Annotated in this window: 39 protein-coding genes and 2 pseudogenes; 22 read left to right on the top strand and 19 right to left on the bottom strand. The window is 41.4% G+C overall.

Annotated features, from left to right (window positions below; genetic code table 11):
- The first annotated feature begins 322 nt into the window (after positions 1 to 322).
- Positions 323 to 1,615, top strand: coding sequence for an FAD-dependent oxidoreductase (locus V7K36_RS10840; RefSeq protein ID WP_335115598.1), 1,293 nt, complete (start codon positions 323 to 325; stop codon positions 1,613 to 1,615).
- Between the two features lie 199 nt (positions 1,616 to 1,814).
- On the opposite strand, the gene V7K36_RS10835 is transcribed toward V7K36_RS10840, so the two are convergent.
- Positions 1,815 to 2,234: a hypothetical protein gene (locus tag V7K36_RS10835; RefSeq protein WP_335115597.1), complete on the bottom strand. Its 420-nt coding sequence runs from the start codon at positions 2,232 to 2,234 to the stop codon at positions 1,815 to 1,817.
- A complete protein-coding gene (locus V7K36_RS10830) occupies positions 2,164 to 3,369 on the bottom strand; it encodes a glutathione S-transferase family protein (protein ID WP_335115595.1) in 1,206 nt (401 codons plus the stop codon). The genes V7K36_RS10835 and V7K36_RS10830 overlap by 71 nt, the downstream gene beginning before the upstream one ends.
- A gap of 496 nt (positions 3,370 to 3,865) precedes the next feature.
- On the opposite strand from V7K36_RS10830, the gene V7K36_RS10825 reads away from it, so the two are divergent.
- Positions 3,866 to 4,462 (top strand): hypothetical protein, encoded by a 597-nt coding sequence (locus V7K36_RS10825; RefSeq protein WP_335115593.1) that lies wholly within the window; start codon positions 3,866 to 3,868, stop codon positions 4,460 to 4,462.
- Between the two features lie 161 nt (positions 4,463 to 4,623).
- Here the strand turns inward: V7K36_RS10825 and V7K36_RS10820 are convergent.
- A pseudogene (locus V7K36_RS10820) lies at positions 4,624 to 5,223 on the bottom strand (amidohydrolase family protein); the annotation flags it as partial.
- Positions 5,224 to 5,806: 583 nt separating this feature from the next.
- Positions 5,807 to 7,621: an iron uptake porin gene (locus V7K36_RS10815; protein ID WP_335115591.1), complete on the bottom strand. Its 1,815-nt coding sequence runs from the start codon at positions 7,619 to 7,621 to the stop codon at positions 5,807 to 5,809.
- A gap of 652 nt (positions 7,622 to 8,273) precedes the next feature.
- Here V7K36_RS10815 and V7K36_RS10810 point away from each other — a divergent pair.
- Positions 8,274 to 8,399 carry a hypothetical protein gene (locus V7K36_RS10810; protein WP_335115589.1) on the top strand — a complete coding sequence of 42 codons (126 nt, stop codon included), beginning with the start codon at positions 8,274 to 8,276 and terminating at the stop codon, positions 8,397 to 8,399.
- Positions 8,400 to 9,041: 642 nt separating this feature from the next.
- On the opposite strand, the gene V7K36_RS10805 is transcribed toward V7K36_RS10810, so the two are convergent.
- From V7K36_RS10805 to V7K36_RS10780, 6 genes are all read right to left on the bottom strand, one after another.
- The gene (locus V7K36_RS10805) at positions 9,042 to 9,956 is read right to left on the bottom strand and encodes a TauD/TfdA dioxygenase family protein (RefSeq protein ID WP_335115587.1); all 915 of its coding nucleotides are present in this window, start codon (positions 9,954 to 9,956) and stop codon (positions 9,042 to 9,044) included.
- Between the two features lie 356 nt (positions 9,957 to 10,312).
- Positions 10,313 to 11,179 (bottom strand): CmcJ/NvfI family oxidoreductase, encoded by an 867-nt coding sequence (locus V7K36_RS10800; protein WP_335115585.1) that lies wholly within the window; start codon positions 11,177 to 11,179, stop codon positions 10,313 to 10,315.
- Positions 11,180 to 11,228: 49 nt separating this feature from the next.
- Complete coding sequence (locus V7K36_RS10795; RefSeq protein WP_335115583.1) at positions 11,229 to 11,909, bottom strand: glutathione S-transferase family protein; 681 nt, start codon at positions 11,907 to 11,909, stop codon at positions 11,229 to 11,231.
- Positions 11,910 to 12,123: 214 nt separating this feature from the next.
- Entirely contained in the window at positions 12,124 to 12,264 is a 141-nt protein-coding gene (locus V7K36_RS10790; protein WP_335115581.1) for a hypothetical protein, read from the bottom strand.
- Between the two features lie 32 nt (positions 12,265 to 12,296).
- The gene (locus V7K36_RS10785) at positions 12,297 to 12,671 is read right to left on the bottom strand and encodes a 4Fe-4S binding protein (protein ID WP_335115579.1); all 375 of its coding nucleotides are present in this window, start codon (positions 12,669 to 12,671) and stop codon (positions 12,297 to 12,299) included.
- A complete protein-coding gene (locus tag V7K36_RS10780) occupies positions 12,668 to 14,296 on the bottom strand; it encodes an FAD-binding protein (RefSeq protein ID WP_335115577.1) in 1,629 nt (542 codons plus the stop codon). The genes V7K36_RS10785 and V7K36_RS10780 overlap by 4 nt, the downstream gene beginning before the upstream one ends.
- Positions 14,297 to 14,699: 403 nt before the next feature.
- On the opposite strand from V7K36_RS10780, the gene V7K36_RS10775 reads away from it, so the two are divergent.
- The 7 genes from V7K36_RS10775 to V7K36_RS10745 all read left to right on the top strand — a co-directional run bounded on the left by V7K36_RS10775 (position 14,700) and on the right by V7K36_RS10745 (position 22,923).
- Positions 14,700 to 14,828 (top strand): hypothetical protein, encoded by a 129-nt coding sequence (locus tag V7K36_RS10775; protein WP_335115575.1) that lies wholly within the window; start codon positions 14,700 to 14,702, stop codon positions 14,826 to 14,828.
- A gap of 222 nt (positions 14,829 to 15,050) precedes the next feature.
- Positions 15,051 to 15,707 (top strand): class I SAM-dependent methyltransferase family protein, encoded by a 657-nt coding sequence (locus V7K36_RS10770; RefSeq protein WP_335115573.1) that lies wholly within the window; start codon positions 15,051 to 15,053, stop codon positions 15,705 to 15,707.
- 57 nt (positions 15,708 to 15,764) lie between these two features.
- The gene (locus V7K36_RS10765; protein WP_335115571.1) at positions 15,765 to 16,802 is read left to right on the top strand and encodes an NADP(H)-dependent aldo-keto reductase; all 1,038 of its coding nucleotides are present in this window, start codon (positions 15,765 to 15,767) and stop codon (positions 16,800 to 16,802) included.
- Positions 16,803 to 17,233: 431 nt separating this feature from the next.
- The gene (locus V7K36_RS10760; RefSeq protein WP_334941012.1) at positions 17,234 to 17,899 is read left to right on the top strand and encodes a glutathione S-transferase family protein; all 666 of its coding nucleotides are present in this window, start codon (positions 17,234 to 17,236) and stop codon (positions 17,897 to 17,899) included.
- Positions 17,900 to 18,102: 203 nt separating this feature from the next.
- Positions 18,103 to 19,200 carry an aliphatic sulfonate ABC transporter substrate-binding protein gene (locus V7K36_RS10755; RefSeq protein WP_335115569.1) on the top strand — a complete coding sequence of 366 codons (1,098 nt, stop codon included), beginning with the start codon at positions 18,103 to 18,105 and terminating at the stop codon, positions 19,198 to 19,200.
- Between the two features lie 1,106 nt (positions 19,201 to 20,306).
- Entirely contained in the window at positions 20,307 to 21,818 is a 1,512-nt protein-coding gene (locus tag V7K36_RS10750; RefSeq protein ID WP_335115567.1) for an FAD-dependent oxidoreductase, read from the top strand.
- Between the two features lie 139 nt (positions 21,819 to 21,957).
- A complete protein-coding gene (locus tag V7K36_RS10745; RefSeq protein WP_335115565.1) occupies positions 21,958 to 22,923 on the top strand; it encodes an aldo/keto reductase in 966 nt (321 codons plus the stop codon).
- Between the two features lie 473 nt (positions 22,924 to 23,396).
- On the opposite strand, the gene V7K36_RS10740 is transcribed toward V7K36_RS10745, so the two are convergent.
- The 4 genes from V7K36_RS10740 to V7K36_RS10725 all read right to left on the bottom strand — a co-directional run bounded on the left by V7K36_RS10740 (position 23,397) and on the right by V7K36_RS10725 (position 38,428).
- Entirely contained in the window at positions 23,397 to 26,744 is a 3,348-nt protein-coding gene (locus V7K36_RS10740) for a transporter substrate-binding domain-containing protein (protein ID WP_335115563.1), read from the bottom strand.
- Positions 26,745 to 26,837: 93 nt separating this feature from the next.
- Positions 26,838 to 35,375: a LamG-like jellyroll fold domain-containing protein gene (locus V7K36_RS10735; RefSeq protein WP_335115632.1), complete on the bottom strand. Its 8,538-nt coding sequence runs from the start codon at positions 35,373 to 35,375 to the stop codon at positions 26,838 to 26,840.
- Between the two features lie 6 nt (positions 35,376 to 35,381).
- Complete coding sequence (locus V7K36_RS10730; protein WP_335115561.1) at positions 35,382 to 36,854, bottom strand: hypothetical protein; 1,473 nt, start codon at positions 36,852 to 36,854, stop codon at positions 35,382 to 35,384.
- Between the two features lie 218 nt (positions 36,855 to 37,072).
- Positions 37,073 to 38,428 carry a DUF4347 domain-containing protein gene (locus tag V7K36_RS10725; protein WP_335115559.1) on the bottom strand — a complete coding sequence of 452 codons (1,356 nt, stop codon included), beginning with the start codon at positions 38,426 to 38,428 and terminating at the stop codon, positions 37,073 to 37,075.
- Between the two features lie 869 nt (positions 38,429 to 39,297).
- Here V7K36_RS10725 and V7K36_RS34095 point away from each other — a divergent pair.
- From V7K36_RS34095 to V7K36_RS10710, 4 genes and pseudogenes are all read left to right on the top strand, one after another.
- A pseudogene (locus V7K36_RS34095) lies at positions 39,298 to 39,484 on the top strand (ISH3 family transposase); the annotation flags it as partial.
- Entirely contained in the window at positions 39,460 to 39,975 is a 516-nt protein-coding gene (locus tag V7K36_RS10720; RefSeq protein WP_335115630.1) for an IS630 family transposase, read from the top strand. The pseudogene V7K36_RS34095 and the gene V7K36_RS10720, both read left to right, overlap by 25 nt.
- A 415-nt stretch (positions 39,976 to 40,390) precedes the next feature.
- Positions 40,391 to 43,570, top strand: coding sequence for a plasmid replication protein, CyRepA1 family (locus V7K36_RS10715; RefSeq protein WP_335115557.1), 3,180 nt, complete (start codon positions 40,391 to 40,393; stop codon positions 43,568 to 43,570).
- Positions 43,571 to 44,178: 608 nt separating this feature from the next.
- Entirely contained in the window at positions 44,179 to 44,934 is a 756-nt protein-coding gene (locus V7K36_RS10710) for a metallophosphoesterase family protein (RefSeq protein ID WP_335115555.1), read from the top strand.
- Between the two features lie 66 nt (positions 44,935 to 45,000).
- Here the strand turns inward: V7K36_RS10710 and V7K36_RS10705 are convergent, their stop codons facing one another.
- A complete protein-coding gene (locus tag V7K36_RS10705) occupies positions 45,001 to 45,864 on the bottom strand; it encodes a M48 family metallopeptidase (RefSeq protein WP_335115553.1) in 864 nt (287 codons plus the stop codon).
- 392 nt (positions 45,865 to 46,256) lie between these two features.
- Here V7K36_RS10705 and V7K36_RS10700 point away from each other — a divergent pair, with 392 nt between their 5' ends.
- Entirely contained in the window at positions 46,257 to 46,790 is a 534-nt protein-coding gene (locus V7K36_RS10700) for a DUF4330 domain-containing protein (RefSeq protein WP_335115551.1), read from the top strand.
- Between the two features lie 94 nt (positions 46,791 to 46,884).
- Here V7K36_RS10700 and V7K36_RS10695 read toward each other — a convergent pair whose 3' ends face one another.
- Positions 46,885 to 47,877 carry a metal ABC transporter solute-binding protein, Zn/Mn family gene (locus V7K36_RS10695; RefSeq protein WP_335115549.1) on the bottom strand — a complete coding sequence of 331 codons (993 nt, stop codon included), beginning with the start codon at positions 47,875 to 47,877 and terminating at the stop codon, positions 46,885 to 46,887.
- 741 nt (positions 47,878 to 48,618) lie between these two features.
- Here V7K36_RS10695 and V7K36_RS10690 point away from each other — a divergent pair.
- The 6 genes from V7K36_RS10690 (at position 48,619) to V7K36_RS10665 (ending at position 53,546) form a co-directional block, all read left to right on the top strand.
- Positions 48,619 to 48,954, top strand: a complete 336-nt coding sequence (locus tag V7K36_RS10690) for a hypothetical protein (RefSeq protein WP_335115547.1) — start codon at positions 48,619 to 48,621, stop codon at positions 48,952 to 48,954.
- A gap of 309 nt (positions 48,955 to 49,263) precedes the next feature.
- On the top strand, positions 49,264 to 49,614 hold the full coding sequence (locus V7K36_RS10685) for a YtxH domain-containing protein (RefSeq protein ID WP_335115545.1): 351 nt from the start codon (positions 49,264 to 49,266) through the stop codon (positions 49,612 to 49,614).
- 11 nt (positions 49,615 to 49,625) lie between these two features.
- Positions 49,626 to 50,165, top strand: a complete 540-nt coding sequence (locus tag V7K36_RS10680) for a DUF948 domain-containing protein (protein ID WP_335115543.1) — start codon at positions 49,626 to 49,628, stop codon at positions 50,163 to 50,165.
- A 317-nt stretch (positions 50,166 to 50,482) separates the two neighbouring features.
- A complete protein-coding gene (locus tag V7K36_RS10675; RefSeq protein WP_335115541.1) occupies positions 50,483 to 51,292 on the top strand; it encodes a TPM domain-containing protein in 810 nt (269 codons plus the stop codon).
- Between the two features lie 129 nt (positions 51,293 to 51,421).
- Complete coding sequence (locus V7K36_RS10670; protein WP_335115539.1) at positions 51,422 to 52,051, top strand: precorrin-8X methylmutase; 630 nt, start codon at positions 51,422 to 51,424, stop codon at positions 52,049 to 52,051.
- A 100-nt stretch (positions 52,052 to 52,151) separates the two neighbouring features.
- Positions 52,152 to 53,546, top strand: coding sequence for a right-handed parallel beta-helix repeat-containing protein (locus V7K36_RS10665; RefSeq protein ID WP_335115537.1), 1,395 nt, complete (start codon positions 52,152 to 52,154; stop codon positions 53,544 to 53,546).
- A 160-nt stretch (positions 53,547 to 53,706) separates the two neighbouring features.
- Here V7K36_RS10665 and V7K36_RS10660 read toward each other — a convergent pair whose 3' ends face one another.
- From V7K36_RS10660 to V7K36_RS10650, 3 genes are all read right to left on the bottom strand, one after another.
- Entirely contained in the window at positions 53,707 to 54,393 is a 687-nt protein-coding gene (locus V7K36_RS10660) for a phosphate ABC transporter permease (RefSeq protein WP_335115535.1), read from the bottom strand.
- 39 nt (positions 54,394 to 54,432) lie between these two features.
- The gene (gene dapB, locus V7K36_RS10655; protein ID WP_335115533.1) at positions 54,433 to 55,269 is read right to left on the bottom strand and encodes a 4-hydroxy-tetrahydrodipicolinate reductase; all 837 of its coding nucleotides are present in this window, start codon (positions 55,267 to 55,269) and stop codon (positions 54,433 to 54,435) included.
- An 898-nt stretch (positions 55,270 to 56,167) separates the two neighbouring features.
- Entirely contained in the window at positions 56,168 to 56,830 is a 663-nt protein-coding gene (locus V7K36_RS10650) for a TetR/AcrR family transcriptional regulator (RefSeq protein WP_335115531.1), read from the bottom strand.
- A gap of 311 nt (positions 56,831 to 57,141) precedes the next feature.
- Between V7K36_RS10650 and V7K36_RS10645 the strand changes: the two genes are divergently transcribed.
- Positions 57,142 to 57,468 (top strand): antibiotic biosynthesis monooxygenase family protein, encoded by a 327-nt coding sequence (locus tag V7K36_RS10645; RefSeq protein ID WP_335115529.1) that lies wholly within the window; start codon positions 57,142 to 57,144, stop codon positions 57,466 to 57,468.
- Positions 57,469 to 57,671: the final 203 nt, after the last annotated feature.

Raw genomic sequence — 57,671 nt, 5'->3', positions numbered from 1 at the left:
ACGGCGAGAACTCTCACCCCTCTATTATCAGGCTTGAATGATGCCTAAAACAAAAACTGCCTTGAATTCGCTCCAAAGCAGTACGGTGTGTAAGAAGAGGAGTCTTAGGTAAAACTTGGGACTTCTGGGTTTTTATCCCCCGGTTTCGGTATGGTAAATTTGGTATGTAATCATATACAAGTTCCCCATAATACTATCCGATGAAAAAATCAATTTTATTTAAAATCTAGCTGGACTTGGGTTAGGCAATACAAACCTTTTTTTTATGTAATTAAAGTCTCATTATTTTTGTACGTAAACCAGTTCGTAAACTCGCGTTAATATGGATATCGTCATTGTTGGCGCAGGACCAGCAGGTCTATTCTTAGCCCATCGATTGCTCGCCCAAAGCCCAAGGCATACGGTACAACTATATGACTGTAATCAAAATCCGAAAGGTCTAGAATCTTTTGACAGTCGAGGGTTCGGCTTGGGATTAGGTGCAAGAGTACAGTTTTGGTTGAACAGTATCGAAGGGTTAGGGGAGCAGTTAGCCTCTCAAGGGATTGAATTCACGAAGGCTGAACTTATTTTGATTCCGCGTCGGACTGTATGTGCTTTACTTGTGCGCTCACTACTGATGCGTTATGGTGATCGAAGCTCTGATCAGAGTTCACGGCTATCACTACACTTTAAAGCTTCAGTCGTAGATGTTGATCTGGCACATCGTAAGATCGTGATTGAGAGAGAATCTGGTTATGAAAAAGTAGCCTACGATCTGCTAGTGGGGGCAGATGGAATTCACTCGACCATCCGAAGTGCGATGATCATCTCAAGACCAGACGAAATAGATTTTCAACAGCAGCAACGACCAGAGGTATGGAAAGTACTGCAACTACCGATGCAGGCAGAATTACAAAAATCTCCACCTCGGATCATTCGACTTCAAAAGCGAAGTACTGAATATGGTCTTGTTTTTGGTGGCTGCTTACCGCGAAAAGATGGTCATTTAACAGCGCTGATTTTTTGGCAACCAATAGGCAGTAGCGATCAAGTCAATCCCTGTGGAATTACAACTGTAGAGGAATTACAGCAGTTATTACAGGAGATGTTCCCAAAAAACTTACCTACACTTAAGCTTGACCCAGAGCAAGCTGCGGCATTCTTAGAAGCCCAGCCGGGGCATGAATACTGGAGTCAATGTCGGTGCTATCATCACTTGGAGGGTGGGGCAGTACTGATTGGGGATGCTGCACACTCTATGTTTAGTCTTTTGGGACAAGGTTGCACCGCAGCCATTAACGATGCAGTTGTCCTTGACTCCTTGCTTGGGCAGCACGGCGATCAATTATCACTCGTCTTACCTCAGTTTTCTGCTCAACAAGTCGAAGAAGGTCATGCTGCTTCTGACTTGGGCCTGATTGCATTAATCGTTTACCACCCCTGGTTAGGGCTTTTATACAGAATCACAACGTTGCTATGGGTCCTTGTACTAAGACAGCCAAGTATCTTTGCTCGGCTCAATCAAGTCGGGACCAACTATATACAAGTACTCCACGAAAATAGATTGTGGATATGGCTTGCTAAGAAACTCCTAAAAGAGCTACCAAAAGTGTCAAACCGAAGAAAGATTTAGGGAGAAAAACTATTTTACACTGTATAAAAAAACTACTAATATGAGCTGATTGTACAGTAAAGTCAATCGCAATTGCTAAAAATTGGCATTCTCATTCTGAAATAGTGACAATTGAATTACTTGGGATTGTCTTACGTTATCCAGATTGGACGAAGTTAGAACAAATAGCAATGGCATGTATGTTTGGTAGGGCATCGGCTCAAGGAAACGCACTAATAAATGGCTTGCCAGGAGTGATAAATGCAGCGATAACAGTGATGCTATTCGTTTCTTTCGTGTCATCAGGAGTGAAGGTTGCCAATGCCTTCACAGTGCCACGGCTTTGAGGATTGATCAGAGCCGGAATTAATGTGAATCCTGGAATGTCAGGAGCGATAGCTGCACCAACCCATAAAGCTGGACTGAAGAGAAACTGTAAGTCAGGGGCAACCTTGTTGCTTCTGCCACTATGCAGGAATAGTCCCGCTTCAATGAAATTACTGGTAGGTGAGATCGGGGGTATGTTAACTGTTAGAGGAGCGCGATCTGCCAGGATGGGTGCCTGAATCCTACTTGATGAAAAAATTAGACGGGTCTTGATCTCGTCGATGCTTAGTGGGAATGGGGTCCGGCTGCCCATCACCCGCAAGAGCTGCGGTTTTTTCCAGGGATTCCCTCAATCGCTTGGCCGCGTAGATGGACATGTCTCGGGGTACATTAATGCGATCGCGCAAATATCGTAGAGCGACATCAGATCCCGATGGAGGTACACAGTCTTCATCGGTCATCATGTGTGTTAAAGCACAACGTAGGGCTTGATCAAACAATTTATCATCTAAGGGGTTGACTCGGATAATATTGACGCGGTGCTCGATAGTTCGTTGAAGAGCTTCCATGCGGGAGTTTTCGGGTTCTGGATAAGTAACATCTGGTAGCCCGAACCAGGGACCGTTATCCACCCGCGCTTTATTGAGAAGCATCTGGGTTTCGCCGTTTTCCCAACAGCCCCCCATCTGGGGCGGCAAATCATGTACGTGGGTGTGAAAGTCGCTCTGGGTACCGCAGTAGGTAGGTCGGCTTTCCATTGCCGCAAACCATGCGCTCAAGCGAGGGTTTTCTTCCCGCAGGGAGTAGCCCTTGTAGTAATAAAGGCTCGCATTCATCCGTTCGACATAGGGCGTAAAAATGACATCGACGATGCCGAAGCTATCTAGAAAGTAAGGTCCTGGGGTGCGACCCAGAGCCGACTCGACCCTAGCCACCACTCCGATAAATTGTTCTCGGTTGCGTTGTTCTTGTTGAGAGTTCTCTGCTCTATAGCATAGCCAAGCGCACCAGGCTCTAAATAAAAGTCGTTCTAATTGACGTAGAGTCAGCACCGTGCGGTCTTCCATGCCTTGGCTCAATGGATCAAAAACCTTTTCCAAAGCGATCAAAATGTCATCGCTTTCCTTAATAATCCGTCCATCTAGCTCGATCGCGGGGAGCATACCTGATGGTACCTGACGTTTGTACCAACTTTCTTTCTCCCCATAGCAGAACATTGTCACTTTTTCGATGCGATAGGGGATCTGTTTTTCCTCTAGCCATAACCAAACTTTTTGACAGTAAGGACACCAGGCATGGTTATCGCGGTACAGCGTTACCCGCACATCAGATTCGGACTGACCAAACAAGCGCAACCGGGCTTTAGCGTTGGTGAGACCATTAACGGTATCTATTTGATAGTCCGTGAGGGTTTCTAGTTCTTGCCAGCTTAAGGGTGCGGTAGTCATAGGGTGAGTTGCGTAGGGCAATACTTAGGACTTTTCTTGACTCTACAATATTTTCAATAGTATATATTATATTTAAATTATCTATAGCAATCCTAAATCATTCGTGAGAGAGAAAATCGCTGAAAGGTTTTAAAGATACGTACTTTTAATCTCACTATTTTCTCACGTTTCAATTCGGATTGCTATAACAATCTTTAAAATCAGTATGTCTATTAAAAAATGAAGTACAGAATGTGGGATTAAAAGTTTATTTATTCGTTACTTACTCAACCAATCCGTTACTTGGTTAAGCATTGTGGCATTTTTACAAATTAGCAGAAAAATCTTTTCTAGCTCGGAAGTTACAGTGATTTATAATTATCATTTTCCGGATGTAATTGCTGTTAGACAATGATTGCTAAGATATAGGACTGAAGCTCAGATAAGGTTTATTTTATAATTAGTTTTATCTTGATTTGTGAATGATATAATCACATGAAAATGATTTTCGATAACTATGCCAATTAAAAAAAATATCGAGCTTAATCAAGGATGTTTCCTTAATCCCACAGATAAAAAGATAGTTGTCAATTTAGCAAGTGAAGATATTTTAACTTTAATCACGCAAGAGTTAAAAACTCGTTACTCGCCAGAAACTCAAAAACAAGCCCTTGAGGGAAGTTCCCAGCTATTACCTGATTTCGTATTTCAAGAATTATTAAAACGCCAAGAGCAGGTAATAAACGTTAACCCAGACACCTTAATAGTCGTTAACTGTAACATCACAGGAACAGAGATCGATGAGTTGGAATTTGATTTAAATGTCGAAGCATATTTTGTCATTGCAGATACAACAGGTCAAAATCATTTTCGGGCTAATAGGATAGTCCTTTGGTCAAATATATGGGGTGATGAAGAAAAACTTTTCGATTTAGAAGATGAGCTAGGTGAGCAATTCTGGACAAATTATCAAATCCAGTTACTCTTTGATGAAAAAGAGCAACAAACAATTGAATTAGAAGTATCACAAACAGATGATTATGCAGCAAGGTTACAATTTTACCCATCTCTGAAAATATTTTTACCATCCATAGTTCCCTTTACCGAATTTTAGATTTTAAATTTTGAATAATGGAAAATAAGATTCAAAATCCAAAATTTAATGCGTGTTTGAGAGCAAGCGAATTTCAACGCGAGAATAAATCTAAAATCTAAAATCCAAAATTAAATGATTGGATTTTAGATTGAAGTCAAATCAAAAATCCAAAATTGCTATTATGCCACAACCAAACTCTTATCTACTTGGTGAGATTGGATGTTACCTACCTTGGATTCAACCGCCGTACCCTTGAAGAAGTTGGAGTTGGCTTGAGTATAAAACTTGTAGGGATTAGCGAATACATAGGATTTGAAGTCGGCTTCGGAAATCACGCCTTCTTTCACCAAATCCCAGCTTTCAGCTAGGGGGGTGGTGAGATCAGGTACATCCCAATGACCAACATCTGAGGAATAGATGGCGTTGATTTTGACACCTAAGGGATTGGCTTTGTCGTTGAATGCTGCTGCGATGGTGCGGTCGTCGGACTCGGAACCAAAGAAGAAACTATTCACCCAGCGATCGCGGATGTCTTCAATTGTTTCAATACCTGCGGCTGCAAAATCTTCTAATTCGCTACCAATCGGCGCGCGGCTATGACGGCTGAATGAAGATCCCAGTACACTCTTGGTCAATTCTTCTTTGCTGAGGGAATGTCCTTCAGTAATTTCGCCACCGAAGCGCTCAAACAACTCGAACAGTTCATTAGAATTTGTGAACTCTGGGTTGTAGTTTTGTAGTCCCTGGAGATTGCGCTTAGAGAAACGGTCTACCAAATGACGTAAATATGCAATACCAGGAGGCGATCTGCAAAAGGTGCGCTTTAAAAGGTTCTGTGAAAAATTCATTTACGCCAAATAAATGAAATGCTGTGCTGTATTCTTTATAAAATACTTAAACTCGATTGGATTAACGTAGTTTTCTCTAATCAACCTTTTCACACTTACAAAAAAAAATGCAAGTACCGCTTAACAAAAATTTGCTATAAATTTCTTAATCCATTGGACATCCTTTTGGGAGATAAGTAAGTCGGCACGATAAAACCCAACCTACGCAGATTAAAGCTTTTGGCGCTAACTGAACTGTATTGCGATAAAACCTATGTATGTTTAGTTTCGTAAAAACTGCGGAATTACCCATTTATAAGGTGTTCGCTGAGTTTACATTTCGTCACATAGGTTGATTTTTTAACGCCGACTTACTTAGACCATTTTGCGCTTATGCCGATTTGATTTCTATTAAAAACCTAAATTTAGATGCAGTGTGAAAAATCAGGGCTTGGAAAACCTTCAAAATCACCTTTTTCACATACCGTGAAAAGTCAGATTTCAGCTCAAGGCATCTACCAATGTTTTTCATAGGTTAAAACCTAAAGAGAGTACGAACCCAAGCAAATAAACTATCAGGATTGCTGGAATCAGAGTCCGGTGCAGTAATCCAGATCAAACCCGGCGTAATCTCAATATTGTCTCCGATTTTATATTGATAGAATGCTTCAACGTGCAGGGAAGTATCTTTGTCCGCTTGTCCGGCACCTGCTCCCAAATCTACACTCTTGTTGAGACTGATGAGTTTCGGCTCCATACCAACTAAAATCCCCCCTAGAGCACCTTCTTTAAAAAGATCGGGGAATGCCAGTCCTACCGCCCAATCCATCGCTTCGCCATCTCCGCGTCCCAAATAGCGGTGTGCTGCATAACTTACCCACCCATTGATTGCCAACTTGGGACTAATTTGATAGAACGCCTGTAGACCATAAAGGTTGCCCACAGTTCCCGCTCCGGCCACGGTGCTGTTTACTAGGTTACTCCCGACTGCTGGACCGAAATTTGTTCCACTAAAACCTATGGTATTTGGTGGGCTATAGGTATTAACGTAAGTTGCCGCCAACCGAAAATTCCTATTAGAAGAGTAGTATATTAACTGTGCTAAAGCTAAATACCTGCCTTTAAAGAAGCCATTATTAGCTGTCGGATTGTTGCCGTTTGGTGCACTGTACGCTAATCCTAATTGAACCTGTTTGCCTAATCCCTGGAGTATGGCAATTCCGGCACCGCTATCTCCATAGTTATAGACCAAAGACCGCCGTGAAAATCGTGAAATCCCATTAGCACCAGTCGCAGAAGACGATTCAAAATATGGGTTAATCGGGCCAGAAAGACCGATCTCACTAGCTCCATCAGACAAGGCATAAATGTTGACTTGGGTATTGGGATAAGGTAGAAACCGATAGCGGACACCACCGAGAGTAATTTGATTGCGTGCAAAAGTAATACTGGAGTTATCAGCAGTTCTTCCCTCATAAGTTCCCAATAATCCAGCTCTTGTTTGTCCCAATGATTCAATATTTCCACCTGTGAGTGTTATACCTAGTGAATCTTTACCGTTAAAACTGGTGTTTAACCGTAAAGAAGTTGAACCTTGAAGTGTGGGATTGTGAGCTGCTGGTCTCTTGGTGACGACGTTATTGCCCGCCAGAACTGAGCCAAAAACAATCTGGCCTCGACCGATAAGTTTGGTTGTGGTCGAAAACTCAGTTGCTTCTAACTTCGCAGTTCGCGTTTCTAAGGTATCTAAGCGTCCCCGAAGTTGAGCAAGTTCTGGAGAAAATTGTTCTTGTAATTTTTTGAGGGTATCCAAGTCTTCCCGTTTAACTAAATCTGTCGTTGAAGTCCCAATTAGCTCATTGACGCGATTTAAAGCTGCATTCAATCCAGCCGCAAATTCATAGCGCGTTAGAGGACGATTCCCTTTAAATGTGCCATCTGTATATCCTGTAATTACACCGTAGCGCTCAACTAGAGACTGTAATGCTTGAAATGCCCAATCTGTCGGCTTAACATCTGACAGTTGTGAGACGGATGTCACTTGCCCTGCTACATTATTTGTAGCTTTTTTACTAGTTAGCGGTGCAACTTCCAACAATTGCGATACAGGTGTCACTTGCCCTGTTACATTATTTGTAGCCTTTTTACTACTTAACGGTGCAATTGAAGTTTCTACTGTTTGATTGATAACTGCTTCTGGAGATTTTTTCACTTCTCTTTGGACAGTAGAGGCATCAGGTTTAGGTAGTTCAGCTTTACTTTTTGCCGGATAAAAAACCAGGATAATTAGAATATCTAGCAACGAAAGCAGTAACATCAGGCATCTATAATTCCAGCGAAAATTAGACATGACTCTTCAACTCCTCAACCTTAATGATGAATAAAATAGCTCTAATTTAGATAGCTAAACTAGAGATAATACTTGATGTAATGTCGCTGCTAAACCATTAGAAAATAACCTTAGCAAAGGTTTCACTAGGGAGAAAAGTAGCAATCTCCTATAGATATCAAAACCAGTAATAAGCAGTTGAATGTAGAATCTAAAAGCCGCAGTAAAATCACCTTTTAAATCAGGTTTTTATTGGTTATGCTGCACAAAGTTAATCAATGATTACTGACATTGACTAAAGCTTTATTTTGATTCAATTTGTTATCTGCCAATCAAGATTAGCTGAACGCAATAATTTGTAATCAGCTATGTTTGACGGCATCAATTCTTAGTTAAATACTATAATCCGATAGAAACACCGTATTTTAGGTAGAATTATCTTTGCATATAGTTCGGTACAATGCAAGACCCAGTATTTCTTTATGAGATGAAAATATGTCAAAATTATTGGGTAAGTCAACTCAAACAACAGCGATCGCGTAGCTTGAGGACGGGAGCAAAAGTAAGGTATTTCGGTCATTGCGAGCGATCGCGGAGCGTCTGCTAGAGAAGCGAAGCAATCTGAATCAAGGTAATTTTAATTGAAGAAGGTAGGATTGCTCTTGATGTACCTGTGCGATTTCCACGTCCACGCGATCGCAGTAGTGAAGTCTTTGTTAATATACGTGGAACTGTTCTTGAGCGTGTTATGCCTCGTGAAGCCGCTCATACCAATCATCAATTATTGCAACACCAATGACTACAGAATGAGCGCCAGCATCTTTAACGAAAGTCTCGTATTCTGGACGGCGGATGTAAGCTGTTATCTGTGCGCCACTGAGTCGAGCTAATTAGACTTCTTGCATAAATCAAAAATTAAGAACCCCACCCCGCATTTGAGTAAAGCAAACGCTCCCCTCCCGAAGAGCGGGGAGGGGTTGGGGGTGGGGTGTTAGGGAATTTTGCAAGAGGTCTATTGAAAAAGAGGCAAGGAAGCTCTTTGCAGGGGGGATAGAAAAGAATGGGGATTCGACCCCACAGCCACGAGAACCACTTCTTATAAGTGGGGGACTCAGAGACGTAAGGTATGGAGAAGTGTTAAAGGTTGTGGATCAATCATGTTCCAAAATTTAGCTCTTAATTTTGAGCCAGGGTAAGCGCATCTAAATTAGTCTTGACAAAAACCTTGGTTTGTGAATCAACGAATAATCAAAGTTTCTCCTTTGGTTTGTTTCCCAAGGATCAAAGCGATGCCTGGGTTGGGCTACGCCAACGCCTAAAATATTATCAATAAGTAAGGATTATTGATAATATTTTAGGCTTTATTTACACTCAAATACTCTTATTGACAAGATGCGTTTACCCTGAATTTACCTAATCACCGATCGCCAGTACCCAATCGCTAAACTAAAGCTGGTTCACGCCGATTATATGCAGAAGAGTCTCCCTTAATGGCCTCACTTTGTTTACCATCGATACTTACTGGAATATCGCCAACAATTGTTACACGCTGAACGTGACGAGGTTGATTGCCGTAGTCAGCGATCGCATAATGTTGAGTAGCACGATTGTCCCAGAAAGCCACATCTCCGACTTTCCAACGCCACCGAACTGTGTTCTCAGGACGGGTAATGTAAGCCTGCAACAATTTCACGATTTCGTCAGATTCATTCTGTGACAAACCACGGAGGCGGCGCACGAAACCACCGATGAATAAACCACGTTCGCCAGATTCAGGATGAACGCGGACAACTGGATGCAGAGTTTCGTATAGAGTCGAGGTGAAAACAGCCCGATGCTCTAAGACTTCTTGTGGTAAGTCAATTGCAGCTGCTACATAATCGTAGGCGTTGCTGTGTACTGCCCAAAGTTGATCTGCAATATTACGCAGATAAGTTGGTAAATCTTCGTATGCAGCCACTGAGTTTGCCCAAATTGTATCACCTCCCAATGGCGGGATGGCGATCGCCCGTAAGATAGAACCAAGGGGGGGACGATCTACAAATGTAACATCAGTGTGCCAGTTATTGGCGCGGCTTACAGTCCGTCCGTAATCTAAATCAAGAACTTCTGGATTTCCTGGAAATGATGGGACAGTAGGATGAGCTGTAGTCACTTCTCCAAAGCGACGGGCGAAGGCTACTTGTCCATTAGCATCAAGGTTCTGCTCCCGGAAGAAGATAACTTTGTGTTTAACTAAAGCTTTACGGATATTACTGATAATTTCGTCACTGAGGTTATTGGTCAGGTCAATACCAATAATTTTTGCACCAATACGTCCGGCGATTGGTTTGATGTCAAAGTGTTGGGAAGTCATGATATATTTCTCCAAGTTGAATAAGATTGTAGATTTGTCTCACGCAGAGGCGCTGCGGAAAGTCTGTAGACGCTTCTGCGGCTTCCCGCAGGGTGCGGAGGTTTCCTGCGAACAGAACTTTCCAAAACAGAGGCACAAGAGTAAGAGTTGAAGAAGAGGCAAGGGAGCAGGGGGCTTTCAAGCAAAGGGGATAGAAAAGAATTGGGGTTCGACCCCACAGCCACGAGAACCACTTATTAGAAGTGCGGGACTCAGACTCATGTTCCGATGCAGCTTCACAGCTCTTGGATGGGGTCATTTCCCCAAGCTTTTAGCCCCCATCCAAGAGCCTCTTCGTTGAAGGAAGTTTTTGCTATCTATGCAGGGTAAAAAACGAACGTCCGTAGTTCGATACTTTCCCGTGGAGGCGCGTCTGCTGGGCTGGTGGGGTCTTCAAAGGCTGTGTGGGCTGCAAAACGTGCCCGTCCGTCTTCTGCGGAGTCGAAACACTTGATAAATAGTGCTTCGTCTCTGTGCATTTGTGGGAAATAGAACCATTTATGTTCGGGATTATATGTAACTCCGTATGTCTCACCCACACGATCGCGGTACACGAGATCACCAGCTACAAAATCTGTTGGTGCGATGCTTTGCGCGTCACACACTGCTAATGGAGACTCTTGGATTGGTTTTGCAATCGCTCGCCAAAGGTTGATTATGGCAAATCGTCGTTGCAATAGTGTATCAATATCATCTATACCTCGCGCTGCTAATTCCAAACGGGCGCGAGTATAACCGGATTTGGCGGTGAAGTCGTTGTGTACACGTTTGGCAGGTTCTTTAATATTATTCTCGCCTGGCTTTGACTGACCAGCGTTACGAAGGGTGTGATCGAATATCACTACCTTAGCTGCACCTGTCACCTCTTTTAATAATTGCTCGGCTTCTAGATAGTAGATGCGGTGTACTTCTTCTTTGTCGTAAAAGTCGCGGACGCGGCTGTGATGTTCAGTAAAGGCGAATCCTTGCCGATCTAATAATATCTTCTCTGAGACAGAACGAGCATTGTAGATTGGCAACTTGTGCGTCTGATAAGTTCCATTGCTGGGGGGAATCCCTGGCGGTGGTTCGTAGGTATAGTTGACAGGTTTTTCTGTCATTGGAATCAGGTAACTGAGGTTAGCCTCTACGTCTGGCAGATCCTGGAAAATCGGTCTGTCTAGAACTTGGTTATTTAAGCTCATAGGTCATTCCATTGTGGATTTTGGTTAATTTCTGGTCAATCCCTGTGTCCTATTTTTGAGATGCACCAACGGGAACAGGTTCACCGAGAACTTTGGCGAATCTTTGTAAATAGAAATCCACAGGATTTGTCACTGCTTGAATTGACTCGCGATCGCGTATTAAATTCCACCATATCTGCAAACGAGATGTTTCTGCTGGTAGTGCGAACTGGCGGAAGTATTCTAGGAGTGGTAAACGTTCAAACCAGGGATAAAAGCTGATATCAACTAGGCTAAACTGATCTCCTAACAAGTACTGACCGTTAGATGCCTTACCCAATCCTTCTTGCTCAATATATAGAAGTGCTTCTGTGAATTCTTTTCGTCCTTGTTCCTGTTCTTGGCTATCTTTACCACGCAGAAATTTGTTAAAAGCTGGGACAAACTGAGTATTGGCGTAGTCTATCCAGATGCGAGCGATCGCTTTAGTTGCGGGATCACGAGGTAATAGAGGTGGTTCTGGAAAAACCTCATCTAGATATTCATTGATGATAGTAGACTCGTAGATTTCAACATCCCCATGCTTGATAGCCGGAACTTTGCCATAGCGCGAAATCTGCGTGTAGCCATCTGGTTTGTTTTGTAAGTCAATTTCTATCGGAGTGAAGTCAATGCCTTTTTCCAGCAAGACTACACGGGTGCGTTGAGAGAAAGTAGAAGCTTTGGCGAAGTAAAGTTGTATGTTGCTCACGAAATCCTTTCCTTATAATTATCGTTAACACAGACTATTTGAGATTGCACAACACAAACCAGAGCAAGAAGACAGAAACGAATCGCACTTGATCAGTGCGGTTAAATCCCCAAAAATGCGAAAGTAACTTTTAGGGATTGGGAATTTACCAATCTTTGATATCAAAATCTGACTTCAACAATTTCTGATTAACAAGAAACTGCTATGTTGAATTTCAAAGTTTCAATCCTTGTGGTGTAAAAGGTTCAGTAGGATAAAGGTCTAGTGGATAGGATTTTTTGGCGATCGCCAACGGCACATTTCCACTTGCTTGAGCCGCAAACTGAACTCTGGATACCTTTGCGGGACTCTGCATTTAAAAACCTGATAATTTCACTCAAAGCTCTACTAAGGAATGATTCTCTCCTGAGCATCTGTAGTAAGGTTGTTGCTACTTTGCATAACTGGATAGTAGTAGGCAGACTTCTCTGTTTTAGCGGCTGGTGTACGTCCTTTTCCCCAGCCTACGTTTTTCCGATAGCTGCCAAGTAATCCAGCTGCTACCAAAGTATTCTCATCCACTGGGACTGATTCATCAGCGTTGGGATCGACATACAGTGCATCTACAGGACAGTACAGTTCGCACATATAACAAGTTTGACAATCACTCTGGCGGGCAATTCTAGGCGCACGTCCTGGTACTACATCGAACACATTGGTAGGGCAGGCAGTGACGCAAATATTACATTTAATACAACGGGACTCACTGACTAATTCAATCACAGTGCTACTAACTCCCTATTGACAACTTCCTGGTCAGGTTTTGCCCAGACAGTATCCAATCCACCACTAATTAACCGATATTGCTGGTTAGAATCTTGGTGGGGATAATCCTGGTGTTTGTGCATTCCACGAGTTTCCTTTCTTGCTTGTGCTGAAGTATACATCCAGCGTGCAGTAGCAACCATTGCCGCAGCTTCTCGTGCTGGTAATGCTTGGCTATCTGCTGGGGCAGCACTATGGCGAATTTCTCGCCACAAATCATGCAAGCGTTCTAGAGAATCGCTCAAGCCTCGTTCAGTTCGGAAGAGATTGCGATCGTAAGGTAATACCTCTGCTTGCACAGCGCGGATAACTTCTTGGGGATTAAAAGTGTGGCTACTTTCAGAACTAACTGCTGCCTGTCCAATCGAATACACTTGTCTTTGGTTTGCTTTTGCTCCCAATTGACGAGCATATTCAGCTGCTGCTTGCCCTGACCAATAGCCAGAAGACATTGCCCAAGCAGCATTATAACTACCACCCCCTGTGAAACCTCCACAAATTAACTCCCGTGTGGCTGCATCTCCAACTGCATAAAGTCCAGGTACTGAAGTAGCACAAGAATTATCTACAATCCGAATGCCGCCAGTACCCCGTACTGTGCCTTCTAAACGCAGAGTTACTTGGAAGCGTTGAGTGAAAGGATCGATTCCACTCCGATCAAAAGGTAGGAAAAAATTATGCTGGATGGTTCGCATCCAAGTTCTTACTTCTTCTGGAGTTTCGTGTAGGCTACAGTATACAGGCTGGGTCAGCAAGGTCTTGGCAATTACAGACCGTCCCCGTTGAGAGCCAGCACCCTCAATCACAGTGCCATCTTCGTAGGTGAATGTTGCCCAGCGATAGAAAGCTCCTTTAGTTACAGAAGCAAAAGCAGGAGTGAGAGCATAAGCATTAGAGAATTCCATCCCTGACATTTGCGCTCCGGCTTCAGCTGCCATTAAATATCCATCTCCGGTGAGGACGTTGCAACCGAGAGCTTTACTTAAAAAAGCACAACCACCAGTAGCAATTACAACTGCTCCAGCTCGCACTGTCCAGCGTCCACCCGCTTGGCGACGTATTCCTTTCGCCCCAGCTACTGCTCCTGCTTTATCTACCAGCAATTCCAAGGCGGGACTATGGTCAAGAATTTGTACTCCGACTTTCTTGACTTGCTTACGCATCAGGCGCATATACTCTGCCCCTTGCTGGAGGGAACGGTAGTAAGGTTGTCCTTGTTGGTCAGAGGGAAAAGGATAACCCCACTCACCTAACTGATACAGATTTGCATGAGTCCGATCTAATACTCGCTCCATCCAAGAACGCTCTGATAAAAATCCTCCTAGAGCTTCCCGGCTAGCCATAGTAGTTTCCCGTTGCTCGGCATTTGCTGCATACCACACACTGGTTCCACCTGATGCAGTTGCTCCACTAGAGCCACAGTAGCCTTTGTCTACTAAAATAACCTGGACTCCACCAGCCGCTGCATTGTAAGCTGCCCAAGCACCCGCCGGGCCACCTCCAATAACTAAGACATCTGCCTCTAAATCTAGATTGGAGCCACTGGTAGATGATTGCTCAGACGCTAATAGATTGGCGCTCACTAGCTTTCACTCCTGAATTCAAAATAGTAATATCTTTCAAGTTCACAGACATGACTTACAGAAGTCATCTGTGCGTGACCTTGGGCAGACTTGAAAGACTTATTTGTAAGGCAATACAGACATTTTTGATAAACTACTAATTATCTACCGATTTAGCGGTGATTAATTTAGCAGTATTGCACAGGACTGAATAAAATTCAAGCCCTTCGCCAATAAAATATATGTTTACCTAAATATTTTAAACTCAAATATTTAGTAAAGCTAAGTATGTGTCCGTTTCATTCCTTTTTAGTCATGGGTGTGGCAAATTTAATTGGCTCAAAGCTTTGTTAGCTTTCAAACGCTTCTTTGTTTGCTCTGACTGGATTATTAGTATGATTTTTTGCCAGTGGAGAACACTACGATGCAAGCAGATCCCAATTCTCATCAAGATCCCGAAATACCACAGGGTAGGCAATCCCGTAAAAATGTGGGCATAGGGAAGATAAAATTAATGCTTATGTTGAATGCGATCGCATCCCTGATGACTTGATGGACATTTAAGAGGCTAGTCTTAACAAGTAACTTAACAGCCTGAATATCTTTTATACGGAAGTTTTCCGTATAATCAGCCCCTGAAGAGTGTTTATACGGAATAAGACTTGATTTTAGATGAATTTCTATGATACTCTGCTTTTATCCATAAACTACAGTTAATCGATACGATAAACGTAGTTAAAAGTTCACAGTGTGCATCAAACGGGAATTACCCACTATGCCAAAAGATTGGTATGAATGGCACGACCTCTACAACACTGAGCCAAAGTTGCAGCAGCGTCTAGAAATCGTGCGTGAATATATTGCTTATAGCTTGAATGCGTCCCCAAATGGAGCTATTCGGATAGTGAGTGTTTGCGCGGGTGATGGACGAGATTTACTAGGAATTTTAAAAAATCACCCCCGTGCGAAAGATGTTTCTGCACGACTTGTTGAAATAAATTCAAATCTAGTTGAACGTGGACGAGCAACTATAGAATCTTTGGGTTTAGCCAGCCAAATTGAGTTTATCAATGGTGATGCAACTCTTGCCGCCAACTATGTAGGAGCAGTACCAGCAGATATTGTGATTGTGTGTGGTGTTTTTGGCAATCTTGCTGACGAAGCTGAACTCAATCGCTTACTAGATAACCTGAGTTTTTTGAGTAAACAAGGTGCTTTTATCATCTGGACTCGCGGACATTCTAATGGTATTACCTACTCTGAAACGGTGCGGAAAATTTTGCGTACATCTGGATTTGAGGAAGTGAACTTTAAACTTACGCCTACAAGAGATATGGGAGTGGGTCTTCATCGTTACCTTGGTGAAAACTTGGCTGTACCCAAAGAGCAACAGTTATTTGTGTTTTCTGGCATTGCTAGTAAAGCGAGGTAAAAAAAAGATTTTTACTGGTATGAGCTTGTCAATTTAATCAGAGAATTATCTGGGAATATGCAGTATAATAAACTAGGTAATAGTGACCTAAAAGTTTCAAAAATTTGCCTTGGTACTATGACTTATGGGCAGCAAAATACTATAGAAGAAGCCCATCAGCAGCTAAATTATGCAATTGACCAGGGAGTTAATTTTATTGACGCGGCTGAGATGTACCCAGTGCCAACCAGTGCTGAAACCTATGGACTAACCGAAACTTACATTGGAGAATGGTTAAAAAATCAACAGCGAGATCAATTAATAGTTGCTACTAAAATTGCTGGGCCAGGTAGAGGCTTTAAATGGGTGCGTGGTGGAGCCAAAGCAATTGACCGGAACAATATCAAACAAGCTGTAGATGATAGTCTCAAAAGATTGCAGACAGCCTATATTGATTTATATCAAATCCATTGGCCCGATCGCTATGTACCACGTTTTGGACAAACAGTGTTTGACCCGATCCAGGTAGGAGAAACAGTTCCTATTGCAGAACAACTGGAAGTTTTTGCTGATGTCATCAAAGCAGGAAAGATTCGCTATATCGGTTTGAGCAATGAAACCCCTTGGGGAGTTGTACAATTTAGTCATGCAGCTAAACAATTAGGATTACCTAAAGTTGTCTCCATTCAAAATGCCTACAATTTGCTCAATCGATTTTTTGATGGTGCTTTTGCAGAAGCAGTTTATTACGAAAATATCCCTTTACTAGCTTATAGTCCTTTGGGATTTGGCTTTTTGACTGGGAAATATCTGAACAGTAAAGCAGAGAAGGCAAGAGTTACTTTGTTTGAAAACTTTGGTCAGCGCTATTTAAAACCAAATGTTAGCAAAGCAGTAGCAGCTTATGTAGAAATTGCCAAACGCCATCAACTGAGTCCTGCACAATTGGCCTTAGCATTTGTGCAGAGTCGTTGGTTTGTTGCTAGTACGATTATTGGTGCCACCACACTAGAACAACTCAAAGAGAATTTGGAAAGCATCAATGTAGTTCTCAATAAAAATATTTTGGCAGAATTGGATGCAGTTCATACTCAATTTCCGAATCCAGCACCCTGAAAGTACTGAGTACTGAGTTTTTAAACCTAATAACTTGATGCGCCAGAAAAATAGGTTGAGTTAAGCGCAGCGCAACCCAACAAAGCAAGATAAATGTTGAATTTTGTTCCTCAACTAACCTACATTTAAGTCTAATTTTGGGTTTGAAAACAGTCCCTAGTACAGCACGGTGGAAGTAAGGAGACCATTAAAAGCTACGAAAATTCGTCAGTCTTCCGCGCCTTTCATTATGCACCTGAAGAAGTACCTTGGCTTTAGTACTCAACTATCCCAAAATTTTTGAATCAGGGTTGAGGTGGGGAATGGGTAGTGGGGAAAGAGTTTTATCCTGTTCTCCAATTTTCTGTTAGTCCGCGTAGGCGGACTTGGTTTGTATCGCTACGACTTCCACTCGTTCGGGTTTGATATTTTCATCAACAAGGAATATTAACATGGCTGAAATTAAGATATATAGTGCGCTCGTTTGCCCTTATGCTCACCGTTCACGCTTGGTACTGCAAGAAAAAGGCATCGACTTTGACCTGATTGAGATTAATTTGCAGAATAAGCCGGATGGATTTACAGATATTTCTCCTTATGGAAAAGTGCCTGCGATCGCACATAATAATCACCGAGTTTGGGAATCGGCAGTAATTAACGAATATCTGAATGAGGTATTTCCTAATCCGCCTCTTTTACCCAATAGTCCCATTGCTAAGGCACAGGCTCGTATCTGGATTGATTTTGCCAATACTAAATTTGTTCCAGCTTTTTCTGCTCTCCTGCGTAGTCCTGATATCCAACAGCAAGAAGCAGCCAAACAGGAACTATATAAACACCTGGAATTTATCGAGAATGAAGCTCTAGGGAAATTATCGGGCGAAGGACTTTACTGGTTTGGTGAATTTATTAGTCTGGTTGATTTCACCTTTTATCCCTGGTTTGAGCGATGGTCTGCACTGAAGCACTATCGAGGCTTTGCACTACCAGAAGAATTTACTCGTCTACGTCGCTGGAAACACGCTTTAAAACAACATGATTCAGTGGTGGCGATCGCCAATAACAAGGAATTCTACATTGAGCGATATGCTAGATTTGCTACTCCTGTTGCTGCCTAGCGCCGCTTTGCAACAGTAGAGACGTGCCACGGCATATCTCTACAAAAATCAAAAGGATTTTATTAATTCCTACTATTGCATGGGAGATTTCCTGACCTTTGGCTTTATGTTTCCCTAAGTTTTCACTGCCCAAAATCTTTATTTATTTACTTGACATAAATTTTTAATTTTGAACTATTTGATAGTAAAAAAAGAGTCAATTAATGCAAGATTTTCAAGACATATTTGAATCCGGGAAACGCCGACGCATCACTCGCCGTCACGCCTTATTTACTTTTGCCTATAGTCTACTATTGTCTACCACACTGTTTAGTTGCAGTCCTACGCAAAATAATACTCAGCAACAAGCAGATTCATCCATATCGAATGTAGCTAGTAGTGGTATTAGTGATAAAGTAATTAGAATTGTCCGTTCTAAGCAACTTACAGCCCTAGCCGTTTTGGAACAAAAAGGTATTTTAGCAGAACGATTGAAACCTCTAGGTTATAGGGTAGAATGGCCTGAATTTGCTGCCGGGCCTCAGCAACTTGAAGCCTTAAACACAGGCGCACTTGATATTGCCTCAACAGCTGAGTCACCTCCCATTTTTTCCCAAGCAGCAGGGGCATCTCTTGTATACTTGGCTGCTAATTCTTCTGATGGTAAAGCAGTTTCACTTTTAGTCCCTACTAACTCTAAGATTAAAAATATAAGTGATTTGAAAGGTAAAAAAATTGCTTTTCAAAAAGCATCTATCGGTCATTATCTCACAGTCAGAGCTTTAGAAAAAGAAGGGTTAAAACTTAGCGATATAGAGTCAGTTTCTCTACCACCTCCAGATGCAAATGTGGCATTTAGTCAAGGTAAAGTAGATGCTTGGTTTATCTGGGAACCATTTGTTACCAGAAATGTTCAAAATAAAACTGGGCGTGTTCTAATAGATGGTGGTAATGGTTTGCGAGACTCTAGCAACTTTTTCTCTACAAACCGCAAGTTCTACCAAGAAAATCCAGAAGTAATCAAAGTTTTTCTAGAAGAACTTCAAAAAGCCCAAAATTGGGCGAAGAATAACCCTAAACAAATTGCACAATTACTTGCTAAAACTACTCAACTTGATTCACCTACGTTAGAGGTAATGCACAGCAAGTATGATTTCACGCTTATACCAATTACTGAAAAAATCATCAAAAAACAACAGGAAGTTGCCGATAAATGGTATAGCCTGGGATTGATACCTAAAAAAGTAAATGTCAGAGATGGCTTTTTAACTCCAGAACAATATGCCAAAATTACTCCTCAAGAAGTGCTGGCGAAAAAATAGTATTTGGGTAGTAAGTAATTAAGGAAAGACGAGCAGATAAAGGAACAAGGGATAAAAGTAGCGAAGACACTGTTGGCGAAATATTTGTTTACATTAAAAAGCGGTAAAAATTAATCAATTTGGAGAAGTCCTGAGTGACTTCTTGCAGCAGTTTTGGCGCCAATCAAAAACTATCAACCATAAGTTTTATTTCTTGAATAAATCGATTAAGTGCTTTCTGTGCTATATATGATCCTGAACATAATTACAAACACCACATTCATGAACTCGAATATCGAGCGTCTTTTTGTGCTGATTTCCACATTTAGGACAGGTTTGAAAAGGTTTTACTTGGCGTGTTGGAACTATATCGAGTTCTTTTCTTAGCTGAAACTGAACAACAGTTACTTACACTGATGTTGGCATCGTTACTTTTCGGAAATGGTTAGATGAGTTTGCCGGTGGTAAACCTGCATGGCAGGGAGTAGCAGAAGCACCTTTTCAATAATTAAGTAATGAGCAATTATACGATATCTGGCACAGACATACAAAGCATTGCCCTAGTTGTCGGCAATCTCTAGTTTTGATAGATAAAGTCAAAAACTTTTGTCAAATTTTGACGGTAGTATTGACGATTTTAGCGTTGTTACTAATCGCAATTAATCTCCCTATAAATATAGTTATCATACCAGTTTTAGTTGGCTTATTAAGTTTAATTTGTGACTATAAATTAGATTCAATTCGAGAACACTTTCTTAGCAGTATTCCCAAAAAAGGTTTACCCGTGGTTGAATTATATGAAAATTAAGATTAAAATTTGGCATCACCCTGCCAGAACATGAGCGACACCAAATAGCCCAACCCAGGCATGGCTGTCTCCTCTATGCCCACAACCCCACATTGTCTGTGCTAATGTACCTGTGGTAGGATTGTGAGTGACTTTGATGCCGACTCACTCAGACAGGGTAAGCGCATCTATTTTTTAGCTAAAATTACATATCGAGCCGCTATAAATAATAACTATATTCAGAGACCAGGTATTATCTCTTAAAAATTATTTTGCTTGGGATCAAGTTGCTCAACAATGGAACGAGCAATTTATATTAGCAAACAGTTAGTCTAAATATATGCCAGAAATTGCCAATCTATTAACACAATCAATAGCACATCCGTTCACAGGTACAGCTATCAACAAAATCTACGATGTTCTCATAGTTGGTGCTGGTCCTGTTGGTTTAGCAACTGCTGTTGGTTTACGCAAACGTGGTATTGACAATATTCTTGTAGTAGATAAAACTCGTGACTTTCGTAGGGTTGGGCAGGTTGTGGATCTTCTGCCTAACGGATTAAAAGCTCTGAAATATGTAGATTCTAACGCTTACGAAGCAGTCAAAATAGCAAGTCTTACTTTCGTGAATTCCCAGCAGTCTGACGACAAAAAAACCACTGAGGTGATTGAGCAAAAATCTCCAAAAGCCTCACGAGAATGGGTTTATAAAAACTTTCAGGGACAAACACTTAGGTCAATTTCTCTGAGTTTTGATGTTTGGTTTAAAAAGTATGGTGAAGGTCAAGTTTCAATTTCTTGGTATGATTTGCAGACTGCCTTAAGACAACTACTTCCCGAAGAACAAGTTAAACCTAATCACCGTTGCATCAATCTTGTGGATGACCAAGAATTTGGATGCGTCCGTCTCGATTGCGTTTCTGATACTGATGTCGAAGCCAACCCCTATGCCTATTGGGCAGATGCACAAAAAAGTAATGATACACAGTCCGAAAATTTAGACAACATCCCTCAACCATCAGTCACAAAATCATTCCGAGCTAAATTAATTGTTGCCGCAGATGGTATTAACTCTACAGTTCGTAAGAGACTTTATGCTAATAGCTCTAACCAAGCTTTTGCAAACCCAGAATATTCTGGGTTTGCTGCAATATATTGTAGAGAAATACCCGATATCACAAAGGAACTGCGAGCGCATATTGAAGAGAAATTTTTTGCAGGCTCGCCAATTGTAACAGTTACTAACTCTGATCTATCGAGCGATAGCGAAACACTGCTGCCAAAGCCAAATCGCGCTCTTAGCGAATGTCCAAGAATGTTGTTAATTAATGGACAAAGCATGGGTTATCTAGTACATATACCTGTACCAGAGATAAGAGTGCAAGGGAAGTCTGGCAATCATTTGCTTGACTTAGCTTTACAAGAGTTAGAAAAGGCTGGTTTTCCCGATGCCCTAAAAGAATTAGTGCGGTTATCTCCAAAAGAAAATATGCTGCAACGTCCGTATTACATTCATCCTGCTGCTTTCAGTGAAAATATCCGACCCGCCTGGAGTGCAGGACGAGTTGTATTAGTCGGTGATGCCGCACATGGTATGCCTCCTTTTATGGCTCAAGGGGCTAATCAAGGATTTGAAGATGCAATGGTAATCACAACCTTAATTACTAATATTGCCAAAGAAAATAATTGGGATAACAAGCAAGCCATAGCAAATGCTTTCGATAAATATGAACGTCTTCGTCGCCCGTTTATGGAATATATTCAAGAGGCAACGTTAACACAATTTCCCCACTCTTCAAACCAAGCATGGCAGGAATATAATCAAAAAGTACACATCCGTAACTTTGAATGAGTAATTGCGGAATTATTCGTCATTGCGAACTCATATTTAATTACTTCTGTCAATGCGTAAGTACTAGCATACTGTATTTTTCATTTGAATTAGCCATAGTTGGCACAAGTAATTGTAAAGCTGTCTTCAGAGAAAACTCATGGTCATTACAGAAAGACGTAAACTTGGACGTTCAGGAATAGAAGTATCACCAATATCTTTTGGTGGCAACGTGTTTGGCTGGACAATTGATGAAAATACTTCATTTGATATTTTAGATCACTTTATAGCGGCTGGAGGTAATTTTATTGACACAGCTGATGTCTATTCTAAGTGGGTGAGAGGAAATATTGGTGGAGAGTCTGAGACAATTTTAGGAAAATGGCTCAAGCAGCGTGGTCATCGTGACCAAGTGGTGATTGCAACTAAGGTTGGCAATGATATGGATGTTAAAGGCAAAGGGCTTTCTCGCAAACACATCCAACAAGCGGTTGAAGACTCATTGCAAAGATTACAAACTGATTATATTGATCTATATCAATCGCATATCGACGATGAAAGTACTCCACTTGAAGAAACTCTTGAAACCTACGGAGAATTGATTCGTCAGGGAAAAGTACGTGCGATTGGTGCTTCAAACTATAGTGCAGAGCGTCTGCTACAGGCATTAGAAATCAGCCGTCAGCATAGCTATCCTCGGTACGAAAGCCTTCAGCCCCGTTATAACTTGTATGACCGAGATGGTTATGAACAGGATTTACAACAAATTTCCCAAGAACATGGAATTGGTGTAATTAGCTATTCTTCTCTGTGCAGTGGCTTTCTCTCTGGGAAATATCGCTCAGAAAAAGATTTGTCTATTAGTCTTCGTGGTAGTTCTGTAAAAAGATATTTAAATCCTCGTGGTTTAGGAATTCTAAAGGCAATTGATCAAGTAGCAAAGACTTATAATTCTACTCCTACACAAGTTTCTCTGGCGTGGCTCATTACTAATCCGACCATTACTGCTCCTATTGTTAGTGCAACAAAGGTTGAGCAGATCAACGATATCATCAAAGCTGTCAATATAAAGCTCGACCAAGATGCTATTGACCTTCTCAATCAAGCCAGCTCCTCAAACACCTAGTACCGCATTTTGATGGAATTTTTATTTCCTCTCTACGAGACGCTCAACGCGAAAGCTTGTAAAAGTTGAAGTTACGATGCCATGTTCAAAGGTTCTGGCAATTTGGCATCACTTGTCTGTGAATTGCCGTTTAAATGAGATATCAAGAGAACAGAACAGCCACAAATCGCCCTGTGTTCACCCAACGTTGTAGAATAACTCAGCAGCCAACCCACAGCGCTCGGTCATCGCTTCGCTACAACTGGCTAGTAATGTACTAGAAAACACATAGAAAATCCGCGTAGTTTACCGTGCAACAGCCGCGCTCAGTGACCATCGTAGGCATCGCCTTTGTCCAAAGTTCAAACATCCGCCCAAGTTGCAATCTAGCTCTCGTTTTGGCAATTAGGGCGGATAATGGAAAGGACTCAAGTACCGAACACATTACTAAATTGGGGAAGTGTGCCAGATTCTAGTCAAAGACAGTTCCCAACCTAAACTTTAGAAACCACTTGAAATTTTGCTTGAATTACCATATCGTTGAAGTCTCGATCGCCACCACCTGCAAGGTCTTCAAACCCCCAAGTGTTGTTTCCTAATAGGCGAACATGATCTACCCCATCACTATTAGCCCCAATGTAGTTAAAATACACTGGCACATCGTTCTTCATATCTTTATCAAGCATTTGATCCATAGTACCATTAGTAATAATGAAGGTAGCGAAGATCGAGCCACCTTGGAGAATATTGCTCATACCCTCGCTCTGTCTTTTGCAGCTCATTCCGTTAGATGACGCACTACGTAACGCTGCTTGTGTATAATCATTATCTCCAGGGTTGAGCAACTGACCCGTAAGGGGGTCTAAGACTGTACCCTGTTCGTTTTCTACTCGGTAAAAGCCGACTGTGTTATTATAAGCAGCTTCGCTTTTGACGATAGTGAATATAGCTTGGATTGATTGATCATTAAGCCCTGTGAGGTCAATTAACTCCCGCTCAACCTTCCCCTGTAGTTTACTACCAAGGGGTGGTGCAGTTTCCGTCAGACGAACATTCAGCGTCAGATCGGGGGCGGAATCACCAAGTTGGTCTTCAAAGGATAACTGAAATTGGTTGCTGCCTAAACCAGTGATCTGTAAAGCGTTATTAGTATTACCAAATAGGACTTTACCCTGAGCCGCAGGATTACGTAACACTTCATCAGTAGTACCGTTTTGAACTAAGTAGAACGACAGTAAGCTACCACTAAAGTGTTCTAAATTGCGTGTCGGGTTGGGTACAAACCCATCAGGAATGACTGAAAAGATGGTTTGACTACGGCTGAGAACTGCTTGTAAGTAACCAGGATCGCTGGGGAGTAATCCATTAACACGACCTTGGGTATCATCTACGACAAAGAGTGCAACTTCATGAATGTTACCTTTGCCAATATCTTTACTGGTTAGTGCTATCTCTAACTTAGCACTGCTGAAATTTCCATTAAAACGCAACAGGTTATTGCCTTCTTCGCTCTTGGTGAGGCTAAGAGTTGGAGGAGTCGGAGGAGTTGGGGGAACTGGGGGAAATTCGTTGATATCAGTAATAGAGATGGAGATTGAAGCACTACTTTTGACTTCATTCTCTAAAGCAGGGTCATCGACTTCGACAATAACATCTAACTGAGGATTAGTCTCGAAGTCAAGGACACTACCTGGTTTAATAAATAATTCTTTACCACGGATTTCAAATAAATCGATATCTGCACCTTTAAGACTGAGGTTTTCTTTCCCTAACCCGTCTTTATCAATTACAATATCAGCAACTTTAAATCCTTTACTGATAACAGTATTTTCAGCTAAGGAAGTAACAATATTTTTCAGTTTGACGGTAGCAGCAATGATTGGGATAACAGTAGCAGCAAACGGGGGAGAGTATTGTAGACCATAATCGGTATACAGTTCATTTTCATCACGGCCGAGAATGCTAATATCAAAGTTTCGTTCATATATTTCTCCGTAATTACCAACTGCCTTGATTAAATTAACAACAAAATCATTAGAAACTCCTAAACCTGTACCGATATTACTTCCAATACCTAAGAAAGTGCGAATTTCATCACTGGAGTCATTAGCAGGGTTGTTGTCAGTATTAATTGCTACTAAATTTTCAATGTTTTTGGAGCTAATTTCAAACTCTTCTGCCTGTACTAGACTGTATATTACCCATCTCACCAAGTCTCCCCATGCTGACTGATTTTCGTCGATAGCTAAGGCTAAAGGTTCCTTAGAAATCACATTATTAAGAAGTTTATGGTCGTCGGGATTTGATAGTGTGGGAATTAACCCTGCAATAAGAGTTTGGTCTGTAGAAATAGCATCGATTTCACCTCGGTTATAAGCGTCAACCATCTCTGCTTTTGTGTCAAAAATCAGAGGAATAAAACTACCACCAAACTCTGCTAAATAGTCTTGAATATTTTGTAAGCCGCTTGTAGAGCTAGTCAGACCAATTGTGCGACCGTTCAAATCGGAAATAAAGCTAATTCCACTATCTTTTCTGACGAGAAAATCTTGTCCGGTATAAAGATAAGTAGGACTAAAATCAACACCCTGTGCCGCATCTCGAACTAAGTTATTAGTGATACCCGCAGCGAAAATATCGATCGCACCATTAGCTACATCGTCAAAACCTTGCGAGAAATTTTGGACGACTATTTCTAGCTTGCTAGAATCGCCAAAAACTGCTGCTGCAACAGCTTTACCTAATTCAATATCAAAACCTTGCCATTCACCATTTAGCTGCTTTGCAAAACCGGGACTGTCACCAGTTACACCTAGTTTAACCTTTCCACGCTCCTTGATTTCTTGAAGGAGATTGCGATTATCGTTATTATTCAGCGTCAAGCTGTCTGGCAATGTACCAGCAAATGGAGGAGAATAAAGTAAACCATCATCTGTCCAAAGATAATTGCGATCGCGTTCTAAACTAGGAAAATTTCGGTTATAGATTTCGCCATAGTTACCAACCTGTTTAATAATGCTGGTGACAAAATCGTTCTTAAGTCCGAGTTTTTCGCCTAAATTGTCTTCTAAGCCAAGAAAACGATTTATTGCTGGATTGGTCTTATCAGCAAGAAATTTATTGATATTTTCTTTTGTAATCCCAAATTCTTCTGCTTGGATAGGTGCATAAGTCACCCATTTAACTACATCTGCCCATTCCGAGTCATTTTCAGGGATAGTAACAGCTAGAGGTTCTTTCGATATCTCCGTGTCAAGGATTTTGTTATTTTTCGGATCGCTTAACAACTGAAGACTACTATACAGAAGGGTGCCGTCTGAGGATGCTGCATCAATCTCTCCTTTCGCGTAAGCCTCAATTAATTGACCTGGTTCGTACTCGCGTAAGGTAAAATCAATACCTTGGGAATTGAAAAAACTAACAAGATTTTTACCAGCGTTTGTACCTTTAGTAGTACCAATGGTTAAGCCTTTTAAATCGAAGATATCATTAATATTGCGATCGCCTTTAACTAAAATCTGTTGGCTGGTGTAGAGATTGATGGGTGAGAAGTCAACTTTGAGATTAGTATCCCAAGTATTGCGAACAGTAGTAGGTGCAGCAATGACATCAACTTCACCATTTACCAAACTATTGGTGACTACATCAAAACCCTTAGAAAAATCGAGTGGAACAAACTCAACTTTATTCGCATCGCCAAATAAAGCCGCAGCTAAAGAGCGAGACCAATCAATATCAAATCCTGTATAGCTACCGTCTGTTGTTGCAACAGAAAAACCAGGGGCAAAACTGTTAATACCAACTTTAACAACACCATGCTGAATAACTTTATCTAATAACATAGGTTTTTTTGATTACTTTGATGATTGTTGGGTATCGAAGAAATATTTGGATAAGAAAAGAGGGTGAGAATTACCCACCCTCTTGGAACATAGTTAAACCAAAACAATTGAACTATTGATTGAGAAATTTGGAATCAACTTATTGTCATTTTCAATCGAGGTTAAGTTGATGTTGTTATAGGACAAGATCCCATTGCTGTATGTGAACAGATTTGTATCTGTGATTCCACCAAATCCTACTTTAGAGATATGAATCTTATCCTCTAGGATATTGAAATCGGTAATCCTGTCATAGCCATTATCTTGCGGTGATAATAATTTAAATATATCGGCACCAGCACCACCAGTTAGGATGTCATCAACAGCACCACCAGTTAGGATGTCATTGCCATTACCACCGATGAGAACATCATTACCGGAAGCACCTGTTAGGGTGTCATTGCCATCACCACCATTTAGCTCCTCACCACCATCACCACCTGTCAGGATGTCATTGCCATTACCACCATTGAGCTTATCTTTCCCAGCACCGCCATCAAGCGTGTCATCATCAACACCACCATCAAGTTTATCGTCACCATCTTCACCAGTTAGGATGTCGTTCCCAGCGTTACCTTCAAGCTGATCATTTCCCATACCACCATAAAGCGTGTCATTGCCGTTACCGCCTTTTAAGTCATCATCACCTTTTTCGCCTTTTAAGATATCGTTACCACCAGCACCATTAAAGGTATCGTTACTGCTAGAACCGTTAAAGGTATCATCATCCTCAGTTGCTTTCGGAGGAGCTATTGCTGCTTGACTACCTTCACTGACAGTATCGGGGAAAAGATCCTTCAAATCAAACTTAAAGATGGGGTATCTGCCTAACTCATCTTTATAGACGGTTTTCATGATTTCCAGACCCAAAACACTGATACCAACTTTGACTTCTATACCAAAGAAAGCATCTAATTTACCGGTGAGGTCAATAAATTCGGTTAAAATGCGACCGATATTGTTACCGTACTCGCCACTAAAGGCTTTAGAAAGTTTTTCACCAACTTCCGAGAAGTGTATCTTACCGTCATTAGTGCCATTTCTTTCACCAGCATCAACTATATCTAAACCAGCTGTGCCTTCTAAGCCACCGTAACCAGTGAGTTTGGCAATATAGGCATTGGCACTTAAGCTTAACTGTGCTTTGGCACTCAGGCTTAATTCATTGCTATCTTCGTCTGGCTGTAAAATACCGTCATTATTTATATCGATTCCATCGCGTAGGTAGAAGCCATCGAAAATTTTGTAAGTATCGGCGAGACTGAAGTCAGATTCTCCCCATTTTTGTAAACCACTAGTATCAAAACCCACAAATAGGTCGGTTTTTAGCCCAAAGTTGGCATCAAACTTGCCAGTCACCTCTAACCCCGGTGGAACATAACCTAACACCCTTTCACCAGTTGTGAAAGGAACTATAAGGTCAATATCGGGTACATCAAAGGTGAGTAAATTGACATCTTTCTCACCCATCAGGATGCGTAAAATCGTAATTGGCTTGAGTAAATCGAGGTTCAGTCCCGGCACACTATTTAAACTATCTAAAAGACTTCCTCCTTTAGTATTTTTTACTTGTTCTTTGGTGTCCGTGACTGGGGAATTAGGATTTAAGTCTGCTGGTAGTTGGCTCTGGGTCGTGCTATCGGTGGGAGCTTTACTTGCACCCTTAATATTTTTAAAATCATAACTCCCCAAATTAATAGTGATGTTCTCACCGTTTTCAAAGGCAGCAATTTTCTTTACTACCTCATCAACTTTAGTAAACAGGTCAACCAGCTTCTTCGCAGAGCTAATAGATTTTTGGAATTGTTCGTAAGTTAAGTTTGCCTGCTTTAATAAAGGTTCGATTAAACTTTTGAGGTCTGGGTCATTGGCAGCACCCGTGAAAAACTCAATTAAGCTCAATTTACCATCATTATTGCCTGTATATCCCTTGGCTTTATTTAGCTTGTCATATTCTGGGAGAATCTTAATTAGAAATCCTGTATCTGTATTGAGGACATCTATTACAGGTCTTAAGGGTTTAAACAGATCGTTGAGGGCGTTAAAGACTGGTTTGGCAAATTTAGTAATAAATGTGCCTAAATCAAGGGTAAGGTCGTTGAATGCAAGGGTAAACTTTTGTTCTTTTGCTTCTTCTTGATTGCCAAAGTTAAAGATGGGATAGTTGACAGCTAAATTAGTACCAATGGAGGGGAAAGCACCATCTCCACCGACACTAGCTTTCATCTGTAAGCCTAGATTTGCCTCACCGCCAAGGTTATAGTTAATCAGGTCTTTGAATTTGATAGTGGAGTCTGTTAACAGTTTGGTAATTTCCTTAACCGTTAAACGCTGACCATCATCGACTTTAACAAAAGTACCTTCTAATTTTGTGGTGTATGGTTTTAAGACTCCAGCATTTTTTAAAGTTTTTGTTGTACTGTCGTAAATTTTATCGACAATAGGTTGCTGTAATTTTTCAAAGTTTTGACCGATGCCATCATGATTGAGGTCAAAATACCAAGTTAATGCTCCGGCAGTTTGTTGAATCAGGCGATAGTCAGCATTATCTACACCATTACTATTACTGTCAAAGTAATAATAGGTGGTATTGGCATCTTTTACTTTTTTAACTAAGACGAACTGTGCGGAATCTTGGAGCAAATCGGAGGCATTGGTGAAGGGTTCGTAGGCATCTAATTGATTGTTAAGGTTGAAGTCAAAATAGCGAATCAACCCTTCTTTACGATATTCGCCTTGGCCGGGGTCGTTTGCTACTGGCTTGACATCAAAAGCACCATTTTTGTTTTTGTCAGCAACTTGATGTTTAGGGTTTTTGGAGTCATATTTTAAGATAAAGCTTCCGCTTGCGTCCTTAAACCCTGTACCGATAGGTTCCGAGGCATCGGCTTTACCATTACCGTTTACATCCAAGAAAACTTGTACTGGTTGCTCTTCAAAAGTGAGAACTTGAGCCTTTTGACCATTAACTGTTATCTCATTAGCGTCAAATTGGTTGTTATTGTTCTTGTCAAGTGCTTTATGAACGGGGTCTTGGGGGTTAAATATTAACTCTTTAACTGTAGTTTTCGGGTTCTTTGGATCGGCAACAGTTTTGACGTTTCCTGTGGGTTCGGTATAGGGTTCACCTTTATCCCACGCACCGTTACCATTAGTGTCGGTAAAGTCGAGATTACCGTTGCCATTAATATCTAAGAAGTTAATTTTCTTAGTTAAGTCATCAGACAGACTAGCCTTAAAGCTAATATCTAACTGACTATGATTTTTAGGGTCATTAGCGAAATCAAGCTGCATGAGCGAAAGATTTGCCTTCCCTTCTAAATTGCTATCTAGTTTTTTATTGCCATTTCTATCTAATTGTAGAATTGGGTCTTTGCTAATATCTGTGTCGATTGTTTTTTCAATTGTGCCGTTATTATTCTTATCCCAGTAAACTGTGCCGTCCTTATCGTCTTTTAAGAAGGTAAAGTTGCCGGATGATTGTAGTTTGTTGTAATAACGCTTCGGTTTTGCATCGGGATTATTTTTATCTACATTTGACTCAAAGTAGTATCCATCTTTGTCAGTTCCATAGACTCCTTCGCCTAAACTAACATTGAAAGCAGCATCAAATTTTGTCTTTTCTGTGTCAATGTAGAAGCCAAAATCGTTATGGAAACCGAAGCCAAGACCGAAGTCGTACTTAAAGGAAGCAGAGATATTTCCTTGGGTTTTTAAACCCAAAGCTGGTAAACCTAAGTCTGCATCAAGGGCAAAATCAAAGAGATTATAGGTATTTGATGCCTCAAATTGAACTTTGATGTCATCCTCGGTCATCTCAACTTTGACATCAACACCTGCAAAGGGTTTAATTTCTGAGTCGATGCCAAATTTTTTGAGGGAAATCTTAAAATTGTGCAGGGTATCTTCTAAGATTTTTTCAAGTTTACTGGTAGTCAGATTGTCTGTACCATCAATGGCTTTCGCTACTTCATCATCTAAGCCTTCGGTAATCGAAGGTACTTTACCATCTGCACTACCAATGATTGGTAGTTCTAAATTTTTCAGGATTTCGCTGCTACTCCTTAAACCTTCCTTAACACCTGCGATCGCTTCTGCTTTATCGATGAGGCGATCGATGATATTTATTTGTTGGTCGGTAACGGCAAAGTTCTTGTAGGTAGCATCTTCACTATCGACTTTGTATTTCAGGAAAGAGGTATGGAAGTCCCCGGCTTCGATAACTCCTTCGTCAACACCACTAACGGTAACGGTTTGTAATTTATACCAATTCTGAGGGGTAAAGGTGAGCAGATCGTTGAGAACTCGAGTTTGACCGTTCGGATCGGTGATAGTGATAGTTACATTCTTTGTCGGTTCGCTGAGGAGAGAGATTTGGAAAGTAGCGGTTTTTCCTTCAACGACAGTGGTATGGTCGCCAAATTCAATAATTCTCACTCCTGGTTGGTCGTCATCCACAATACCTAAGATCGCTTCGGTTTTTTCACCGCCTAATTGATAACCTTCGCCCGGTAGGAGTCTAATTTGAACAGTTTCGTCTGTTAATTTAGTTTGAGAACCTTGGTTAATAGCATTAGCTTTTTGGGGATCGATTAAGACTTTAACTTGACCTGCAACTTGACCTTTAACCTGACCTGTAGTGTCTTGCAATGTGGCATTGTCTGCAATTGTTGCGACTACACCACCACCAAAATTTAACTCTGTACCTTTGATAATTGCGAGGTTTGGGTTGGTACTTTGCGAGTCAAGCGTTTGTAAACCGAGGGTTAATTCTTTTTGGTCAACGGTTGACCCGACACCAAAACCAGCGAGGTCATTGTTAGCTGTTGGGCTTAATACTCCATTGTTATTTTGGTAGTATTTGAGCGTGCCATCAGTGCTACCAACAGTTACATCTAAGTCACCGTCTTTATCTAAATCTGCAAAGCCAAGTTGACCGTTGAGATTGTTAAACGGATTAGCAATATCAATTTGCTCAATGTATTTTGTTACATTCCCTTCTAGGGTTGCTTTGTAATATTTAGTACTACCGTTGCCTGCGGTAACGACTAAATCTGTTAAACCATTTAGGTCAAAATCAACTAAAATAGGGGTACTGTTATTACCGAGATTGATACCGTTGAAGAGATTATTATTGTCAATTTGTTCGGTAAATTGAGGTTGTTTATTTGAGCCTGTATTGCGGTAATATCTGAGAACGCCACCAGTTGTACCTATAACTACATCAGCTAAACCATCTTTGTTTAGATCGGCTATTGCGATCGCACCATCAGGGACAGTAACCGCATTAAAAGGATTAGCAGTGCCGTCTTTTTGAATAAATAAAGGACTATTCTCAGTACCAGTATTTTGGTAGTAGTTAATAGTACCATTTCCACCAATGGCTAAAGCATCCAAAAGTCCATCATTATTCAAATCGCCGAAAGCAATACCAGCATTTTTCCCAACATTAAAGCCATTCAAGGGATTAGTATTACCAATTTGACGCAATAAGGCAAAACTACCACCAGTAATCTTATAGTCAACATTCTCAGTGGCGCTACCACTAACTACGCCGTATTTAACTATAATATCTTCTGGCGCAGCTCGATCCAAGTTAACGGTTAGTTTGAGTGGGTTGCCATCTTCTTTTAATACAGAATTACTGATAGAAAAACTCGCTTGCAAACTCGTATTGTTGACAGTGGTGAAGTCAAGATTAATTTCTTGTCCCAAGTCTTTTTTAATATCTGCTTCGGTTTGTAATTCTAACTTTTGAACCGAGTCTTTAATTTCTTGCTGGCGTTTCTCCTTAGTTAAATTGGGGTCATTTAACTCTTGGACACTGATGAAGTTACTATCGTTATCGCAGTTCTCAATTTCGATCAGACTGATGTCAGTACTTTCATAGCTGGGGTCTTTACTGGTAGTCTTAACAGCAAATTTGTAGCTAAAATCACCATCGATAACTTGATCGTCAACACCAGTAACAGTAACTTTTTGATATTGATTCCAGTTATCCTTAGTAAATTGCAGCGAAGGGGTACTAAATTTACTTTCGGCAACGTTAATACCGTCGAAAGTAATTGTCACATCATCTAGAGGTTGGCTATCCAAGCGCACTGCAAAAGTTGCATTATTTCCACTCTCAGAAGTCGTTAAAGGACTGAGAGAGGTAGCAATAACTTCCTGCGATACACCATTTTCCTCAATTAGGGTGTTGATATTAACAATCTTAATCCTGGCTTTGTCATTGTCTTCGATATCGATGTTCGTAGACTTGTACGTATTATCAAGGATGTAGCCATTACGCTGGGACAAATTAATGGTTATCGATTCTTTTTGTTCGTCAAGATTATCATCAATAACATTAAAGCTGATTACCCCCTTTTTCTCACCAGGGGCAATTTGAATCTTGCCTATATCGTTACCCAGTAACTGATAATCTTGCGATCGCTCTGCCGAACCACTAATGTTGTAATATATATTCAATCCATTTTCTGGTGCAGGGTCGCTCAACTCGACCAAAAATTGTCCGTTTTGAGCGATACCTTCGCTAACGGTTTTATCAATGGGAGTAATCCGCATTAGGGGGATAATCTCTTTGTCTCTGGGGTCGCCCTCAGTTACTTGGAAAAGAGGTGGTTGAAGGGTATTAGAGAAGGGAATTTCTCTTGTTTGATTATTGTAGTTAGCATCAGAGCTAGTGAAGGTAGCAGTAACCTTGCCATCAACAGCAACTCCAGTCAAGTAAAGAGCTTGCGGTTTGTCCCAGTCACTAGGCTGAATAGTAATTTGTTTTTGAGATAGCTGACCAGTAGAAGTAGCGAAATTAACTGTAACAGGAGCAGTCGGTTGAGTGCTGAGTTGAACATTATAGGTGAAAATAGAACCAGCAGAATTAATGCCATTTAGTTGCAAATCCGCTATTTGTAATTCCTTCGCACCGGCGTTTTTAGTTACTTCCAAGCGATAGATATTATAAGCTTTTGTGTTGTCAAACTTGTAAGTTTTTGTTAGAAAACGCGATGCAAATGTTTCTGCTGTAACCTTGTGTAGTTCAACAAAATTAATACCATCATTCGACCCTAATAAACGCCAATCTTGCGGGTCTCTTTGCGAAGAATCATTGGCGGAAGTGATGGCATATTGATTAACTACCTGAGCTTTTCCATTATTTAATTGATATTGAAGCCAACCTTGGTTATCAAAACTCAGCCATTTGGTGTTCGATTGATTATCGAAAGCTTTCTCTTGTTGCTCTTCTATGGGAGACGGAATAAAAGTAGATTTAGAGGTTATTTTTCCAGGTAAATCGGTGAAATTATTAAGTTGTAACTCCGCTATTTGGAGTTCCTTACCACCGGCGTTTTTAGTTACGTCTAAGCGGTAGTATTTATAAGCTGTTGTGTTGTTAAAGTTGTAGCCCTTCGTTGATAAACGCGATGCAAATATTTCTGCTGTAACCTTATGTAGTTCAACAAAATTAATACCATCATTTGACCCTAAGAAACGCCAATCTTGCGGGTCTCTTTCGGAAAAATCATTGGCGGAAGTGATGGCATATTGATTAACTACCTGAGCTTGTCCATTATTTAATTGATATTGAAGCCAACCTTGGTTATTAAAAGTCAACCATTTAGTGGTTGATTGATTATCAAAAGCTTTCTCTTTCTCTTCCCCTTTGGGAGATTTAGAGTCAGAGGTTGTGACTGTACCGGGGAATAAATCGTCTACAGCGATAACCGATTTTCTTGACAGTGGATTATTTTGATTAACAACACGGTTAAACTGGTCTTTAATGACGATACTTGGTAGATAGGCACTATTATCCTTAATAACGATAGTTGCAGATTGATTGGTATTATAAACTCGATAGTTACTGTTGTTGGGTACACCAACTACACCTTTGCTATTATCAGCATTTTGACCATCAAAGTTATAAGGAATTAGGGTAATCTGAATCTGCTCGTCCCCTTCTTTAATGGCATCAGGTAGAGCAGTAAAATAAATTTTACCTGCTTCCTCTTTATCAGGGATAATAATTGCGTTAAAAGGCTGTTCGCCAATACTGCGACGTACCTGAGAACCGAAATAGTCAGTTCCTTGGGTAGCATTACCAGAGAGGTTATATCTTAACCACAGTCCAATGGGATTATCAACAGGTTTATCGAGGTTGACCTCGACATAACCGATTTGTGGCAGAGGATTATAGATATAGTCATTGCCTGTGGAATTTTGCAATGTACCATTATTTTTGTTGATGCTACTATCAAGGGCATTATTATTAAATTGCCAGTAACCAACTAATCCTTTTTCATTACCTTTTAACGGTTCAATGAGATTTTGTTGGATTTCTTCATAGGTACGGGCAACATTCCACACACGTACTTCGTCGATTTGTCCTTGAAAGTTCTTGTCAAATTGACCGTCACCTTTACCAATGGTTAGTTGTTGAGTTTGATAGGGTTTTAGACCTTTAAATTGAGTCGTTGTATAAACTAAGTTACCGTTGGCATAGAGCCTGTATTCATTACCATTAAAGCTAGCGGCAACGTGATTCCACTGGTTAGGGTTGAGGACATTTTCTACTGTAAACTCATTCCAATTTATACCATCTCAAAAGCCAGCAAGAATACTAGTTCCTTTAGATACCCAGATACTTGGATAGCGTTGCGCTACATTTGCTGATGGTTGATAACCCAAGATATTAAATTTATCATTAGCATTGATAGTTGGTAAAATCCAGGCTTCTTGGGTAAATTGTCCAGTTTGACTCAAATCAAAGCTGTTATTTGCCGGAATATCGACATAGTTACTCCCGGTCAATTTTAAGGTGGATTCGAGGTTAACAAGAGTACTTCCATCGCCAAAACCTTCACTTAAGTTAGTTACTTTACCGAGAGAAATAGTTGGTTCGTTGTCCTCGATATTAACGCTAAGTGAAGCTTTGCTATTATCTACACCGTAGCCATCGTCTTGTTTGTTAGCGACATTATCTTTCAGACCAATGGTGATTTGTTCCTTCAGACTATCTTCGTAGAGGGTGTCATTAACTACCTCAGCAATAACAGTTAGATAATATTTTCCACTGTTATCTATTTGCAACTGAGCCGGGTCAATATTAATAAAATCTCCATTGACATCTTTTGAGAAATCTTTTTGCTCCTTTTGGTTGTTTGGATTGTAGCGGTAATATAACTTATAGTCGGAACCTGGCTTTGTATCGGCAATAGTTCCTCTTGTTGCTTTACCAGATTCAACTGTATCGATTCCTGACAATTGCAAATACAGGTTGAACCCTTGCGGTGGCTTTTGGTCGAATACGACTTTAAATTGTCCGTCTTGCTTGCCCTCTATGGGGTCTTGTAGTTTTTCAATGCTGATGAGGGGTTCGTTGTCTTTAATTGTGTATGTTAGTTGTTCTTTAGCAGCATCAACTTCGTAGCTATTCCCAGGATTGAGTTTAATAATTACAGTCTCATTGGGATCGTAAACTTTATCATCTACTGCGGTCAAGCCATTGCTAACTGTTTTCGTCCATTTACCATTTTCCGAAGCCCAACCTTGCTCGTCTGTAGTTACCGAGACAAGAGTATAATCTGCTGAACTAGCTGTACCACCTTGAGCTTGGAAGTTTAAGGTGGTGCTTTGTACTGGTTTGCGATCGGCAATCAGTTTGATTGTACCTGTAGCACCCCCTTCAATTGGATCGACTGGATTGACACCTTTCTCGACTCCAATTCGAGTATCGTTGTCTTCAATTGTAAGGATGGCAGTGCTTGGATTATATCTTCTGTATTGACCAGGTAAAAGTTTTAGAGTGAACTGTTCTGTTGCCGTTTCATAGATGGCATCATCTACAACAGGAATATCAAAAGTTTGCCCAGTGCTAGTTAGACGAACTCTAAAACTATTATCTGGAGTGAAATCAACTTCTTCTGTTGCACCACTTGTGCTACTGACATAGTAGTAAACATCAACTCCACCGTTTGGGATAGTACCACCAGTAACATCGAGCCTAAATATAGCTTTTTTGTCTTTTTCAGAGGCACTTATAGAAGTGATTTGAATGGTAGGTAGATTATTCACTTTGCTAGTCGGATTGCTGTGCTCGCTATCAATATAAGCAGCATTTAGTCCGTTTTGGTTGTTAAAATAATTGAGTCGGTTGTTGGAGAATTGAGCAGCGATCGCCTGTCCTAAAGCTTGACCGTCATTTCCACCTACACCTGCTGTAACACTATTACTCGTAAAGTTGCTGTTTAAAACGGTAAGGTTAGCTTCTTGACGAACGAAAATTGCACCACCTAAGCCGGCGCCACCACCCCCGGGTCCGCCAGGAAAGCTACCTTTATTACCATCATTGTACGGAGGGGTAGCTCCTTGATTACCACTTCCACCAAAAGCTGCGCTAGATCCACCATTACCACCCTGACCATCTTCACCAGCATCAAAAAAATCGTAATCATTACCGCCGCCGCCGCCACCGCCGCCGCCAGCTCCAAAACCACCAGCACCGCCAGCACCACCATCACCATAATCATCGCCGCCACCGCCGCCACCGCCAGCACCACCACCAGCACCGAAGTCACCCGAACCGCCAACACCACCTCTACCACCGCCGCTAGAGCCAGCATTACCAGGAGCAGCACCATTGAAGGCAAAACTGGCGTTACCGTTAAATCTGTCTCCATAACCACCTTGACTACCACTTTGCGCATCAGCACCACCAGCACCAGCAGTCCCATCGGACCTTCCACCGACTGCGCTGTTACCGTCAAAGGTGACGTTATTAATGGCGACATTACCCTTATTAACAAATATTGCACCCCCACTAAGCCACCGCCACCACCATTAGTTGCATCGCCTCCTTTAGCCTTACCACCCTTAAACGTAACCCCTTCAAAACCAACATTCGCACCATTAACAGCGATAATCTGATATTGATTTTTTCCATCAATAGTGATGTTGTTATTACCAGTAATAAAAATGTCATTACCAGCATTCAAAGTAGGTAGGGAACTATTGAGGGAAATTGTCCCAGAAACTCCCGTTAAATCAATTACATCTAAACCAGCACTATTTCCTGCATCAAGAATTGCCTGTCTTAACGAATTTGTCCCATCATTATTCGTATTCATAACTTGAAAGATTTTCAGCACACCAGCGTAATTGTTACGCACTTCTTCGGCTAAAGCAGATTGAGCTTCAATTTCTCCGGTTGCTACTTCTAATTGCCAATCTCCGCCTAAATTAGTACTACCTGTTAAGTCAGTTGAAGCTGCAATATCTGCACCAGTTAAATTACTCAACTGCTGGACAAACTCTAAGCCGACTTCGCCTTCAGCAACGTTACACCCATAAAGAAGAATATCACCATTATCAGTCAGGGCTTGTCCCCACTGCTGTAATTGGTGAGAATATGCCTGTAAATTAACGTGATTGAGTATGTTTGTTCCTATTTCTAAAGTGCCAGCGTCGCCGTGAGAAATAATATGAATACTATCTATATTTTTGCGCCCAGCTAAGACGCGAGTAATCTGCTCGATTCCATCTGATTCGGGATTAAGAACAACTACTTCTGAATTGACACTAATATTATCAATCAGGCTTTGGTAGTTAAGTACATTGCCATCGATAAAAATAATTTTTGTGTCAGGCATATTTGTAATCTCCAGTGATTTTTGGGATTTTTCGGAAACAGATTATTGAAATAAATGTTTCGCTATATCAATAGGAAAATTTTGATAAATCCAGCCTTTGAAAAAATCGGGTTTAACTGACCGAATATACAGCTTTCTCAAAGGTGGGTAATGCTCACCCTACGGTTATCGATGAAGGCAGTTCTTGCAGAGGGCAGTTCAAGAGTGAGGAATACTGCCCTCTGCCTCCGACTGCGACCAAACTCTTCTTGGGTTTAAGACCCCTACTGAACGAAAGTTCAGTGGCTTCAATTCAGGAGGGGTCGAATCCTATAAGTGAATTGCCCCTTCAGCATAGCTGCCTCCTGCCTCCTGCCTCCTTCAATAAATTGAATTTTTCACAGCAGTTTTCTGGTAAAGCTCTGCACAGGCTATCTCAAGAGCGTAAGACTTTTCGTAAATAGACTACATCTTAGGGGTACAGCATTGCTGTACCCCAATGCATGGTTATGGTTCAAATACACGAAAAACGCTGTATCAGAATTAGAGGAGTCAAGAAAAGCATCAATTACATTTATACAGAAAATGCGCTTTAAGTTGTATTCTTTAAAACAGTTTCAAGCTAACTTAAAAACCTTTAATTTAGACATTAGCTCGAAATAATCTAACAAACGAGTAACTTGCTTACGTTATCATATACTTTCTAAATCACAATTAAATGTTTAACAATAGTAAATATACGCAAAAAACCAAAAAGCGTAACATAAATATATTTACATAAAGCTAAAGTTGCATAAATTACTTGCATTGTACTTACTAATGAGAATACTCTGAAAAGTTTCAAAAGATAAAATGATGAGAGTATTGTGTAGTATATTGGCTGAGGAAATTTGACTATTTCATCAGAAGAACTGGCTTTAACAGACTCAGAACTCCTGAATAAGGTTAGAAAATTTTTCCATTGAAACTCAAGGAGTATGTAACCAACAAACTTTATTTGAGATTCTCATAAAGGCAGCCAGTAGTGCAGACAGTATTCAAAATACAGCCAAATTATTGAAAAACGTTCCCACAGCCCAATACCTCTGCCAATTTACGAGGGTTCAACGCCGGTTAGGACAAGGAAAGCAACTGCGTTACTTCTGCGGAGCCGGAGACGCTCCGCCTCCGGTCAAGATGAGACTAGACTACGGCTGAAAATGCAAACCGGACGAGTGATTACGGCTCGTGGCGTTAAACCTATAGTCAGTGTAGAATGGCCAAGAGAGGCATTCTGGCTCTATGGAGTAGTTGAACCATTGACAGGATGGCATTTTTGTCACGAATATCCTCATCTCGACGGTGAGAATTTTCAGAAATTCCTTGATGCCCTATCCCAAGAACTACGTGATTATATGGCATTGATCCAAATGGATCAAGCATCCACACATCAAGCTTTGGCGCTGTCTTGGCCTGAAAATCTCATCCCGATCTTTCAACCTGTTCATAGCCCTCAACTTAATCCAATTGAACGATTATGGCAGTTTATTAAACACCAGTTCAAGGGTGAGAATTTCTCTAATTTATAGGAACTGCGCCAACGGGTTGAACATGAGTTAGCTCAAATGTCTTCTCTCGTAATCTCCTCTTTGACAAGTTATGATTTTATCCTCGAAGCTCTATTCTATGAAGATTTATTCTATGCATCTTCATAGAGAATTGGTATTACCCTATAGCGATGCTTACGGCAACCCCTTCAGCGATCGCATTCCTTAACCAATAAATTTACTGATAAATAAAAATTAATCGCGAACAAATATCACAATACAAAATTATTACTTCGGGGATCTAATAGGCAAAATAACCCACTAGAGTCTTAACCGATGTGTCTCCTGTAACGAAGTAAAAAAAGCATCATAAAAGCCTCGCAATTCCTCTTGTAGAAAAAAAGCAGATGCGTGTTAATGTTTTAATCTCATTGACTTTACCTTAGCGTCTTTCCCTATGCATCTGCACTATTTACACCCCCAACACCTTGAAGAATTAGTCAAGAGCAGTGGTATAGACTTACACTTAGTGCAACTCAATTTTAGGTCACTCCAAGGCGTAACAGCTTATGAGTACCTATTAATTTCTGAGCTACTCCCCCGCACCAATACTGGAATAGTCAAAAGTGGATGGTTGCAGCGTTATGCTCATATTGCTGAAGGTGGTTGGTGGTGTTCGGGGCTAGACCCTTTGAATAATTGGCAAATGATGGAATGGGGATGCTTTAAGCCAAACCAACCCCGACAGAATCACAATGGTAAGTCTATCAAATACGAGCATCCCCCCAGCACGCCAACGCGAGTGTTTTATTTGCGGGTAACTTTGCAAGTGTGGCAGCAAGTCGCTGGACGTTACAATCTGGTCATGCCTGACAATATCACCATTACTCCTGATGGTGAAGCTGAAGGCTTTTGGCAATGGGTGATGCAACAGAACATTCCCCTCGTTATCTGCGAGGGTGTGAAGAAAGCAGCCACATTGTTAACGCAAGGATATGCAGCTATTGCCATTCCCGGAATTACCAGTGGTTATCGGGTTGTTAAAGACGAATTTGGTAAAATTACCCGTCGTCAGCTAATTCCCGACTTAGCAGCGTTTGCAATTACAAAGCGTAGCTTTTACATTTGCTTTGATTTTGAAACTCAACCTAAGACAATTGCTGCTGTAAATAATGCTATTTCCCAGCTTGGTTGTTTATTCCAGCGAAAAAATTGCACTGTTAAAGTCATCGAACTTCCAGGAATGGAAAAAGGAGTTGATGAGTTTATCCTTGCTAAAGGTGCAAGCAGTTTCGAGAAAGTTTATCGTCAAAGTGTTGATTTAGAAATTTATCTTGCTCAAACCAAACCCCACACCGAGTTAAGCATTCCTGCTGCACTCACCTTCAATCGCCCTTATATAGGTGAAATCCCTTTCCCCACCTCTGGATTAGTAGGAGTAAAATCAGCAAAAGGAACGGGTAAAACTACAGCCTTGCAAGCCGTTATTCAGCAAGCAAAAAGTAGAAATCAACCTGTTTTGTTAATTACTCATAGAATCTTACTAGGACGATTTTTGTGTGAAAAAATTGGTATTCAATGGGGGACATATAAAGAAGATGCAAAGAAAAGGATTGATAAAAAAATTACCCCGGCTCCTCCGATTCTCCGCTCTCTCTTTCCTCAGCACTCCCTCGGCTTGTGTGTTGATTCTATTTGGAAACTTAACCCGGAAAATTGGCACGGGGCAATAGTAATTTTAGATGAAGTAGAGCAATCTTTATGGCATCTATTAAACAGTAATACTTGTAAATACAAGCGTGTAAAAATATTAAAATTATTCCAGCAATTAATTTATACAGTTTTAACAACTGGTGGGTTAGTAATTGCCCAAGATGCTGATTTATCAGATGTATCACTTGAATATTTACAGGGATTGGCAGGAATTAAATTAACACCTTGGGTAGTTCTCAACCAATGGAAACCTCAGCATGGTTGGGACGTAACTTTTTATGATTCGCCAAACCCAACACCGCTAATTCACCAACTGGAATTGGATTTACTTGCTGGACGTAAATGTTATGTTACTACCGATAGTCGCGCTGGGCGTTACAGTTGTGAAACAATTGAACGTTATCTAAAAGAGCGGTTACAAAAATTCCAACGGCAATTTCCCAAAACCTTAGTAGTTAGTAGCCACACTACAAACACACCTGGACATGAAGCGGTTGATTTTATCGCCGCTATAAATCAAAAAATTTCTGAATATGACGGCGTTTTTGTTACCCCTAGCCTTGGTACGGGAATTAGTATTGATGTCCAATATTTCGACCGAGTTTATGGCATTTTTCAAGGGGTAATTCCTGACTCGGAAGCAAGACAAGCATTAGCGAGAGTGCGGGATAATGTTCCGCGTGTTGTCTGGTGCGCTAAACGAGGTATTGGCTTAATTGGTAGTGGTAGTACAAATTATCGCTTGCTATCTGATTGGTATCAAGAAAATCAAAAAGAAAACTTAGCTTTGCTTAGTCCACTACATAAAATAGATGTGGATTTACCTTTAGTTCATGACCCGATTCATTTGCGAACTTGGGCTAAGTTATCTGCACGGGTAAATGCTTCTATCCGCCTCTACCGTCAATCGATGCAAGATGGTTTGATTGCTGATGGGCATCAAATTCAGTTGCGGAGTAATGCTGTTCACAATAATATTATTCGAGATTTACGTCTGGCCTTTTTGGCAACTGACGCTGATGATTTAGCTACCCGCAGAAGATTAATTTTAGAAATTGTCAAAGTTCAAAAAGATTGGGCGCAAAGCCGTCAAAAAGCTAAAGAAATTAAACGCAAAATTAAAGATATTAAGCAGCAAAATCAACTATGGTTAGCAACTGCTGTAGCTAATGCTCAAGATATCAATTATGTAGAATATGAGCAGCTATTAATGAAGCATTCCCTGACTGATGGAGAACGCAACCAAATCAATAAATATGTTCTCAGACAAAGGTATGGTGTCGAAGTTACTCCTTGGCTGAAATTGCAAGATGACCACGGATATCATCGTCAACTGTTAATTCATTATTATCTAACTCACGAAAGCGAGTATTTTCACGTCAGAGACCAGCAAGAATGGCATCAGCAATTGTCTTGGGGTGAAGGGAAAGTTTTTCTACCAGATTTAAAAACTTATACGCTCAAAGTTGAGGCGATGAGAGCTTTAGGAATGCTTCAGTTTCTGGAAGCAGAACGAGAATTTACTGAGAGTAATCCAGATTTGATATTGCTTAAAAATGTTGTTTTTCAGCATAGTAAGCATATTAAAAGAGCGCTTGGTATTAACTTAGTCGGGGAGAAAGAGCAGGTTTCGGCAATAAAAATACTCAGCCGACTGTTAAATTTGTTGGGCTTGAAACTAAAGCGGGTAAATGAGGTTTATCAAATTGACCTAGAAACGCTTTATGATGGCAGGGAGAGAATATTTGCAGTTTGGCATCAACGGGATGAGTTGATGTTGACTCATGTTAAGAGTGTTGGCTATGAGTTGCCTGATTATTCTTCAGACTGGAAGCTTGAAATTATCCAAACCAAGCCTTATGCCGCAGTAATCAAGAAAGAGGTAAAGGAGACGAATACAGTCGGGGCCTATACCCACGACTAATTTGAGGCATCCAATGTTTCAGATTTGGTTGTTGTTCTGATAAGTACGATCGCTTTAAAAAATCGAGTGTAGAAAGTCTAAACCTCACCCCAGCCCTCTCCTTACTAAGGAGAGGGAGCAGGAATCTTGTTTCTCCTATGGTGTATTTGCAAAATTGAGATGCTCCCAAATCAAGATTGTGAGCAACTATCACAACCTTAACTAATGCAAGCGATCGCTATATTTTACTTATGAGCAGCAAGACTATTCTTTGGGCAAGATTGATATTTAGTTTATTTTGCTATGTGCTAATTGGCTTCTTATTTGCCTTAACTCCACTTTGGGCTGATGCTTTTGGGATGAATGCAGCAACTGGGAACACCAAAAGCTACGCGAAATTCCAATCCCCAAAAAGGACGGAAAAACAACCTGAATGAAATTTGCTGATTTTCTCTCTTACCACTCAAAACTATACATTTTACCCCATTGCCATCATAAAGTAATTTTATTACTGGGGGAATAATTAAATTAAAATAAAACTTGTTCAGTATTTTTACCTGTCATTGCGGAAACCAGAAAGCTTAAACTGTAGCAGAAGTATTAGCCAAAACTATTGAAGCTAAGAGACAATGAGCGAAATTAGCCCCAGACGAATTGTAATTGGGGATGTGCATGGTCACTATGAAGGTTTGATGACATTGTTGGAGGCGATCGCCCCCACCTCAGAGGATCAAGTCTATTTTCTGGGAGATTTAATTGATCGCGGACCTCATAGCGCACAAGTAGTTAATTTTGTCAAGCAAAATAACTACCCATGTTTGCTGGGAAATCATGAGCAGATGTTATTAAACATTCTGACGAATGAAAGAACCTCTTCCCCGACGATGCAAGCATGGCTCTATAGTGGAGGGCAAGCTACCGTAGCCAGTTACCACCAGTCCACAATTCCCGACGACCATCTGGATTGGTTCAAGAGTTTGCCTACATATCTCGACTTGGGGGATATTTGGTTAGCTCATGCTGGTGTTGACCCTTCCAAGTCGGTGACAGAACAAACTGCCGATCAACTGTGTTGGATACGAGAGGAATTTCATAGTATTGAAAAACCGTACTTCCCAGATAAGCAAATTATCATCGGTCACACCATTACTTTTACTCTGCCGGGTGTTTCTCCTGGTAAACTCGCACAAGGACAGGGATGGCTAGACATAGATACTGGCGCTTATCATCCCAAAAGTGGCTGGTTGACTGGATTGGATGTGACTAATAACTTAGTTTATCAAGTTAACATTTTTAAAAATTATCTCCGTGCCCTGCCCTTAGAAGATGTAGTGATCAGAGTTGATCCAGCCAAAATCAAAGTTGATCGCCGCAATCAGAATTGAGCAATATTTGAGATGAGGGAGACGAGGGGGACAAGAGTAATAACCAATGCCCAATGCCCAATGCCCTCAAGACTTCGCTAATGCTCGAATATTAGCTTTATAACTAGCATTATCCATACCATAATTTCCATTACTAGGTTGAGAGTTAATAGCAAGTCTGAGGGCTTCAATGCGATCGCTAGTTCCGGGGTGCGTACTCAAAAATGTCGGAGCCGAACCACCCTTTTTCAGCAGCTTTTGCATAAAGGAAACCATTGCAGACTGAGCATAACCAGTGCGTGTCAAAGTTCTTAATCCTCTTTGATCAGCCTCAAATTCATTTTTACGACTGCGTGGCAAGTCTCGCGCTAACTGTACACCAATTTGCACCGCCGTACTCCGGTCTAAGCCAGCAGCTGTTAATAGACCACTTTCGAGCGCTTTTTGCTGCATCTGTTTGACTACGTGTTTCCCGCCAATGTGACCAATTTCATGGGCGAGTACACCTGCTAGTTGCGCTTCATTGTCTGCGGTTTTCAGCAAACCTGTGTGGACATATACATAGCCACCCAAGGTAGCAAAAGCATTAATAGTGTCATCCTGAACTACTTGGAAGGTATAGGGGAGATCGGGGCGATCGCTATTAACTGCTAAACGCCGACCAACTTGTTGCACATAGCGATTAACTTCGGGATTGCGGTTAAGCCGGACTTGACTACCGACTAATTCCTGATTAATCTGCTTACCAAGATCAACTTCTTGGTTAGGGGATATATTAGAAAGCTGAAATGCCTGAAATCCTTGGAGTAGAAGAGGCAAGAAGTCTAAAGTTCTTCCAGGCAAGGGTGTACTCAAACACAGACTCAGGGCGACTACCACTGAAATTAAAGGATAAAACCAGCGACGCGGCCACACACGGTAATTTGCAACAAAACTTTTCCAATTCAACATAATCTGCACTGAAGATAATTTTCGGAAAACATAAAATGATGAGACAAATGATGAGACGGTTTTAGATCATTCTAAGTTGCATTCTTAACTCAAGACCAAAGGGTTGTTATACAGCCAATGCTTACGCAAATCTAACGAATTGTGTAAGACTAGGGATTCCCTCTAGGGATAGGCTTAAACATTAGATTTTATTTTTTGGGTGCGTCAGTCCTAACAGGCAAAAGTTTGAGAGTCATCTGCCGCTACTCCCAACTTACAAACTCGTGATAAACTGTCGCATAACTGCAACGCCCAGCCGCTTTGAGTTATTACCAAATAGGGAAAATTGCTATTCCCATCGAAAAGTTTCTTGCTACAATCAATTACTTCGCTATTACCTCGGAAAACTTTTTATGGCTATTTTAGATTCAAAAGGTCGTTTGTTCGGCAAAATCAATCTCCTAGATTTAGGTGCTGCGCTGGTAATTCTGCTAGTTATATTTGGCATCTTTGTCTTTCCTGGCACTTCTGGTTCTGTTGCCCAAGTCGGAGCGAAAACAGTACCCATAGAAGTAGACTTAATAGTTCGTGGTTTGAATGTACGTGACCCTGAACAATTATTCAATAACGGATTCAAAAAAGGCGGCAAAACTAATGTGATTATCCGCAATCAACCCTATGGGGAGATTGAGATTAAATCTGTTCAACAGCTACCTAGAACAATCAATATTCCCCAACCTGATGGTACTGTTAAAGAATTGCCAGATCCGAAGACCAATAATTTTAGTACAGATTTGATTTTAACTTTAGATGGCAAAGCCCAGGTCACTGAGAATGGCCCAGTTCTCGGTAACAGTAAAGTGAAAATTGGAATGCCATTTGAGTTGGAAGGCTTTAACTACAACTTCAATGCAACTGTTATTGATATCAGATTAAAAGACAAATAGCATTTACATTTTCCTCTTCTAAAATAGGCTGATAAACCGACTTTTCTGGAATCTAAAAAACTCGGTTTATCAGATTACTCAATTGAGGTTATAACTACTTACCAGCTTTCGCTTCAAAGATTAAATACGTCCCTCCCAACCCTTCTACAATTGTGCGTGTATTGGCAATCATCATTTTCTGATAAGTGTCCCCCTCGCTTCCTGGTTCACCAAGTCCTTCAGCATACAACTTCCTGTCAGAAATTTTCACTTCAGCAACTCTTGCTACAGATTGAAGCAAATTAGGGTTAATTGCCGCCTCAGTAAAAATTGTTGACACTTTAGCCCGTTTAATATTTGTCACCAAATTTTTTACTCGTGCAGCTGTCAGGTTTTCGTCACTACTAATACCTTGCAATTCCCCTGCTAATGAAAGACCGTATGCTTTGGCGTAATAACTCAGTGCATCAGAGGTTGTAACTAACTTGCGTTCTTTGGCAGGAATACTGGCAATTCTTGACTTAATCCAGCGATCTAGTTGAGTGAGTTCATTTGTAATTTTTTTGGTATTGCTGCTATAAACCTCTGCATCACTAGATTCTAATTTTCTCAGATTACTATTAATTACCTCCACCATTCTGATAGCATTTTTGGTATTGTGCCAAAGATGAGGATCACTTACATTTTTACCGCCTTTCTGAAATTTTTGTGGCTTAGACACCGCAAGTTGGCCGACGGCTATTTTCGGTGCAGTGTTTTTAGTCGCTTTAATTAATTTGATCAGATTTGGCTCTAAATTGTAACCATTATAAAGAATAAGATTAGCTTGCTCAATGGCTTTACGATCTTCCGGTTTTGGTTTATAAAATTGGGGGTTGGCTGTAGGGGAAATTAAGCAGGTAAGGTTAACTGTATTCCCGGCAACCTGTCTGGTTAAGTCACACAGTACGCTTGTAGTCGCTACGACTTGGGGAAGATTCTCATTTACCTGGGTGGTAGTCTGAGTGAATGCGGTTCTTATAGCTTGATTTCCACACCCAACAAATCCAATCGTCAAGGCAACAAGAATAGCTCGGAACGAATTATTTGATGGTAATTTTTTTGACATCCTTAACTCCTACTGGATGTATTGAAAAAATAATCATTATCAGTAACGGATTAGTGAAATTCTAGGGAGAAACCTTCAACAAGGAAGAGGTTAAAGGTTAAGGGAAGAGGAATTAATAGACTCTCTCTTTCCCACTTTCCCTTTCCCCAGACCACATCCAGCTATTTCTGCTTGGTAAACCACTCACTAGTGAGGTTTTTGCAGGCAAAATGTTAGTTAACTTCACGCGACAGACTGGAAAACTGGTAGAGGTAGAAGCACAATAATAAAGGCGATGCTGGGGAGCCTCCGGTAAGGAGTGTAGTGTAGTTCTCTCATCGTCTGTTGAAGGGGCTATGCTATTGTGCTTAGACACCACAAAGGTTGCAAATCGACTAGGATTATCAGGTTAAGGAGTGGAATGTAGCAATGGTGGGGCTTATTGAGCATACAGGTTGATTTCGCAAACCTAGTCGTGAATCTATAGGCAATTGTAACTGTGGTTTTGCGAGGTGTGGGCATAGGGTTGTGACAAAATTGGCGAATTGGCGATTTTTTAGCCATCAGCCTTTGTTACACTAATTTTCATCAAGTAAAGCCTTTCAATAGCGGCTCAGAGCATTATCTAACTGCTCTATATTGGCATAATCCCGGCTGTACTTTGTGCCATAATTTTTATCCTTTAGTTTCTTCATCATTAAATAAGAGCCAAGTCAAGTATATAGAATAATTCCTCAAAGCTGATATTGGTGAAGATAAACAATGGTAATTTTAGTTATCCTCGTTAACACCCTCATTTCGCTAATACTACTCTATGTGGCTTGGCGGGTGTGGCAACTCAAGCAGCAGCTAGCATACATAACAGATAGGTTAACCGTCTATGAAAGTTTTACCCATACAGCACTGAAAAAAGCACCCGACAATATTTATCTCAGCCAGGAGAATATTTACAACTTACGGCAGAAAAATCAAGCGCTACAAATGCAAATCCAACAAGTGCGGCAAATTATCAGTCTACTTTTGCTAGGACGGCAAATCTGGCAGCGTTATTTTCGGAGGCTAGAGTTAACATCTGGGAAAAGAACTGTTGCAAAATGATTTATGTCAGGTTCATGAACATTTATAATTAGGGCTGATGCGAGGACACCGGGATATGGTGACACAATAGAGTTGTCTAAGCGCCAATTTGGGACTTAGAAGCCCGCCAGAAGGCTTACCGGCAGCATAAAAAGTTTGACAGAGACGGGGAGTTTTGAATTATAAGTAATTGATGGTTTTGATATTTAATGAATAAAAGTAACATTTATGGCTGATATTTTGTCACGATAGATTAACTGAATAAAATCGGTGGAGTCTTACAAGGTGAGAAAACCCACCTAAAATGGGTGTAAGGAGAGAAACAACAAGATGTCTAATAACCGTTCTGGAGTATTTATTGGCGGTTTTATGCTGGGAGCTACCATCGGTGCTTTGACTGGTTTGCTCGTAGCTCCGCGCACAGGGCGCGAAACGCGTAAAATTTTGAAAAAATCTGCCAATGCGATCCCAGAATTGGCAGAAGATTTATCAACGAGTGTGCAAATCCAGGCAGATCGTCTCTCTGCCAGCGCACTGCGAAACTGGGATGAGACTTTAGATAGATTACGGGAAGCGATCGCAGCAGGTGTAGATGCCAGTCAGCGAGAAAGCCAAGTCTTAAACCGACAAACATCAGTTGAAGACTCAGATTCTCTTCCCCAGGAATTAGAACGCTCATAAATGACACAACCGTGATTGAACCCCTGTTTTGGTTGGGACTTTCCTTACTCTTAGTCGCCACAAGCTTAACTGCGGTTTTAGTGGCGGCAATACCCGCTTTCCAGGAGTTAGCACGCGCTGCTCGCAGTGCAGAAAAGCTATTTGATACCCTCTCACGGGAGTTACCGCCCACTCTAGAAGCTATCCGCGTCACTGGTTTAGAAATCACTGACTTAACTGATGATGTCAGTGAAGGTGTAAAAAGTGCCAGTCAAGTCGTGAAACAAGTTGACAAAAGTCTTGATAGTGCAAGAATTCAGGCTCAAAATCTGCAAGTAGGTACACGCAGCATCTTTATTGGCGCGAAAGCTGCTTGGAGAAACTTCACACGCCAAAAACCCGCGAGGCGAATAAGCGATCGCACCCCAACCAATGAAAAACCACCACTCACGTTGCGAGAACGAGAAGTGCTGAGGCAAGAAAATCGCCGGATCAAAGCAGAAGTTTACCGCGCTAATGACGGTTACAACGATGCCAATAGCTGGGAAATCAATTTTGATGATGAAGATTGAATTAAGGCATGGGGCATTGGGCATTGGGCATTGGTTATTTCTCTTCATCTCCCTCACTCCCTAACTCAACCTGCTCCCTCATCTCCCACCCCTGCGAGAAGCTAAAGCGACATTTCCCCTAGTCTTTTTGTTCAATTTTGAATTTTAAATTTTGAATGCGTGAATTTTGAATTGATTTCTCCCCACTCCCCAAAAACCCTTTGCTTTGATCCCGTAGATTAGAGTAAAGTAAACAAGTGTAAAGAACTATCACTTTTCCAGTACTCTTTTAAAACAACTTGTTTACTTCTACCGTTGATATTTGTATAAAAACGTCCATGCAATCTTGTTTTTGGCGACGATTTCTGTTATCTATTGCAGTATTTTTTCTGGCTGGGTCAATTTGGGTCATGCATTCTCCCCCAGCACTGGCTTATGACAATCCTGACTTACTCCCAAACACCTTTACCCCAGTTGTAGACTTAGCTAAATCTCTTCCTGTGCTGCAAGAAGAAAAGCTTGTCAAAGATTTAGAGCAGTTTGAAGCCGATACGGGCTGGAAACTGCGAGTATTGACCCAGTATGACCGCACCCCAGGTCGGGCAGTTATAAAATATTGGGGTTTGGATGACAAAAGCATTCTACTAGTTGCCGATTCTCGTGGGGGTAACATTCTCAGTTTTAGCGTCGGCGATGCTGTTTATGAACTTTTACCCCGGACGTTCTGGATAGAACTGCAAACCCGCTTCGGTAATTTGTACTTTGTCCGCGAACAAGGCGAAGACCAAGCCATTCTCCAAGCCTTAGAATCGGTTAAAGGCTGTTTGCTCAAGGGTGGTTGCAATGTTGTCCCCGGACTGCCACGAGAGCAATGGATTCTCACCTTGATTTCCTCAGTTATTGGTGGGGTGATTTGTGGATTTGCAGCTCAACCACGCGAGAAAGGACAAGTTTTCGCTTGGCAATGGGCTTTAATTTTCTCACCTTTATGGGGAATCTTATTTATTGCCTTTGGTATTGGGCCAGTAGTGACACGCACAAGCGACTGGGTACCTCTAGTTCGCAATATCTCTGGGTTTCTCATCGGCGTCTTGGTTGCCTACCTATCTCCTATTTTCAGTCGGCCTTCTTCCAGTAATGAGTTATGAGTGCTGAGTTAGGAGTTATGAGTTTTTAATTAACTCCTCACTCATGTACAGACGCGATTAATCGCGTCTGTACTCCTAACTCCCTGAAGCTGATAAGCTGAAAGCTAATATTTGAGAAGCTCAACAAAAATGGAATGGCACGTAACTGATGCTCAAAGTTTAGCAATCATTGATAGTGAAATTGGTGATCATGTCTTTTCACCCGCAGAGTATGAGATTGTGCGTCGGGTAATCTACTCTACAGCTGACTTTGAGTATAAGTCTTTGATTCGTTTCTCTGAGCGTGCCTTGCAAGCTGGAGCCGCAGCACTAGCCGCACGTACCACGATTGTGGTAGATGTGCCGATGGTACAAGTAGGCATTGCCTACGAGATTCAAAACACCTTTGCCAATCCGGTGTATTGCAGTATGGAAGCTCTGACACGCCCTCAAAAAGAAAAAACTCGCGCAGCATGGGGAATAGAAACCTTAGCAAAGCGTTATCCAGAGGGCATTTTTGTCGTGGGTCAAGCCCAAACAGCACTAACAGCACTCGTGGATTTAATTGAAGCTGAGGAAATTAGACCTGCTTTGATAATTGCGACTCCAGTGGGATTTGTAAATGTTGATGAAGCGAAGGAGCGCTTACGAGATTCTTTAGTGCCTCATATTACAATTGACAGTCGCAAAGGTAATGCAGTTGTAGCAGCTGCGATCGTTGATGGATTGGTAGACTTGGCATGGCAAGCCTATGGACAAGATGGAAATCGGGGGAGTTAGAAAAGTCGGCTTGCTCGTACCTTTTATGCTAAATACTATTTAAAAGTATTGAATATTCTGATATTTTTGTTAAGTAGTGCCGAGAAAGGAGCCTTTTCTTGTGGTAATTCAAGGTTTTAGTTTAAGCGCATATCTGGCAATTCCCCTGGTCTTAAGTCTTTTGGTTGCGGGAGAAAGGATAAAAGTATCTTTAGTTGAAAACGCCCGTCAGATATCCCCTACCAGCCGCGAGCTAATCAGCACTAACGCAACTCCGAAAACATACTATGTTAGTGGTACTGGAAACGACAAAAATAGTGGAGTTTCTTCTTCATCTGCCTTTAGGACAATTCAAAAGGCGGCAGATATGACTAACCCTGGCGACACAGTATTGATTATGAACGGAGTATACACAAATTTACCCAAAGCTGGGAGTGTAGTAAATATTAAACATTCTGGAAATGCCAAAGCATGGATTAGGTATAAAGCATATCCTGGACATTTCCCAAAAATTCAGCACAATACATGGCACGGTATCCTGATTGCAAATGGAGCTTCATATATCGAGATAAATGGGCTGGAGGTCATCGGGAACAATGCCAATGTAACCCTTGATTATGCGATGAGTCAGAAGACTAACAAACAAAACCCACTGACGAGCGGAAACTGCATAAGCATTGATGGACGAACCAATGGTTATGTTCATCACATCCGTATTCTGAACAACAAAGTGCATGACTGTGGAGGAGCAGGTATTACAGTAATCGAGGCTGATTATGTGAAGGTGGATAATAACACTGTGTTCAATAATGCCTGGTACTCAGTTTATGGTAATAGTGGTATTTCGATGTTGAACAATTGGAATTTTGACAACAACCGGGGATACAAGATGTTTGTAACTAATAACAAGAGCTACAACAATCGTATGTACATTCCTTGGATTGCAGTCGGAAGGATCACAGACGGGAATGGCATTATTATCGATAGTTCCAGAAATGATCATAACTCCAAATTGGCTGCATATACAGGACGTACTTTAGTTAAAAACAATCTGACATTTAATAATGGTGGTTCAGGTATTCATGCCTTTTCAAGTGATCATGTTGATATTTTAAATAACACTGCGGTTTTAAATAATCAGAGTCCAGAAATTAAAGGCGCGCAAATATATGCTAATGCATCATCTGATGTCCAAATTTTAAATAACATTTTCTATGCTTTTCCTGGGAAGGATATTAATAGTAACATTAGAAATAAAAACGTTATTTATGATTATAATATCTACATGAATAGTTCTAAGATAAGTGTTAAGGGTTCTCACGATATTGTTGCAGACTCAGAGTTTTTAAGTAAGCATCCCGCTCTAGAAAAAATATCTGGCGATTGGAAATCGCAGCTAGATAAACAAAATCCGTCAAGGCAGACTTATGTAGAGTCTAAGTCGGCAGGTTTTGTTTGTGGGACAGTGACTTATCGTTTGCAAGGGAAACTCATCAAAGTGGGATGTTCTCGTTAGCAAAAAGGCAGGAAGTATAGGACAGAAAAGAGAAGCCTATACTGATTACATCCTGCTGCCTGCTTCACCAAATTTTAGATTTTAAATGACAAGCCCCTGACTTTATTGCTATGAGTCAATCTAAAATCCAAAATCCAAAATCCAAAATTGTGTGACTTCTTCAATCCTCTACTCTCGGACGCCGCCGACGCGACTTTTGTTGTTGGTCTTCACGCAAGCAACGACCGACTTCATTAAAGAAATCCCGCCGCAGATAAGGATAATCGCTGACCCAGAGGTTACGATTGGGAAAGTATATATCGCTGAATTGTTCAATACTGCTCAAATCTGGGCGATTTGACATCACTACCATTTCTGCAATTTGGCCGCGAGTAATAACTTTGTGGGCAGAACGTAATGGTGCTACAAACTCAATGCTAAATCCTGTGTCATCACCCACCTCTAAGTTAATCTGTTTTTCTCGGTTTTCTATAATTACCAATTCGCCTTTGTTGTTGACTGTTTCGGTTTTACCCATCAACTGGTCTGTAATCCACCAATCTAGCACTCGACCACGGAAAAAGCCGCCGTACTTATAACGGCGGCATTGCAAATTCCGCATACTTGCTTGAAACACTGGATACCACAGCCAAAAAAAAGCGCTAACTATCCCTAGCACAAATACTATTGAAGCGAACTCAAGTTTGAAAACGAATGTCGCAAGCAAAATAGCAACTACGCCAACTACAGAAATTAACAGCCGTTGCAAAAAATTTGAGAACTTGCCCCAGTAGTACTTGTACTGCAAACCAGTGGCAATTAGGGGGACAACTTGTTCAAATTTCTGGCGAGTCAGTGGTACTAACATGAGTGCTGAGTGATGAATGCTGAATAGTCTGTTTAAAGTTTAAAGTATCTTTTCTAATCCATATACTAACGACTTTAGCGCTAAGACTTTACGAATCGCTAATAGGACTCCTGGCATATAACAAGCGCGATCGCTGGTATCATGTCGTAAAGTATAAATCTGTCCCGGTGCGCCAAAAATAACTTCCTGATGGGCAATCAATCCCGGTAAACGCACGCTATGAATTCTAATCCCTTCATCTGCTATACTTCCCCTCGCTCCTGGTAATTTCTCCGTTTCTTCTACAAGAGCCGGGTTAAAAGTTTTACCCAACTCTCCTAATAACTGCGCCGTTTGAATGGCAGTACCACTGGGAGCATCAACTTTTTGGTTGTGATGGAGTTCGATAATTTCCACATGGTCAAAATATTTTGAGGCTATGACTGCGGCTTGTTGTAACAGCACCATGCCAATGGAGAAGTTAGGAATAATTAGACAACCAGTGCTAGCTTTGTCGGCAAAGTCTGTTAACTCTTGAATTTGTTCTGGACTTAACCCGGTGGTGCCGACTACAGGACGAATTCCGTAGGCGATCGCACTACGAATATTGTCATAAACTGAATCAGGATGCGTAAAGTCTACAATCACCCCTGGAGGAGACTTTCTATCGCCAGCCACATACCCCAACATCGGTTCTAATTGATTGGTAATTGGCACTTCCAGGGGTTCGCTTAAACCCGCCAACTCTCCAGCGTCTTTATCTTGATGTTCCAAACTGTGGTCAATTGCACCCACTAGGTTTAAGTCAGGCGCTTGCGCCACCGCCTTAATCACCTCACGTCCCATTTTACCAGCAGCACCGTTGACAATAACCGGGATAGGAGCTTGATTCGTCATAGGTCGAAAAATACTTTTTGAGGTAACAAGGGAATTGTAAAGACTTTGGTGATCTAGTAGCTAGCTTTTCACTTTGATTCCATCGGCTAAAGGTGGTGGGCATCGTCTCCCCTTGGGAGACGCTCCGCAAACGCACAACTGATATCAGGGAAGTATGTAATGCCATCTATTATCACTAGACATCTCCGAAAAATCCCAATACCCTTGTGCGATCGCCGATAAAAGTATCAGCCAGTCTCAACGCCAAAATCAGGGTTTGAGACAGTTACGGGAAGTTTGTTTACCAGCTGACTGATTATGGTTGATTTTTGGGGCTTATTGATAAGTTAATTTTATCATTGATTCAAGACTATCAGCTTTTTTACAGCTACCAAAAAAACTGTACTATACACTACTATTTTTTGGGGATCGCAAAACTTTTCGGTCTACTGAAAGTATTTCATTTTTCGAGTAAGCTTTTCCTACCTAAAAAATCTTTGGGCAACCCCCCGCACCCCTAAGACATCCATTTTACATTACCTACTCTAAGCGAGCGATCGCACCCATCTATAGTTTCATGGCATGAATTACTGTAATTCCCACAGAGCATAGCTTAAAGCTTTTCTTAGTACCATTTGGTTTCGGGTCGTTCAATACAGCACGACGTACCTTGCGAAGAATGGAAGCAATGCATATGCTACGTAAAGCACAGGTTGAAGCTATTAACAAGGGTGATGTGTGAGCACAGATCGAATTCGTATCTCAACTTTTTGGAGTTGCCCAATAACCAACTGAGATTGGGAAGGATCGCCTGTCCTCAAATCATTTTTGCGACACAACCCCTAGAATTGCCTGTTTTTGAACCATGCCCAACCCTGTAATCTGCCGACGAACCGAAAACGCTGATTTCTGAACAAGTCTACTCTGTGCCCGTGTGTGCCCGCAAAAATACGTCTACAGCACTCTGAACCCACTCTGCTAGCGCTTCGTCAGTTTGAAACAACGAGGGTAGCTGAAAACTGGCGCGGAGCATCGGCCAACCGAATACAATACTCATAAAGTGGTCCGCTGCAAGATCAGTATTGTTGATCGAGAGAACTTGACGCTGCACCAACGACTCTAAATACTGCTTGACGATTTCTCGTCCCCAGCCTGGTCCGTTCTGCCAAAATGCATTGGCGAGATCAGAAAACACGGGAGCTTCAGCGATCAACCGCCTTTGTAGTTGCTGACCATTGTCGCTCAAATTTGCACGCAAAACCTGCAACCCATACTGATACAAGACTTCGTGGGCAGGCGCATCCTGGCGGAGGATGGCAGAAGCAACGGGATCGACCAGCTTTTCGGAGCGACGCTTCATCAGCGCGGCGAAGAGTGCCGCCTTGCTGGGATAAAGCGAGTAGATCGTCTGCTTAGAAGCACCCGCTCGGTTTGCAATCTCATCTGTGCTGGCACGGGCAAAACCCTGTTCGAGGAACACCGCAGTCGCGGCTTCTAGAATCGCCTCATTCCGCAAATCGCGTTCATCTGCACGGGGTCGCCCAGGTCCACGCTTTTTGACCTTGGAGCCTTGTTTGCTCATTTCTGAATCGGACTCTGTAACCTTCCAATCCTAACTATAGCGATATCTACTGCTAAATTCAGGCACTAACAAAAGGGCTGCTTTATTCTTCTTCACATATCGGGCTTGCAAATAATCTTTGAAGTTGATACCATAATAGTACTGGTCAGTACCATTGATTTATACCTGTACACCCCTGTGACACCGTTGATGATTGAGTTCACATGATTCTACAAAAGCGGCATAATTTCAGCATCTCAATTTCGAGAACGTATACAGCATCATCGCAAAACGCCGTTTTAACGACGATCCACAGTCAACGGAGCTAAAATATGCCAGTTACTTTAATCAATCCCTTTGCCGTTCCCGCAGACAAAGAAGAAGAATTTTTGAGAGCCTGGAACGAGACCACGCGAGTCTTCTCCAGCACACCCGGTTTCATTGAAACCCACCTGCACAAAAACACGGGTGTCGGCGACGGAACCTTTCAATACATCAACATCGTGCTTTGGGAAAGTGTAGACGCCTGGAATGCGACCCACGGCGGCTACAAACCGGGTGAAGAAAGCATTCCCGGTGTCGAGCACCATCGTGGCATCTTTCAGGAAGTGATCGCTTCCAAGAGTATGCGCGAAGTGGACTGGCGAATGCCGCTGTAAGGGCAGCCGCTGATTCTGCTGCTGAATCCATGCACTAAGTTTCTGGAACGCCTCTACTGTGATTATAGGTTCGCCGCAAATGCGATGGTGCGAAGCACCCGCCGTAGACGATCGCAGTTGCTAAAACGGGAGACCGCCGAAGGCTCTACGCTTTGAAAATCCTCGAACAAAGGAGTAAACTCATGCCGACAATGCCTCTCAAT

The organism is Nostoc sp., from assembly GCF_036919555.1.
Lineage (GTDB): Bacteria > Cyanobacteriota > Cyanobacteriia > Cyanobacteriales > Nostocaceae > Nostoc.
This window is presented reverse-complemented; position numbering and strand designations above follow the sequence as displayed.

Coding starts and splice junctions, on each gene's coding strand:
- V7K36_RS10710 (WP_335115555.1), top strand. CDS start 44,179: ATGAGCGAAATTAGCCCCAGACGAATTGTAATTGGGGATGTGCATGGT.
- V7K36_RS10715 (WP_335115557.1), top strand. CDS start 40,391: ATGCATCTGCACTATTTACACCCCCAACACCTTGAAGAATTAGTCAAG.
- V7K36_RS10745 (WP_335115565.1), top strand. CDS start 21,958: ATGGTCATTACAGAAAGACGTAAACTTGGACGTTCAGGAATAGAAGTA.
- V7K36_RS10650 (WP_335115531.1), bottom strand. CDS start 56,830: ATGAGCAAACAAGGCTCCAAGGTCAAAAAGCGTGGACCTGGGCGACCC.
- V7K36_RS10770 (WP_335115573.1), top strand. CDS start 15,051: ATGCCAAAAGATTGGTATGAATGGCACGACCTCTACAACACTGAGCCA.
- V7K36_RS10790 (WP_335115581.1), bottom strand. CDS start 12,264: ATGCAGAGTCCCGCAAAGGTATCCAGAGTTCAGTTTGCGGCTCAAGCA.
- V7K36_RS10755 (WP_335115569.1), top strand. CDS start 18,103: ATGCAAGATTTTCAAGACATATTTGAATCCGGGAAACGCCGACGCATC.
- V7K36_RS10670 (WP_335115539.1), top strand. CDS start 51,422: ATGGAATGGCACGTAACTGATGCTCAAAGTTTAGCAATCATTGATAGT.
- V7K36_RS10805 (WP_335115587.1), bottom strand. CDS start 9,956: ATGACTTCCCAACACTTTGACATCAAACCAATCGCCGGACGTATTGGT.
- V7K36_RS10685 (WP_335115545.1), top strand. CDS start 49,264: ATGTCTAATAACCGTTCTGGAGTATTTATTGGCGGTTTTATGCTGGGA.
- V7K36_RS10830 (WP_335115595.1), bottom strand. CDS start 3,369: ATGACTACCGCACCCTTAAGCTGGCAAGAACTAGAAACCCTCACGGAC.
- V7K36_RS10840 (WP_335115598.1), top strand. CDS start 323: ATGGATATCGTCATTGTTGGCGCAGGACCAGCAGGTCTATTCTTAGCC.
- V7K36_RS10675 (WP_335115541.1), top strand. CDS start 50,483: ATGCAATCTTGTTTTTGGCGACGATTTCTGTTATCTATTGCAGTATTT.
- V7K36_RS10690 (WP_335115547.1), top strand. CDS start 48,619: ATGGTAATTTTAGTTATCCTCGTTAACACCCTCATTTCGCTAATACTA.
- V7K36_RS10750 (WP_335115567.1), top strand. CDS start 20,307: ATGCCAGAAATTGCCAATCTATTAACACAATCAATAGCACATCCGTTC.
- V7K36_RS10835 (WP_335115597.1), bottom strand. CDS start 2,234: ATGGGCAGCCGGACCCCATTCCCACTAAGCATCGACGAGATCAAGACC.
- dapB (WP_335115533.1), bottom strand. CDS start 55,269: ATGACGAATCAAGCTCCTATCCCGGTTATTGTCAACGGTGCTGCTGGT.
- V7K36_RS10740 (WP_335115563.1), bottom strand. CDS start 26,744: ATGTTATTAGATAAAGTTATTCAGCATGGTGTTGTTAAAGTTGGTATT.
- V7K36_RS10825 (WP_335115593.1), top strand. CDS start 3,866: ATGCCAATTAAAAAAAATATCGAGCTTAATCAAGGATGTTTCCTTAAT.
- V7K36_RS10765 (WP_335115571.1), top strand. CDS start 15,765: ATGCAGTATAATAAACTAGGTAATAGTGACCTAAAAGTTTCAAAAATT.
- V7K36_RS10705 (WP_335115553.1), bottom strand. CDS start 45,864: ATGTTGAATTGGAAAAGTTTTGTTGCAAATTACCGTGTGTGGCCGCGT.
- V7K36_RS10725 (WP_335115559.1), bottom strand. CDS start 38,428: ATGCCTGACACAAAAATTATTTTTATCGATGGCAATGTACTTAACTAC.
- V7K36_RS10660 (WP_335115535.1), bottom strand. CDS start 54,393: ATGTTAGTACCACTGACTCGCCAGAAATTTGAACAAGTTGTCCCCCTA.
- V7K36_RS10815 (WP_335115591.1), bottom strand. CDS start 7,621: ATGTCTAATTTTCGCTGGAATTATAGATGCCTGATGTTACTGCTTTCG.
- V7K36_RS10645 (WP_335115529.1), top strand. CDS start 57,142: ATGCCAGTTACTTTAATCAATCCCTTTGCCGTTCCCGCAGACAAAGAA.
- V7K36_RS10800 (WP_335115585.1), bottom strand. CDS start 11,179: ATGAGCTTAAATAACCAAGTTCTAGACAGACCGATTTTCCAGGATCTG.
- V7K36_RS10695 (WP_335115549.1), bottom strand. CDS start 47,877: ATGTCAAAAAAATTACCATCAAATAATTCGTTCCGAGCTATTCTTGTT.
- V7K36_RS10760 (WP_334941012.1), top strand. CDS start 17,234: ATGGCTGAAATTAAGATATATAGTGCGCTCGTTTGCCCTTATGCTCAC.
- V7K36_RS10700 (WP_335115551.1), top strand. CDS start 46,257: ATGGCTATTTTAGATTCAAAAGGTCGTTTGTTCGGCAAAATCAATCTC.
- V7K36_RS10775 (WP_335115575.1), top strand. CDS start 14,700: ATGCAAGCAGATCCCAATTCTCATCAAGATCCCGAAATACCACAGGGT.